Origin of the sequence: Pandoraea nosoerga, assembly GCF_902459585.1 — a bacterium.
Taxonomy (GTDB): Bacteria; Pseudomonadota; Gammaproteobacteria; order Burkholderiales; family Burkholderiaceae; genus Pandoraea; species Pandoraea nosoerga.
Genome location: NZ_CABPSC010000012.1, coordinates 1 through 57,671 on the forward strand (window position 1 = coordinate 1; position 57,671 = coordinate 57,671).

38 protein-coding genes and 2 pseudogenes (1 of these 40 running past the window's edge) are annotated in these 57,671 nt (G+C 67.2%); 19 read left to right on the forward strand and 21 right to left on the reverse strand.

Features of this window, described 5'->3' with window-relative positions:
* Positions 1–526 (forward strand): Rossmann-fold NAD(P)-binding domain-containing protein (locus PNO31109_RS15385; protein WP_244958186.1); only part of this gene is annotated, 526 nt, incomplete at its 5' end.
* Between the two features lie 16 nt (positions 527–542).
* On the opposite strand, the gene PNO31109_RS15390 is transcribed toward PNO31109_RS15385, so the two are convergent.
* From PNO31109_RS15390 to PNO31109_RS15405, 4 genes are all read right to left on the reverse strand, one after another.
* Positions 543–2,069 carry an efflux transporter outer membrane subunit gene (locus PNO31109_RS15390; protein WP_150556348.1) on the reverse strand — a complete coding sequence of 509 codons (1,527 nt, stop codon included), beginning with the start codon at positions 2,067–2,069 and terminating at the stop codon, positions 543–545.
* Between the two features lie 107 nt (positions 2,070–2,176).
* On the reverse strand, positions 2,177–4,312 hold the full coding sequence (locus PNO31109_RS15395; protein ID WP_150556349.1) for a MacB family efflux pump subunit: 2,136 nt from the start codon (positions 4,310–4,312) through the stop codon (positions 2,177–2,179).
* Entirely contained in the window at positions 4,309–5,466 is a 1,158-nt protein-coding gene (gene macA, locus PNO31109_RS15400; RefSeq protein ID WP_150556350.1) for a macrolide transporter subunit MacA, read from the reverse strand. The genes PNO31109_RS15395 and macA overlap by 4 nt, the downstream gene beginning before the upstream one ends.
* Before the next feature lie 310 nt (positions 5,467–5,776).
* A complete protein-coding gene (locus PNO31109_RS15405) occupies positions 5,777–6,346 on the reverse strand; it encodes a BON domain-containing protein (RefSeq protein ID WP_150556351.1) in 570 nt (189 codons plus the stop codon).
* Positions 6,347–6,937: 591 nt separating this feature from the next.
* Between PNO31109_RS15405 and PNO31109_RS15410 the strand changes: the two are divergent.
* Positions 6,938–7,648, forward strand: a pseudogene (locus PNO31109_RS15410) (response regulator); the annotation flags it as partial.
* 179 nt (positions 7,649–7,827) lie between these two features.
* Positions 7,828–9,210, forward strand: coding sequence for an ATP-binding protein (locus tag PNO31109_RS15415; RefSeq protein WP_150556353.1), 1,383 nt, complete (start codon positions 7,828–7,830; stop codon positions 9,208–9,210).
* Between the two features lie 69 nt (positions 9,211–9,279).
* Here the strand turns inward: PNO31109_RS15415 and ppk2 are convergent, their stop codons facing one another.
* Positions 9,280–10,200, reverse strand: a complete 921-nt coding sequence (gene ppk2 / locus PNO31109_RS15420; protein ID WP_150556354.1) for a polyphosphate kinase 2 — start codon at positions 10,198–10,200, stop codon at positions 9,280–9,282.
* Between the two features lie 321 nt (positions 10,201–10,521).
* On the opposite strand from ppk2, the gene PNO31109_RS15425 reads away from it, so the two are divergent.
* Positions 10,522–11,538 (forward strand): transporter, encoded by a 1,017-nt coding sequence (locus PNO31109_RS15425; protein ID WP_150556355.1) that lies wholly within the window; start codon positions 10,522–10,524, stop codon positions 11,536–11,538.
* A gap of 43 nt (positions 11,539–11,581) precedes the next feature.
* Here the strand turns inward: PNO31109_RS15425 and PNO31109_RS15430 are convergent, their stop codons facing one another.
* Positions 11,582–12,838, reverse strand: a complete 1,257-nt coding sequence (locus PNO31109_RS15430; RefSeq protein ID WP_150556356.1) for an autotransporter strand-loop-strand O-heptosyltransferase — start codon at positions 12,836–12,838, stop codon at positions 11,582–11,584.
* Between the two features lie 231 nt (positions 12,839–13,069).
* A complete protein-coding gene (locus PNO31109_RS15435) occupies positions 13,070–14,038 on the reverse strand; it encodes a LysR family transcriptional regulator (RefSeq protein ID WP_150556460.1) in 969 nt (322 codons plus the stop codon).
* Between the two features lie 203 nt (positions 14,039–14,241).
* Here PNO31109_RS15435 and PNO31109_RS15440 point away from each other — a divergent pair, with 203 nt between their 5' ends.
* Positions 14,242–16,530, forward strand: a complete 2,289-nt coding sequence (locus PNO31109_RS15440; protein WP_150556357.1) for an NADP-dependent malic enzyme — start codon at positions 14,242–14,244, stop codon at positions 16,528–16,530.
* A 225-nt stretch (positions 16,531–16,755) separates the two neighbouring features.
* Here the strand turns inward: PNO31109_RS15440 and PNO31109_RS15445 are convergent.
* The 5 genes and pseudogenes from PNO31109_RS15445 to PNO31109_RS15465 form a co-directional block, all read right to left on the reverse strand.
* A pseudogene (locus PNO31109_RS15445) lies at positions 16,756–17,386 on the reverse strand (amino acid ABC transporter permease); the annotation flags it as partial.
* 36 nt (positions 17,387–17,422) lie between these two features.
* Positions 17,423–18,145, reverse strand: coding sequence for an amino acid ABC transporter permease (locus PNO31109_RS15450; protein ID WP_150556359.1), 723 nt, complete (start codon positions 18,143–18,145; stop codon positions 17,423–17,425).
* Positions 18,146–18,225: 80 nt separating this feature from the next.
* Positions 18,226–19,071 (reverse strand): ABC transporter substrate-binding protein, encoded by an 846-nt coding sequence (locus PNO31109_RS15455; protein ID WP_150556360.1) that lies wholly within the window; start codon positions 19,069–19,071, stop codon positions 18,226–18,228.
* A gap of 238 nt (positions 19,072–19,309) precedes the next feature.
* Complete coding sequence (locus PNO31109_RS15460; protein ID WP_150556361.1) at positions 19,310–19,681, reverse strand: YXWGXW repeat-containing protein; 372 nt, start codon at positions 19,679–19,681, stop codon at positions 19,310–19,312.
* Positions 19,682–19,831: 150 nt separating this feature from the next.
* Entirely contained in the window at positions 19,832–20,230 is a 399-nt protein-coding gene (locus PNO31109_RS15465; RefSeq protein ID WP_150556362.1) for a tautomerase family protein, read from the reverse strand.
* A gap of 132 nt (positions 20,231–20,362) precedes the next feature.
* On the opposite strand from PNO31109_RS15465, the gene PNO31109_RS15470 reads away from it, so the two are divergent.
* Positions 20,363–21,247, forward strand: coding sequence for a LysR family transcriptional regulator (locus tag PNO31109_RS15470; RefSeq protein ID WP_150556461.1), 885 nt, complete (start codon positions 20,363–20,365; stop codon positions 21,245–21,247).
* Here the strand turns inward: PNO31109_RS15470 and PNO31109_RS15475 are convergent.
* Positions 21,234–22,103, reverse strand: coding sequence for an MBL fold metallo-hydrolase (locus PNO31109_RS15475; RefSeq protein WP_150556363.1), 870 nt, complete (start codon positions 22,101–22,103; stop codon positions 21,234–21,236). The two genes, PNO31109_RS15470 and PNO31109_RS15475, sit on opposite strands and share 14 nt — an antisense overlap.
* A 123-nt stretch (positions 22,104–22,226) precedes the next feature.
* Between PNO31109_RS15475 and PNO31109_RS15480 the strand changes: the two genes are divergently transcribed.
* From PNO31109_RS15480 to PNO31109_RS15490, 3 genes are all read left to right on the forward strand, one after another.
* Complete coding sequence (locus PNO31109_RS15480; RefSeq protein ID WP_150556364.1) at positions 22,227–22,655, forward strand: ArsR/SmtB family transcription factor; 429 nt, start codon at positions 22,227–22,229, stop codon at positions 22,653–22,655.
* A gap of 72 nt (positions 22,656–22,727) precedes the next feature.
* Positions 22,728–23,174 (forward strand): YeeE/YedE family protein, encoded by a 447-nt coding sequence (locus tag PNO31109_RS15485; protein ID WP_150556365.1) that lies wholly within the window; start codon positions 22,728–22,730, stop codon positions 23,172–23,174.
* Positions 23,171–23,596 (forward strand): DUF6691 family protein, encoded by a 426-nt coding sequence (locus PNO31109_RS15490; protein ID WP_150556366.1) that lies wholly within the window; start codon positions 23,171–23,173, stop codon positions 23,594–23,596. Before PNO31109_RS15485 ends, PNO31109_RS15490 begins: the two co-directional genes overlap by 4 nt.
* Positions 23,597–23,671: 75 nt before the next feature.
* Here the strand turns inward: PNO31109_RS15490 and PNO31109_RS15495 are convergent, their stop codons facing one another.
* The 3 genes from PNO31109_RS15495 to PNO31109_RS15505 all read right to left on the reverse strand — a co-directional run bounded on the left by PNO31109_RS15495 (position 23,672) and on the right by PNO31109_RS15505 (position 26,370).
* Positions 23,672–25,006 carry an MFS transporter gene (locus PNO31109_RS15495; protein WP_244958190.1) on the reverse strand — a complete coding sequence of 445 codons (1,335 nt, stop codon included), beginning with the start codon at positions 25,004–25,006 and terminating at the stop codon, positions 23,672–23,674.
* 308 nt (positions 25,007–25,314) lie between these two features.
* On the reverse strand, positions 25,315–25,917 hold the full coding sequence (locus PNO31109_RS15500) for a GNAT family N-acetyltransferase (RefSeq protein WP_150556367.1): 603 nt from the start codon (positions 25,915–25,917) through the stop codon (positions 25,315–25,317).
* Between the two features lie 165 nt (positions 25,918–26,082).
* Positions 26,083–26,370, reverse strand: coding sequence for a hypothetical protein (locus PNO31109_RS15505; protein ID WP_150556368.1), 288 nt, complete (start codon positions 26,368–26,370; stop codon positions 26,083–26,085).
* A gap of 472 nt (positions 26,371–26,842) precedes the next feature.
* Between PNO31109_RS15505 and PNO31109_RS15510 the strand changes: the two genes are divergently transcribed.
* Positions 26,843–27,133 (forward strand): H-NS histone family protein, encoded by a 291-nt coding sequence (locus tag PNO31109_RS15510; RefSeq protein ID WP_150556463.1) that lies wholly within the window; start codon positions 26,843–26,845, stop codon positions 27,131–27,133.
* Positions 27,134–27,458: 325 nt separating this feature from the next.
* On the opposite strand, the gene PNO31109_RS15515 is transcribed toward PNO31109_RS15510, so the two are convergent.
* Entirely contained in the window at positions 27,459–28,733 is a 1,275-nt protein-coding gene (locus tag PNO31109_RS15515) for an ATP-binding protein (RefSeq protein ID WP_150556369.1), read from the reverse strand.
* Between the two features lie 187 nt (positions 28,734–28,920).
* A complete protein-coding gene (locus PNO31109_RS15520; protein ID WP_039405061.1) occupies positions 28,921–29,640 on the reverse strand; it encodes a response regulator in 720 nt (239 codons plus the stop codon).
* A 723-nt stretch (positions 29,641–30,363) separates the two neighbouring features.
* Here PNO31109_RS15520 and PNO31109_RS15525 point away from each other — a divergent pair.
* The 5 genes from PNO31109_RS15525 to PNO31109_RS15545 all read left to right on the forward strand — a co-directional run bounded on the left by PNO31109_RS15525 (position 30,364) and on the right by PNO31109_RS15545 (position 41,058).
* The gene (locus PNO31109_RS15525; RefSeq protein WP_241014044.1) at positions 30,364–31,713 is read left to right on the forward strand and encodes an MdtA/MuxA family multidrug efflux RND transporter periplasmic adaptor subunit; all 1,350 of its coding nucleotides are present in this window, start codon (positions 30,364–30,366) and stop codon (positions 31,711–31,713) included.
* A 90-nt stretch (positions 31,714–31,803) separates the two neighbouring features.
* A complete protein-coding gene (locus PNO31109_RS15530) occupies positions 31,804–34,998 on the forward strand; it encodes an MdtB/MuxB family multidrug efflux RND transporter permease subunit (RefSeq protein WP_150556370.1) in 3,195 nt (1,064 codons plus the stop codon).
* The gene (locus PNO31109_RS15535; protein WP_150556371.1) at positions 34,995–38,159 is read left to right on the forward strand and encodes a multidrug efflux RND transporter permease subunit; all 3,165 of its coding nucleotides are present in this window, start codon (positions 34,995–34,997) and stop codon (positions 38,157–38,159) included. The genes PNO31109_RS15530 and PNO31109_RS15535 overlap by 4 nt, the downstream gene beginning before the upstream one ends.
* A 268-nt stretch (positions 38,160–38,427) precedes the next feature.
* The gene (locus PNO31109_RS15540) at positions 38,428–40,026 is read left to right on the forward strand and encodes an efflux transporter outer membrane subunit (RefSeq protein WP_244958187.1); all 1,599 of its coding nucleotides are present in this window, start codon (positions 38,428–38,430) and stop codon (positions 40,024–40,026) included.
* Between the two features lie 393 nt (positions 40,027–40,419).
* A complete protein-coding gene (locus tag PNO31109_RS15545; protein ID WP_150556372.1) occupies positions 40,420–41,058 on the forward strand; it encodes a response regulator in 639 nt (212 codons plus the stop codon).
* A gap of 57 nt (positions 41,059–41,115) precedes the next feature.
* Here the strand turns inward: PNO31109_RS15545 and PNO31109_RS15550 are convergent, their stop codons facing one another.
* Positions 41,116–43,338 carry an FUSC family protein gene (locus PNO31109_RS15550; protein ID WP_150556373.1) on the reverse strand — a complete coding sequence of 741 codons (2,223 nt, stop codon included), beginning with the start codon at positions 43,336–43,338 and terminating at the stop codon, positions 41,116–41,118.
* 424 nt (positions 43,339–43,762) lie between these two features.
* Here PNO31109_RS15550 and recC point away from each other — a divergent pair, with 424 nt between their 5' ends.
* The 3 genes from recC to recD are packed head-to-tail and all read left to right on the forward strand — an operon-like array spanning position 43,763 to position 53,306.
* Complete coding sequence (recC, locus tag PNO31109_RS15555) at positions 43,763–47,185, forward strand: exodeoxyribonuclease V subunit gamma (RefSeq protein WP_150556374.1); 3,423 nt, start codon at positions 43,763–43,765, stop codon at positions 47,183–47,185.
* The gene (recB, locus tag PNO31109_RS15560) at positions 47,182–51,027 is read left to right on the forward strand and encodes an exodeoxyribonuclease V subunit beta (protein ID WP_150556375.1); all 3,846 of its coding nucleotides are present in this window, start codon (positions 47,182–47,184) and stop codon (positions 51,025–51,027) included. The genes recC and recB overlap by 4 nt, the downstream gene beginning before the upstream one ends.
* Positions 51,028–51,077: 50 nt before the next feature.
* Positions 51,078–53,306: an exodeoxyribonuclease V subunit alpha gene (recD, locus tag PNO31109_RS15565; RefSeq protein WP_174966423.1), complete on the forward strand. Its 2,229-nt coding sequence runs from the start codon at positions 51,078–51,080 to the stop codon at positions 53,304–53,306.
* Here the strand turns inward: recD and paeA are convergent.
* The gene (paeA, locus tag PNO31109_RS15570; RefSeq protein WP_150556377.1) at positions 53,278–54,618 is read right to left on the reverse strand and encodes a polyamine export protein PaeA; all 1,341 of its coding nucleotides are present in this window, start codon (positions 54,616–54,618) and stop codon (positions 53,278–53,280) included. The genes recD and paeA overlap by 29 nt on opposite strands.
* Before the next feature lie 495 nt (positions 54,619–55,113).
* Here paeA and PNO31109_RS15575 point away from each other — a divergent pair, with 495 nt between their 5' ends.
* Positions 55,114–56,199, forward strand: a complete 1,086-nt coding sequence (locus PNO31109_RS15575) for a hypothetical protein (protein WP_150556378.1) — start codon at positions 55,114–55,116, stop codon at positions 56,197–56,199.
* Positions 56,200–56,334: 135 nt separating this feature from the next.
* On the opposite strand, the gene thiC is transcribed toward PNO31109_RS15575, so the two are convergent.
* On the reverse strand, positions 56,335–57,671 hold the 3' portion of the coding sequence (gene thiC, locus PNO31109_RS15580) for a phosphomethylpyrimidine synthase ThiC (protein ID WP_150556379.1). It continues 580 nt past the right edge of the window; only the last 1,337 of its 1,917 coding nucleotides appear in the window; the start codon falls outside the window, past its right edge; it ends in the stop codon at positions 56,335–56,337.

Here is a 57,671-nt window from a genome sequence, read left to right on the forward strand (position 1 = left end):
CTGGCTCGCGGCTGGCCCGTCGCGCCGACTGACGCCCGCGGGCGCGGGGGTGCAGGCAGCGTGGCGACGCCCCGCGCCCGCCCGAACTCCGTGGCGCACCACGCTCGTTCGCATCCCGGGCATTTACGCGGCGGACCGCCTGCCGGTGGCGCGCCTGCAACGAGGCACGCCCGCCCTTCGCCCGGAAGACGACGTCTTCACCAACCATATTCACGCTGACGATCTCGCCGCGATCCTGATCCGCGCGATGTGGCGTGGCAAGCCGCAGCGCGTCGTACACGCGAGCGACGACACGCAATGGCGCATGGGAGAGTATTTCGATCGCGTGGCCGACGCATTCGGGCTGCCGCGCCCGCCGCGCGTCTCGCGCGAGGCGGCCGTGCGCGTGTTGGAGCCGACGTTGCTCTCGTTCATGTCGGAGTCGCGACGGCTCTCGAATGCGCGCCTCAAACGCGAGCTTGGCTACCGGTTGAAGTACCCCGATGTCGCCGCGCTGCTCGCCGCCCTTCCTCCGCAACGTCCATGACCGCTCGCGCCGCGCCTCACGGCGAGCTATCGAACGTCTCGCCCAATGTCCCGCCCAGCGCCTTGACGAGCGTGAGCGTGGCGTCGATCTGATCGAGCCGCGACTGCGCGGCGTTGCGCCGGGCTTGGCGCGCGAGGCGCTGCGCGTCGAGCCAGCTCTGCAGGTCGATGTCACCGGCGCGGTAACGCGCGCCCGAGAGTTCGGCCGCGCGTTGCGCAAGCGTGGCGGCCCTGGCGAGCGACGCGTATTGCGACGCCGTGGCCCCGCGCGCCGTCAACGCATCCTCCACTTCGTTCAACGCGCTCAGCAGCGCGTTGCGAAACGACGCCACCGACTGCTCGTAATCATTGCGCGCGATGGCCGTCGTGAAGCGCGCCGTCTGGACCTGGAGGAATGGCAGCGCGATCGTGGCGGCGAGCGTGCCCACGGGATTGGCGAGCAGCCGCGAGAGCGAATCGCTGGTCGTGCCGGCCGTGCCCGTGAGCGTGAACGTCGGATAGAAGGACAGCCTGGCCGCGTCCACGTCGGCGAGCCGTGCGCGCACCCGCGTCTCGGCGGCGGCCAGATCGGGGCGCCGCGCGAGCAGCGACGCCGGCAGCCCGGGCGAGACTTCCGGCAGGTACGCCTGTGCCAGCGACACGTTCTCGGCGAACCGCGTTTGCGGCGGCAGCCCGAGCGCCACGGCAAGCGAGTGCCGCGCCGCATCGCGCAGCCGCTCCCAATTGGCGAGCGCGCCTGCCACCGCGTCGCGATCCTGATGCGCCTGCACCGGGTCGATGCCCGACACCGCACCGGCGCGGCGCTTCGCCTCGACGAGCGCCACGACGTGTTCGGCGGCGCGCAGGTCCTCCTGTGCGCTCGACACGTTCTCGTTCAGATACGCCACGCGCCAGTACAGCGACGCGACCTGGCTCGATAGCGAGAGCGCGGCGGCACGCCGGTCCCATGCGCTCGCCGCGGCCTGCCAGTGGGCGGCGTCGCGCTGCGCCGCGAGCTTGTTCCAGACGTCGACCTCATACGTGATGCTGACGCTCGCGCCCGACACCGTCTGCGTCTGCCCGTTGTAGGGGGCGCGATTGCCATCGAGCGCGCGCGACTTCGATCCGGTCACGGACGCCGAAAACTGCGGCCATCGATTCGCGCCGGCGAGACCGGCCTGCAGCGCGTCGCGATCGGCTTGCAGCGCCTTGATGGCGAGGGCCGGATTGGCAGCCAGCGCCTGGGAAATGAGCGTGTCGAGCTCCGGATCGCGAAACGCATGCCACCACGGGTCGATGTCGGCGGCCTCGGGCGCGCCGGCAACGGATCGGGACGCGGCAACGGCCGCCGCGCCGTCGAGCGTCGCTTGATACTGCGCGGGAATGTCGAGGGCGGGGCGCTCGTATGTCGCGCGCGTGAGACTGCATCCGCACACGAGTGCCGCGGCGGCGAACGCGCCCGCCGTGGGCAGCGTCGCCGCCGCGCGTGCGACGAGGGCATGGCGAGCGCGCCGAAGGCGATGAAGGTGGTGAAGCGGGCGAGGCAATCCTGTCGAGCGAATCATCAGATCTGTCAAAAAGACCCCCGCGCGCGACACCGAATCGCGCGCGGGGTTTGAAAAACCACCCCGGGCTGTACAGGGGGGAGCCACGGGACGGTTGGGGGGCAAAATCACTCACGAGCCAGCGCGTCGACGGGATCGAGCCGTGCCGCGCTGCGCGCGGGCCACCAGCCGCTTGCCATACCGATGGCGCTCGCGCACGCCACGGCCGCGACAAACGTGCTCACGGAAAACACCACGGCGATCTGCGGCACGAACAGCGTCACGAGCCGGCCGATGACATACGACAGCGCCACGCCGACGGCGCCGCCCATCAGGCATACGAGCACCGCTTCGATGAGGAACTGTCGCAGGATGTCCTGACGGCGTGCGCCGATTGCCCGCCGGATGCCGATCTCGCGCGTGCGCTCGGTGACCGACACCAGCATGATGTTCATGACGCCGATGCCGCCGACGACCAGCGAGATGAGCGCCACGAACGAGAGCAGCAGCGTGAGCATCTGGCTCGTGCGGGAGATCGACTTCACGATCGTGTCCATGTTGAACGTGAAGAAGTCCTTCTGGCCGTGCGCGTGTGTGAGCACGCGGATGATCCCGGCTTCGGCGGCGGCCGGCGGATGGCCGTCGACCACGCGCACGGTGATCGATTCGAGATGCTGCTGCCCCGACAGGCGGCTGGCGACCGTCGTCCACGGCACATACACGTTGAGCGAGCGGCTCACGAACATCGACGACTTGTCGCGTATCACGCCGATGATGCGCAGCGGCAGCGATCCCGCGAGCACGATCTGTCCGATGGGATCGCCGCCGTTGGGCATGAGCTTTCTGAGCGCGTTCTCGCCGATTACGGCGACTTGTGCCTGACGCTCGATCTCCTTGGCGTCGAAACTGCGGCCGCGCGCGAGCTTGAGCCCGTTCGCGCGCAGGAAGTCGGCGCCTTCGCCATGCACCTGCGCGTCCGTGTCGAGCCGCCCGAAGCGCACACGTATCGTGCGCGGGCCGATCTGCGGCGACACGCTGTCGGTGTAGGGCTGCGCGGCGAGCAGCGCGGCGTCGCGCGGCAGCAGCGTGCGAATCTCGGCGGCCTTGTCGTCGTTGAAATCCTTGCCGCGCAGCACCGTGATGGTGTTCGGCGCGATGCTGCCGATGTCGTCGATCACGCGCCGCTTCGTGCCTTCGCCGATCGCCGAGAGCGATACGACGGACGTGATGCCGATGACGATACCGAGCATCGTGAGCCCGGTGCGCAGCCGGTGCGACGCGAGCGCGTGCCACGCCATCGCCAGGCTCTCCGAGAAAGTGGGCCAGCCGGCCAGCCAGGGCCGCCGCCGCGGCTGCTGCTGCGGCTGCTGCTGCTGCTGCTGCTGCGGCTGGCCGGCGCGCGGCGCGGTGACGACGTCGCGGTTCACGTCACCGCTCACGTCGCGGTTCACGTCACCGCTCATGCCGCCGCCTACGTCACCCGATCCGACGCCCCACGCCTCCTCTGCGGCGCGGCCCGGCTTGCGATCGCGACGCGCGGCGCCGTCGGCCTCGCTCACGGGCGGTGTCTCGTTGATGCGATCGCGCACGATGCGCCCGTCCGCGATATCGATGACGCGCTGCGCCCACGCCGCCACGCCCGGGTCGTGCGTCACGAGAATGATCGTGTGCCCGCGCGCATGGAGCTCGCGCAGGATCTGCATGACTTCGAGGCCGCTGCGGCTGTCGAGCGCGCCGGTGGGCTCGTCCGCGAGGATGATGTCGCCGCCGTTCATCAGTGCACGGGCAATGCTCACGCGCTGCTGCTGGCCGCCCGACATCTGCGCCGGGCGGTGCGACACATGCGCGCCGAGGCCCAGACGCTCGAGCAGCGCTGCCGCGCGCGCCGCGCGCGAGGGCTTCGGCGTGCCGGCGTACACGGCCGGCACTTCGACATTGCCCTGCGCCGTGAGATGCCCCATCAGGTGATAGCGCTGGAAGATGAAACCGAAATACTCGCGGCGCAGGCGGGCGAGGGCGTCGTCGGCGAGCGAGGCCACGTCGCGCCCGTCGATCTCGTAGCGGCCCGCGCTCGCGCGGTCGAGGCAACCGAGCACGTTCATCAGCGTCGACTTGCCGGAGCCGGACGGCCCCATGATCGCGACCATCTCCGCGCGGCGAATCACAAGGTCGACGTCGCGCAAGACCGTGACCGCGCTCGCGCCCTCGCCGAAGGTGCGGCAGACGCCTGCGAGACGCAGCAGCGGTTCGCCGGCGCGCGTCACAGAATGCCTCCCGAGTCGGGGGTGGCGCCTGGCGGCGGCGCGTCGGTCGGATCGGCCGTCACCACGCGCTCGCCTTCGGTCAGGCCGTCGAGCGCCTGCGCCATGAGACGGTTGTCGAGCCCCACCTTCACCCAGCGCACGTGTGCGTTGCCCCTCGCATCGAGCACCCGAACGCGATAGCGGCCGTCGGCGCGCTTCTCGCCGAGCGCCACCGACGGGAACGCGAGCGCCTTTTCGATGCGCGCCCGCACGATCGACACCTGCGCCGTCATGTCGGGGCGCAGCACGCCATGCGGGTTCGGCACATCGAACAAGGCGTTGAAGAAGATGGCGTTGTTGATTTTCTCGGGCGAGGGCTGGATCACGCGCAGCTTGCCTTCGTAGCGCGTCTCGGGGGCGCCGAGGATCGTGAAGTACACGTGCTGGCCCTCGCGCACGCGCACGACGTCCGCCTCGGAGACCTGCGCGCGGACCGTCATCATCGAGAGGTCGGCGATCTTGAGAATCGTCGGAATCTGATAGATCGCCGTGACCGTCTGCCCTTCCTGCGTGGTGATGGCGGTGACCGTGCCATTGAGCGGTGCGGTAATGCGTGTGTACGACAGGTTCGTGCGCGCCTTGTCGACCTTCACGTTCTGTTGGCGAATCTGCGAGTCGAGCGACTCGAGCTCGGCCGCAAGCGCATCGCGTTCGGTGCGCGCCTTCTCCAGCTCGCGCGGCGAGGTGGCGTCGTCGTGCGCGAGCAGGCGTTGACGCGCGAGCTCGCGCTCTGCCTGCGCGAAGCGAAGCGATTTGGCACGGCGGTCGGCCGCGAGCGTCGAGAGTCCGGCGGTCGCTTCGCGCAGGTCGTTGTCGCTGGAGGTCGGATCGATCTCGGCCAGCAACTGGCCTTTGGCCACGCGATCGCCGAGCACCACCTTGAGCGAGCGCAACTGGCCGTTCGCCTGCGAGCCGACTTCCACCTGCTTGATCGGCTGGAGCACGCCCGTGGCGAGGACCGCATCTTCCAGATCGGCGCGCACGACCCTGGCGCTCAGATATGCGGGCGGCTTCGGGCGCGGCCATTGCCAGACGGCAATACCGCAGAGCACGACGAGAATGGCCGCGCCAATCTTGCGGCGGCGCGTGAGGCGAAACAGCGGGAGAGGCGTCATCGATCGCGAAAAAACGGGATACCGCAAGGTGCGGACGTGTTGGCGATCCTAATCAAAGAGGGGGCGGCAAACTGTTTTTTGTTGTTGTGACTTTGTGAACGGACGTGAATGGACGTGGGCGGACATGGGCGGACATGGGCGCACATGGGCGGCGTGTGGCGGCCCATTCGGTCTTCTTGTTCCGTTCGATTCCTTGGGGGCGTTTTCCCGTCAGATCCTTCCGGCGTGTCTGGCGTGTTAGGCGTGTTTGGCGTGTTAGGCGTGTTTGGCGCGGCAGCGCCGAAGCGAGACTCGCCCGCGCGCGCTGCCGTCAGGGCAGCGGCTTTGCGCCGGCCGGCAGTTCGGGATGCGCCGGCGTGGGGTAGGTCAGGCGCGGCAGCGGCGTGCCGGGTCGATGCACCACCAGTTGGTCGACCACGGCTTCTACGTCGGCCGTCTCGCCCAGCGCCTTGAGGAACTTCGCGACGGCAAAGCTCGGTGCGACGCAGCCCTGGACGACGATGATCCGACGCTCGAACGTGAGCCAGAGCGACGTCTGCGCGGCCCATGGAATCTCGGCAGCAATGCTCGAGAGCCGCCGTTGCGCGGCTTCGGCGATCTCCGCGTCGTATCGATAGCTGTTGGACAGCCGGCAGCGCCCTTCGAGCCAGCAGTGATTGCCTTTCTCGATGCGGTGATGGGCGTTGGCAAGCCAGTCCGATTCACGCATGGCGGGCCCGAGCGGTGCGGGGCAATCGGCGATCGCCATGGAAATGTGGAGAAAGGGATCGTGGCCGAAATTGCGTAATTCGTCCGGGGCGGGCGCGGCGAAAGCCGACGTGGGCGGCGCCGAGGCCCCGCCGGGCAAGGCGTTCGGCGCGCCCTGGGCAGTTGCCGTCATGCCCAGGCTCGCGGCCGCGGCGGCGGCCAGCCGGCTGCACAGTGTGAAGATTGCACCGCGCCTATGACGCACATGGCCTCCCATGGTCTGGACGGTCGGCGCCCACGGCGCGGTGACGCCGAGGGGGCGGCGCGAAAATGGCTATAATTGCGCGCTATATCCGCCAACGTCGCCGAAATTTCGGTTTCGCGAACGCTGATGACTCCCGGTGCGGGCAGGGCAGGCATCGGCGCACCTTACCGATCCTTTCTGAAATAAGGATTGGACGCCATTCTATAAGATGCTTCGGTCAACGCCCGAGCGGACGCGGGGGCAGACTCCGGTGTACTTCGACACCAAGGGAGCACGAACCATGTCTTCAGGCATTGGTGCGCCGGGTTCGGCGCTGCATCGGGCCTGGCGTTTGCCGGGTCAGGGAAAGGCCGCGACGGTGGGCACTCGGCGTGCCGCGTCGTCGCCCGATAGATATACGAACGCGCTGCGTGCGCTTTCGACCGCGCCGGCGCCTGCCGGCCTCACTCAGGACAGCGCCGTGAAGCTGTCGCAGGGGCCGCGCGAACCTCGCCAAACGTAAATTACCGAGAGAGCTTCATGAGTCTGCATGTTCTTCTGGTCGACGACGATCCCGTCGTGCGCGACCTGCTGCGCGAATTGCTGCATGCCAACGGCATGCAGGTCTCGGTGCTGCACAACGGGGCTTCGCTGCTGCGCCGGCTCGAGCTCGAGCGTCCGTCGGTGATTCTGCTCGACATCATGATGCCGGAGCGCGACGGGCTGCGCGCGCTGCAGGATCTGCGCGCCGCCGGCGAAGACATTCCGGTGATCATGCTGTCCGCACGCGGCGGCCCGCTTGACCGGGCGCTCGGGCTGGAACTGGGCGCCGACGACTATCTCGTCAAGCCGTTCGACACGCGCGAGCTGCTCGCGCGCATCCACGCGGTGCTGCGCCGCCGCGGACCGGTGGCGGCCAGCGCGCCCGACGCCCGCGCACCCTACCGCTTCGGCCCGTTCGAGCTCGACTACACGCTGCGCACGCTGCAGCGCGAGGGCGAGCGTCTGCCGCTGCGCGACACGGAGTTCGCCATGCTCAAGGCATTCACGCAGCACCCGATGCAGGTGCTCCCGCGTGTGAAGCTGCACGCCATGCTGTACGGCGATGGCATCACGTTCCGCGATCGCAGCCTCGACGTGCCGGTGTGGCGGCTGCGGCGTCTCATCGAAGCCGATCCGTCCGAGCCGCGCTACATCCAGACGATTCGCGGCAAGGGCTACGTTTTCGTGCCGGGCGGCGAGCTGTCCGGGGATGCGAGCGCCGACGCGCGGGAGCCGTCCGGCAGTCTCGGTGGCATGGGCGGCATGGGGGGCACGGGTGGCATGGGGGGCACGGGCGGCGTGGGGCAGGACGGCGACGACGGCATGGCCCTTGCGGCCCCTGCCGCGGCGGGCAAGCGCGCGGCGCGCGGCTGGCGGGAGTCTGCTGCGTGAGACTGCGTTGGCTGCTGCGCGATACGTTGTTCGCGCGCATGGCGGGTCTGGGCATTGCCGTTTTGCTCGTCATGCACCTCGTGTGGAGCGCGCTGGTGTTCTACCAGCGCCCACGTCAGCAAGTCGACGGCTTCGCGCGCGGCCTGCTCGTCGCCATTCAGAGCGTGGACCAGCGCGCCGTGGATCCCGGCAGCCTCGCGCCGCCGCACGGCCTGCGCCGGGTGCCGCTGGCCGAGGCGCCGACATTCGCCGACAAGCCCAACGATGCGCGCGGCGACCGGCTGCGCAACGAGCTGCGCTCGCACTTGCCGCCGGGCACGCAACTGCATCTGCGCGAGCAAGGCAAGCGCGGCACCCTGTGGGTCTTGCTGCCGCAGCACGACGAGTGGATCGTGATCGGGATGGAGTTGCCGCCGATGCCGCCGTTCGTGCGTGAGACGGCGGGCATTCTGCTCGGCGCCGTGCTGCTCGCCGTGCTCGTCGCCTGGCAGATGCAGCGGCCCATCTCGCGCGTGGCGCAGGCCGCGCGGGCGATCGCGCGGGGACGCCGCCCGGCGTCGCTGCCCGAGCAGGGACCGCATGAACTGCGCGATCTCGCACATGCGTTCAACGACATGGCCAGGCGGCTCGCGCAAGCCGAAGACAATCAGGCGATCATGCTCGCGGGCATTGCTCACGATCTGAAGTCGCCGCTCACGCGGCTGCGCCTGCGCGCCGATCTCATCGAAAACGACGTGTCGCGCGATGGCTTCGCGCGCGACATCGCGTCCATCGATCACATTGTCCAGCAGTTCCTCGCCTATGCACGGGACGAGCACGACACCAGCCCGCTCGTGAGCGTCGACGCCTTCCTGGAGGCGCAATTTCCCGCCGACGACACGGCCGCCGACAGGGCCACGGCCACGGCGTCGCCCACGGGTGACGGCGCCTCGCTCTTCGTGCGCGATCTGCGCGCGGGGCCCGATTTCATGCTGCCGCGCACGCTGCTCGACCGTGTGATGTCCAACCTCGTGGACAACGCGCTCGAGCATGGCGAGCCGCCGGTGCGTCTGGCAACGTGGCGTGAAGCGGACATGGGGTGCATCGAAGTGAGCGATTGCGGCGCGGGCATTCCGGACGATCAGGTGGCGCTTGCCATGCGGCCGTTCGTGCGGCTCGATGCGTCGCGCGGCGGCGAGGGCCATTGCGGCCTCGGCCTCGCGCTGGTCGTGCGGCTGGTGGAAGGGCTGGGCGGCGCGGTCCGCGTGGGGCGCGCGCCGCAGGGCGGGCTGCGCGTCGTGTTGCGCGTGCCCACTGCAACGCCCACGGCCACCACCGTCGCCACAGTCGCCACCGCCACCACGGCCTCCGTGGCGTCGGCCCGGACGACGGCGGTGTAATCCGCGTGCGGCGCGCGAAGCGTTGGACGCTTCGTCCCGATATCGTCAGCGATATCGTTGGCGATACCGTCAGTAGATCTCCGGCACGATCATCGTGTCGGGCACGGGCTGGCGCATGTAGTCTTCGCTGCGGGCGCGCTCGGGCAATACCACGGGGGGGCGCTCCACGTCGTGATACGGCACCTGTGCGAGCAGATGGTGGATGCAGTTCAGCCGCGCGCGCTTCTTGTCGTCGGCCTGCACGACCCACCACGGCGCTTCCGGGATGTGCGTGCGCTCGAGCATCACTTCCTTGGCGCGCGTGTAGCTCTCCCAGCGGCGCCGGCTCTCCAGATCCATCGGGCTCAGCTTCCATTGCTTGAGCGGGTCCTGGATGCGCGCGAGAAAGCGCGCTTCCTGTTCTTCGTCCGAAATCGAGAACCAGTACTTGACGATCTGGATACCGCTTCGCACGAGCATCTTTTCGAATTCGGGCACCGAGCGGAAGAACTCCTCGTACTCGTCCTCGGTGCAGAAGCCCATCACATGTTCCACGCCGGCGCGGTTGTACCAACTGCGGTCGAACAGCACCATCTCGCCGGCCGCGGGCAGGTGCTGGACGTAGCGCTGGAAGTACCACTGCGTGCGTTCGCGATCGTTGGGCGCGGGCAGTGCGGCCACGCGGCATACGCGCGGATTCAGGCGCTGCGTGATTCGCTTGATGGCACCGCCCTTGCCGGCGGCGTCGCGGCCTTCGAAGATCACCACGATCCGGTGGCGGCTGCGAATCACCCAGTCCTGCAGTTTGACGAGCTCGCCCTGCAGGCGGAAGAGTTCGCGGAAGTAGTGCAGACGGTCGTTGCGGGCGCTATCGCCCAGATCGTTCAGGCCGGGCAGGCGGAGATCGTCGATCTCCATCTCGATTTCCTCGTCGTAGCTGTCGATGAGGTCGTCCTGCAAGCGGCGCGCGATCGAGGCGTCGTGGTCGGCGTCGGAATCGAATGGGGTCATGGCGACGGTCTCTTGCGGCCAGAAATCACAATGGGCGCCCGCGGGCGGCGGACAACGAAAGGTGCGCTCGGCGAGGCACCCCAAGTATGCGACGTTTTTATGACAATCGCATGGCGTTGCGGCACATCCGGCGGCACATCCGGCGGCGCAGTCCCGGGGCCGGGCCCCGCCGGGCGGACGCCCGCGCCGATCCGGCGGCTGCGGGCAAGCGGCGTGAATTGTCACGAAAGTGAAATATGACATTGCCATGATGCCAAATCCCATCACCGCCATGCAGGCGATTTCCGCCATCTCCCCTCGTTTCGCCAGGACGCCGCGCGCATGTTCGCTGATCTGATCCATAACGCTTACGGCTGCGACCAGGCGGGCCTGATCTATGGCTATCGCTTTACCGAAGGCGCGGCGCCCGAGCCGGTCGACTCCGGCGATGCGCTCGCCTGGCTGGCGCAAGGCGAGCGGGCCGACGGTTTCCTGTGGCTGCATTTCAACTTCGCGCACGCCGCATGCGAGAAGTGGCTGCAGCAGCATCTCGCGTTGCCCGGCGAATTCTACGAGAGTCTCGGCGAAGGCTCGCGCTCCACGCGCATCGAGCACTCCGACGACTGGCTGCTCGCGGTCATCAACGATGTGATCTTCGCGTTCGACATCGCGCAGTCCGAGATTTCGACGCTTCGCGTGGCCGCCAACGCGCGGCTGCTCGTGACCGGGCGCGTGAAGCCGTTGCGGTCGATCGACAAGCTGCGCGCGTCGGTCAAGCGCGGCGATGCGTTTCGCTCGCCGTTGGCGCTGCTCGTGCATTTGCTGCGCGACCAGGCGGACGTGCTCGAGCGCATCGTGCGAGAGACGAGCGGGCGCGTCGACACGGTCGAGGACCGGCTGTTGCAGCAACGCGTGGAGAGCAACCGCGCGGACCTGGGCTCGTTGCGGCGGGTGCTCGTGCGCCTGCAGCGGCTGCTCGCGCCCGAGCCGGCGGCGCTATTCCGGCTGCTGAGCCGACCTCCGGCATGGGGGCATGCGGAAGACGTGCAGGAGTTTCGCCAGGCGACCGAAGAATTCGCGGTGGTGCTCAACGACCTGTCGGCGCTGCTCGAACGCATCAAGCTGCTGCAGGAGGAAATCGCGGCCATGGTGAGCGAGCGCACGGACCGCACCATCTACACGCTGACGGTCGTCACCGTTCTCGCCTTGCCGATCAATATCGTGGCGGGCTTCTTCGGCATGAACGTGGGCGGCATTCCGCTGGCCGATCACCCGCATGGGTTCTGGGTACTGGTGGCGCTTGTCGCGACCGGTACGGCGGCGGCGGGATGGTGGGCGTTTCGCCGCCGGCCCGACTGAGCGCCGTCGCGCGCGCGTCGGGCGAGCTGCCGCGCCCGTCCCGTCATCGCACCCCCGGTATCCGATCGAAGGCGGCGAGCACCTGGGCGGGATGAATGGCGCGCGTGCACTCGAACGCGCGCGGCGTGCCCTTGTGGCGCGGGCACCAGTGGAAATCGTCGTGGTTGTAGCGCAGCGCCGGATCGTGCCAGCAGCCCGTGCATACGCCCTCGGAGATCACGCGGTACGGCGTTGCAAATTCGTTGTGCGGCAGCGTGAAGCCCGAAATCAGCACGGTCGGCGTGCCCATCGTCCACGCCAGCCATGACAGGCCGCTCGACAAGCCGACGAAGGCGCTCGCGTGCCTGAGCCAGCGCGCGCGCTCGGTGAGCGGCAAGTCCCCCGTCGCGTCGATGGCCCCTTCCGGAATCGCCTGCCAGAAGTCGCCTTTGCCGTGCCGCGCCTTCTGGTCGATGCACACGACCTGCAGGCCGCGCTCGCGCAGCCCCGCCACGACGGCGTCCCAGCCGCCCGGATGGTTCCAGTACTTGCACTGCGCCGTGCTTTGCACCGCAATGCAAACGTAACGGGCCGCCATTGGCCGGGACGCGTCTGGCAGCGCGGTTCTCGCCGGCGCCTCGGCGTCGTCGACGCCCAGGATGTGAGCCGCCGTGCGATGCAGTCCCGTTTCGCGAAAGTCGCGCGGCTGCTCGACGAGCGCCTTGTCGTCGAAGAACAGGCCCACGTTGTACGTGGCGTAGTACTTGCGGCGCTCCACGTCCTCCTGCGCCACGAAGTCCACTTCGGGATAGGCATCGCGAAAGAGCGCGGCCACCGCCGGCGTGACCACGCACGCGAGGCGGCAGCCGTGCACGCTCGCAAACCGCAGCGCATACGGCAGCCAGCCGAGCACGTCGCCGAGCGCGGCGAGCGGGAACTGGACGAGCACGTCCCGGTCGCGGGCATCGTAGCGGTGCTCGAACACCACGACGTCGTTGAGCCAGATGGTGATGCCATACGGCACGAAGTACTTCGCCGGGCTGCGCACGACGCCGCAGGACAGCGACACGTCGGCAACCGTGGTGTCGTCGCGCAGATCGCTCAGGCGCACGCGCCACGGCAGGGGCTGGCCGAAGTCGGGAATGACGACGCGAGCGCCGTCGTTGAAGTCGTAGCGCAGGCCCGCCGGGCCAACCTGCGTGGGCAGCAGCGCGGGCGAGAGGAAGATCTGGCCCGGCGAGCGCGCGAATGGCGTGGGCGCCGGACGAGGCGCGGCGCTCGGGACATCGGCGGACATCGGGACGGGGGCGGCTTCATTCATGGATGACACCTTACCCTCCGGCGCACGGGAGCAATCGCCGGGCAAGCGCGCCGAAAAGGGCTCAATTCAGGAAATTGGGCGACGTGGGGGACGGTGGGGGCGCCGTGGTCGCGGCAGACGACCTCTCCCGATCTTTCCCGACCTTTCCGTCCCCTTCCGGACCTTTCCATGCAGGCCGCCGCCCGTCCCGGATCGATCCGGGACCGGCGGCTCGCGCGGCGCGGGGCCGATTCAGGCGCCCGCGCCGTCGGCCATCCCCTGATACTGGGCGCGCAGCGCCTGCGTGAACCGGCGGTGAATGTCGCGCGGATTCTCGCGGCGCGTGAACATGGCCACAGGCGGCAGCGTCCATGTGAGCGACCACGGCACGATGGCCACGCCGGCGATGCGCACGAGCTCTTCGGCAATGTCGGCGGGCAACAGCGACACGGCCCGCTCGCTGCTTGCCAGCAATTCGCCGGTGAGCCGCGACGAAAAACTCTCGACGATGGGCACCGGCGGCACCACCCCCGCATGCAGGAACAGATCCGAGAGCTGGTCGCGCATGGGGGTGTGGGGCGCGCCCATCACCCAGTCGAGCTCGGCCAATTGCGACCAGACCGGGGCGCTGCGCCCGAGCCGGGCGGCCAGCCGCCGGCTGGCGACCACGCGCGGCATCTGGTGGTGAAGTACTTCGAACTGCACTTGCGCGAGGTCGACGCTGGCCGCTGCGCGACCGATCACGACGTCGAGCGTGTGATCACGCAATTGCGCCATGAGCGCGTCGCTGGTCCCTTCGTGGAGGGTGACGGTCAGCCGCTGCGGGATCTGGGCGAGCGTTTGTTGGATGGCGGCGGCGAGCGTCTTGCCGGAGATGTAGGGGATCACGCCAACGTGCAGCCGCGCCGCATGCCCGGCCATCACGGCCTCGATGTCGCGTGTGAGGTGGTCCAGGTCGTGCACCATGGCCTGCGCGCGGGCGAGGACGACTTCGCCCAGCGGGGTCGGCGTCATGCCGCGCGGGGTGCGGTCGAAGAGCGGGCCGCCGAGCATGCTCTCGAGTTCGGCCAGGGCGCTCGTGACGGCGGGCTGGCTCGTCGCCATGTGCTCAGCGACCCGTGTCAGCGACCCGTGCTGCTGGATCTGCAGCAACAGCACGAGATGGCGCATCTTGAGCCGAGTCGTCAGCCGCCGGACCACTTCCCCCGTATCGAAAGGCACCGCGCCCATCTGTCCCCAATCCTCTGAAACCCCCGATGCACGGGGCTTATAACAAAAACATGATGCCCCCATAGTAATTCAGAATCGCCCCCCGCTGGGGGCTGCCTAGAATGGCCTCACCTCCGATGCGCCAGCGCGACAGCCGTCGCCAGAACGGCCGCAGCGCATGCCGGAGCCGAGACATTCAACGAGGACGACACGCCATGAGCACCACCAACGACCAACAGGCCGCCCTGGAGTACCACCAGTTCCCGACGCCGGGCAAGATCTCGGTGACGGCCAGCAAGCCGCTCGTCACCCAGCGCGATCTGGCGCTCGCCTACACCCCGGGCGTCGCGCTGCCGTGCCAGGAGATTGCGAGCGATCCGTCGGCGTCGTTCAAGTACACCGGCCGCGGCAACCTCGTCGGCGTGATCACCAACGGCTCGGCCGTGCTGGGGCTGGGCAACATCGGCGCGCTCGCCTCCAAGCCCGTCATGGAAGGCAAGGCCGTCCTCTTCAAGAAGTTCGCCGGGATCGACGTGTTCGACATCGAGATCACCGAGAGCGACCCGGACAAGCTCGTCGACATCATTGCCAGCCTCGAAGCGACCTTTGGCGGCATCAACCTCGAAGACATCAAGGCGCCGGAGTGCTTCACCGTCGAGCGCAAGCTGCGCGAACGGATGAAGATCCCCGTCTTCCACGACGACCAGCACGGCACCGCCATCACCGTGAGCGCCGCGTTCATCAACGGCCTGAAGGTCGTGGGCAAGGACATCCGCGAGGTCAAGGTGGTGACCTCGGGCGCCGGCGCGGCCGCGCTCGCCTGTCTTGAGCTGATGCTCGAGCTCGGTCTGCCGATCGAGAACGTGTGGGTCACCGATATCGACGGCGTGGTGTACGAGGGCCGCACCGTCGGCATGGACCCGGACAAGGCCCGCTTCGCGCAGAAGACCGACAAGCGCACGCTCGCCGAGGTGATCGAAGGCGCCGACGTGTTCCTCGGTCTGTCGGCCGGCGGCGTGCTCAAGCCGGAAATGCTGTTGACCATGGCGGCTCGTCCGCTGATCCTGGCGCTGGCCAACCCGACCCCGGAGATCTTCCCGCAGGACGCCCGCGCCGCGCGCGAGGACGTGGTGCTCGCCACCGGCCGTTCGGATTTCCCGAACCAGGTCAACAACGTGCTGTGTTTCCCGTACATCTTCCGCGGCGCGCTCGACGTGGGCGCGACCACGATCACGCGCAACATGGAAATTGCCGCGGTGCACGCGATCGCCGGCCTGGCGCAGGAAGAGCCGAACGATTCCGTGGCGAGCGCCTACGGCGCCTACGATCTGTCGTTCGGGCCGGAGTACCTGATTCCGAAGCCGTTCGATTCGCGCCTGATCGTGCGTATCGCGCCGGCCGTGGCGCGGGCCGCGATGGAAGACGGCGTCGCCACGCGCCCGATCGCCGACTTCGACGCCTACGCCGATCAGCTGCAGCAGTTCGTGTATCACTCGGGCGCGTTCATGAAGCCGATCTTCTCGGCGGCCAAGCAGCTCGTGCGCGACGGCGGCAAGGCGCGCATCGTGTTCGCCGAAGGCGAGGAAGAGCGCGTGCTGCGCGCCGTGCAGGTGATCGTCGACGAGAAGCTGGCGCGCCCGATCCTCGTGGGCCGCCCTGAAGTGCTGCTCGCCCGCATCGAGAAATTCGGTCTGCGCCTGCGTCTGGGCGAAGACGTCGAAGTCACGAATCCGTACTACGACGAGCGCTTCCATCAATACTGGACGAGCTACTGGGAGCTGCGCTGCCGCGACGGCATCACCAAGGAAATGGCGCGCGTGGAGATGCGCCGCCGACTCACGCTCATCGGCGCGATGATGGTTCGCCTGGGCGACGCCGACGGGATGATCTGCGGCACCGTGGGTGCGTACCACGATCATTTGCGCTTCGTGGACGAAGTGATCGGCAAGCAGCCGGGCGCCAACACGTATGCCGCGATGAACATCCTGCTGCTCGACAAGCGCACCGTGGCGCTGGTGGACACGCACGTCAACGACGATCCGAGCGCCGAGCAGATCGCCGAGTTCACGCTGGCGGCCGCCAGGCAGATGTCGTGGCTCAACCTCAACCCGAAGGTCGCGCTGCTCTCGCGCTCGAACTTCGGCTCGGGCAGCGCGGCTTCGGGCACGAAGATGCGCCGCGTACTGGAGATGGTGACGGCGCAGGCGCCGGAGCTCGAGATCGACGGTGAAATGCACGGCGACTGCGCGCTCGACGAGGCGCTGCGCAGCCGCATCCTGCCGCAGTCGCGACTCAAGGGCGCCGCCAATCTGCTGGTGTGCCCGAACGTGGACTCGGGCAACATCGCCTACAACCTGCTCAAGACGGGCGCGGGCAGCAACGTGGCCGTGGGGCCGTTCCTGCTGGGAGTGGGCGCACCGGTCAACGTGCTGACGTCGAGCTCGACCGTGCGCCGCATCATCAACATGACCGCGCTTACCGTCATCCAGGCCAATCGTGACTGAAGTCCGGGCGCGGCTCGCGCTCGGCCAGCTCACCGGCGGCGCGGCGCGCCCGATGGCGTTTCGCGATTTCTTGCAGCCCCGGCAGGCCTGACGCGCGCGTCGCCACGAGGCGCCGCCAGCCTTGCCGGGGCCGTGTCCGGGGCCGTGTCGTTTGCGTCGCCGCGTCCTGCCGCGCATGCGGCCTTGGCGGCTTGCCGAGCAGCGTCGTGCAAAGCCACGCCAGCACGCTGCACATCACGAAATAGATCAGCGCCACGAACGCGAACACTTCCGCCGGATAGACCATCAGGCGGCTGTTGACCTGTGTCGCGACAAAGGAAAGCTCCGCCACGCCGACGATGTAGGCGAGCGAGGTGTCCTTCACCAGCGACACCCATTGATTGATAAACGACGGCGTCATGATACGCAGCGCCTGCGGCAGCACGACGTGGCGCAATGTTTGCACGCGCGTGAGCCCGAGCGACATGCCGGCCTGCCACTGGGCGACACCCACGCCGCGAATTCCGGCATGCACGGTGTGCGACAGATAGGCGCCACCGATCAGCGCCAGCGCGCAGGCGACGGTGGCAAGGCCCGGCACGTTCACGCCAAAGAGGATCGGCAGCAGAAAGTACGTCCAGAAAATCAGCATCAGGACCGGAATGGCGCGAAAGAAGCCGATGAGGAGCGTGAGCGCCCAGCGGGCCGGGCCCGCCAGCATGGCGAGCGCGATGCCGCCGGCCAGACCCAGCGCGCCGGAGGCGACGGCGCTCACGCTGGCGAGCACGAGCGTGAGTGCGGCGCCCGCGAGCGGGCCGTCGGGAAAGTCACCCCACAGCAGATAGGGCAGGTTGTCGAGTACGGCGCGGGCGTTCATGGGGGCGTCCTGAAGGGCGACGTCTGTCGTGCGGCGTCAGCGCGACGGTGCGACGGCGTGGCGGTGCGTGCTCGCCATGCTCACGGCCTCGATCATCGCGATGGTGCCGACGTAGAGCAGCGTGGCGATGCCGAAGGCCTGGAACGTCCTGAAGGTTTCTGTCTCGACCTGGCGCGACGCGTAGGACAGCTCCGCGAGTCCGATCGCCATCGTGAGCGACGAGTTCTTCACCGCGTTCATGTACTGCCCGAAGAGCGGCGGCAGCGCGATACGCACGGCCTGTGGCAGCACCACGTGGCGGAAGACGGCGAAGCGGCTCAGCCCCAGCGCGGCGGCCGCATGCGTCTGAGCGGCGGGCACGCCGCGCAGTCCGGCGCGGATTTCCTCGCCGATGAAGGCGGTGGTGTAGACCGTCAGCCCGACGAAGCCCGAGAGCGTCTCCAGGGTCGGCCAGCGAATGTCGAACAGCGTCCAATGCCATGCATGCGGCTGCGAGAGCCACTGCACCGCGCCGGGCGGCAGCAGCGCGGCCACGCCGAAGTACCAGAAGAACAATTGCACCAGCAGCGGCGTGTTGCGCATGGCGGCGACGAACACGGCGGCGGGGCCCGAGAAGAAGGCGCTGCGCGAGTCGCGGGCGAGAGCGAGACCGAAGCCGAGCCAGGTCGCCGTGGCACTTGCGGCGGCGGCGAGCGCGAGCGTCACGCCGAAGCCGTGCAAGAGCCACGCGAGATATTTCGGGGCGAGCCAGTCGATCATGATCGGGCGTTCCAATGCCAGAGGCCGGGCCCGCGTGGCGCGCGTGCGCCATGCGCTCCCGGCCGGCCGACGGGCGAGCGTCAGACCTTGTCGCCGATCTTGAACAGGCGCGGCAGCGGCTGCGTGGTGTTCGGGCCGAACCAGCGGTCGTAGATGGTGGCGGCGGTGCCGTCTTTCTCGAGCGCACGCAGCGTGTCGTTGACGAAAGCGGTCAGTCGCGCCTCGCCCTTGGGCACCCCTACGCCCATGTAGTCGTTCGAGATCGTGAAGGCGGGAATTTCGTAGTTCTGCTTGTCGGGCACGTTCGCGAGCAGGCCGACGAGCTTGGGACCGTCTTGCGTGATGGCTTGAACCGTGCCCGTGCGCAGCGCGGCGAAGGCAAACGGCGTGTCGTCGAAGGCCACGATCGTCGCCTTCGGGAATTTCTCGCGCAGCGTGATTTCGTTGGTCGTGCCCTTGTCGGCGCCGATGCGCAGCGCGTTCAACTGGTCCGGCGACGAGAGCGTGCCCTTTTTCGCGAGGAACTGCTGGCCCGACGAGAAGTATGGAATGCTGAAGTCGATCTGTTTGGCGCGCTCTTCCGTGATCGTGAAGTTCGCCAGTACGAGGTCGACTTTCTTCGACGTGAGGAACGGGATGCGATTGGCAGGGTTCGTCGGCTGGAGCTCGAGCTTCACCCCGAGCTTGTCGGCGAGCGCCTTGGCGTAGTCGACATCGAGGCCGACGATCTTGTGCGACTTCGCGTCGACGTAGCCGAACGGCGGGTTGCTGTCGAACGTGGCGACGCGCAGCACGCCGGCTTTCTTGATGTCGTCGAGCTTGTCGGCGTGAGCGGCAAGCGGCGCGAGAGCCGCGATCGAGAACAGCGATGCCGCGAGGGCGGAAACAGCGAGGCTGGCGCGTGGTTTGCGAGTGTGGTTTTGCATGGCCTGTTGGGCTCCGTTTTGCGTAGATCCGTCACTCGTCCCGCCATCGTTCGATGGCGCCGGCGAGCAGCATGGACAGACGCCGGCGGGGGACGCGGCTGCGGGTAGCAGCGAGTGGGCCTCTACGATAACGGCGCATTGCGACGCGCCCAACCAATCGATTTTCCTTAGCAAAACGCCGGCGCTGATAAGCGCCGGCGTGCCTGCCGCCAAACCGGGTTGCCGCGATACGGCGCGATCAGTGGCGATGACCGTAGCCGTGGCCGCGACCGTGGTCGTGATCATCGTGGTGATCGGGGCCGCGCGGGTCCCAGCCGCCGCGACTGAGCTCCCAGCCGTGCGGGCCCTGGTGCCAGGCCGGCGCACGATAGGCGTAGCCGGGGCGGGCGCGTTCCCAGTGACCGCCGCGCCACATGTGGCGATGGCCGTCCCAATCCCAGAACCCCGGCGCCCACACGTAGCCGGCGCGCGGCGGCGGCACCGGTTCGTAGCGCGGCGGCGGCGGTGCGCCAATGCTGATCGACACGCCGACTTGGGCGTGGGCCGGTGCCGTGGCGATGCCGCCGAGCGTGGCGGCGACGAGCGCGATGGTCAGCGTCAGTTTTTTCATGTTCGCCCCCTTTGAAAGCGATGTCTTGGTACGCCTTCATGGTACGGGCTGAATGTCTCCAAGGCGAAACGAATAGTCGTAAGAAAATGTTGGAAATGTTTCGTTCCATTCCCCGAAAACCCGCGTGGGCGAACGATCGTGACGAACCCGTCACCCGTGCGCATGCTGATGCCGATACTCCTGCGTGCGTCCGCCGTATCCATAAGCTGCACCGCGTGCGTCGATCACATGGATGTACGAGCACTCGTGGACATTGCCGAGCAGTTCCGAGAGCGTTTCGAACACCTGGGCGATGAACCGCGCCTTTTCGGCTTTCGTGTTGGTTTCGTCGGTCACGCTGATGTCGAGGTGAAACGCATTCTTGCCTTGCTCCGAGAGCGGCGCGCCACCGATGAACCAGCGCTCGTGCGCAATGTAGTCGACCGTGACGGCGATGACCTCGGGCGCCTTGTGCAGCGTGTCGACGGTGAACTGCGAGACGGCGCGTACCGCGTTGCGCGTGAGGGTGTCGTCTGGCGTGCCCGAGAGCTGGAGGACGATGTGCGGCATGGTGTGGCTCCTGAAGGTTGAAGATCCAACGTGTTGTCGAAGACGACGGCTTCAGTCTAGGGAGCCGATTTACATCGGAAAAGCGGGAATTTACGATCTCATCCATCGATTTTTCGAATAGGTGAGATCATGGTGCCCGGGTTCGATTTCGATCAGCTGCGAACCTTCGTGGCGGTGGCCGAGGCGGGCAGCCTGTCGGCCGCGGCGCCCCGCGTATTCCTCTCGCAGTCTTCCGTGAGCGAGCAGATGCGCAAGCTCGAGGAGCGCATTGGCGTCACACTGTTCACGCGCGGCAAGCACGGCGTGGCCACCACGCCCGCCGGCGAACGCCTGCTCGGCCACGCGCGTCAATTGCTGGCGCAGTCCGAACACGCCTGGCACGACGTGCGCGGCCACTCGATCGCGGGCGAGCTGCGACTGGCGATCACCGATTACTTTCGTCCGGGCGAAGTGGCGCGCATGCTGCGCCACCTCGGCGTGGCATATCCGTCGCTGCGCATCCACGTGACGATTCTCAAGAGCGGCGTGATCGAGGCGGGCTACGACGACGGCGAGTTCGACATCGGCGTGTCGATGCGTGTGCTCGGCAAAGGGCTGGGGCGCGACACCGTGGCCGGTGCGCGGCCGCTCGTGCGCGAATCGCTGGACTGGGTGGCGTCGCCCGATTTCGTGCGCGGCAGCGGCGAGCCGGTGCCGCTACTCGTGCTGCCGGACACGTGCGCACTGCACCGCTTCACCACGCAGTGGCTCGACGCGCATCGCGTGCCGTACACGATTGCCCATGTGGCCTCCGGCGTGGCGGGATTGCAATTGGCGTTGAGCGCGGGGCTTGGGGTGGCTTGTCTGAACGCGTCGGCGGCGGGGCCTTCGCTCGTGCGCGTGGAGCCGCTCGTGCCGGGGCGGCGCTTGCCCGCGCTGCCGGAGGCGGAGTTCCACCTGCTGCCCGCTCGCCGTGGCGAGCCCGAATGGGTCACGCAGGCGCGCGATGCACTGGCTGCTCAGCTTACAGCGCGTTGAGCGGAATCTTCAGGTAGCGGGTGCCGTTGGCTTCCGGTGCCGGCATGTCGCCGGCGCGGATGTTGACCTGCACGGCCGGCAGGATCAGCGTCGGCATGTCGAGCGTGCGGTCGCGCGCTTCGCGCATCGCGACGAACGTCGCTTCGTCGATGCCGTCGTGTACGTGGATGTTGGCGCGGCGCTGCTCGCCGACGGTCGTCTCCCACTTCGGCGCGCGCCCGGCCGGCGGATAGTCGTGACACATGAACAGACGCGTCGAGGGCGGCATCGAGAGCAGCCGGCGAATCGAGCGAAACAGCGTGTGAGCGTTGCCGCCGGGGAAATCGCAGCGGGCGGTGCCGACGTCCGGCATAAACAACGTGTCGCCGACGAAGACCGCGTCTCCCACGCGGTAGGCCATGTCGGCCGGCGTGTGTCCGGGCACGAACATCGCCTGTGCCTGCAGCGCGCCGATCGCGAACGTCTCGCCGTCCTCGAACAGATGGTCGAACTGCGAGCCGTCGGGCGGCACGTCGGCGCCGAGATGGAAGAGCTTCTTGAATACGTGCTGCACGTCGCGGATATGGGCCCCGATGGCGATGCGCCCGCCCACGCGCTCCTTGAGCCAGCGCGCCGCCGACAGATGGTCCGCGTGGGCGTGCGTCTCGAGAATCCAGTCGACGGTGAGCTTCTGCGCGGCCACGAAGTCGAGTACCCGCTGGGCCGAGCCCGTGTGCGTGCGGCCGGCCTTCGGATCGTAATCGAGGACCGGATCGATGATCGCCGCGTGAGCGCCCGGCGCATCGAACACGACATACGTCACCGTGGCGGTGGCGGTGTCGAAAAATGCCTCGATGTGGGCTGGCGTGGCTGACATGTCCGACTCCTGCAAAAGTTTATCGATTCATATATTATAAATCAGCAAAGTGTACGCATTGGGCGTAACGCCGCGCGACATCTTGCCGCGCCCCCACTTTTCCGATCAGGTTTCGATCCTGCCATGCCACGAGGCACTGCGCCATCCCCGGACGACCGGACGGCACCCGCTGCGGGCGCCGCCACCGGCACTTTCGCCCCTACCGTCACGGCACTCCATGAGGCCGCCGCCAACGATACGGCGGGTGTGCCGCTGGACGCCGCGCACCTGCGCTCGGCCGCGCGCGAGGCCGCCGCGCTGCTGCGCGCGCTCGCCAACGAAGACCGGCTGCTGATTCTGTGTCAGCTCACCCAGGGCGAACTGTCCGTGGGCGAGATCGAGGCGCAACTCGACATTCGCCAGCCCACGCTCTCGCAACAACTCGCGGTGCTGCGCGCGCAGGCGCTCGTGACGACCCGCCGCGACGGCAAGCGCATCTTCTATTCGGTTGCCGACGGTGCCGTGCTCGCCGTGCTTGCGTGCCTCTACGAGCAGTTCTGTCCGAGGCCCTGACGGGCGATCTCGCCGACAGCCCGTTCCCTGACGTCGTTGCCCCATCATTGCCAGGTCACTGAAAATCGCCCCATGACAATCGACACCTTCCATTTCACACCCTGGACATCGCTTGCCGGCGGGGTCCTGATTGGCGTCGCCGCCGTCTGGCTGATGCTCGCGAACGGGCGCATCGCCGGCATCTCCGGCATCCTCGGCGGCCTGTTGCGACCGCGCTCGGGCGACGTCGGCTGGCGCGTGGCATTCGTCCTCGGGCTCATGGCGGCGCCCTGGGTGTATCAGGCCGTGGCGCTGGTGCCGGAGGCGCAGATCGAGGCGAGCACCGCCATGCTCGCGGCGGCCGGTCTTACCGTGGGCTTCGGCACGCGGCTCGGCTCGGGCTGCACCAGCGGCCACGGGGTGTGCGGCTTGTCGCGACTGTCGTGGCGATCGCTGGTGGCCACGCTGTGTTTCATGGCCACGGGCTTTCTGACCGTGTTCGTGGTGCGTCACGTCCTCGACTTCCGGGGCGTCGTATGAAGAAGCTGCTTTTCGCGTTCACCGGCGGTCTCGTGTTCGGCCTCGGACTGATGCTCGCGGGCATGGCCAATCCCGCGAAAGTTCTGGGCTTTCTCGATCTCGCCGGGCGTTGGGATCCGTCGCTCGCGTTCGTGATGGGCGGGGCGGTCGCCGTCGCCTTCGCAGGGTTTGGGCTCGCGCGCGGGCAGGTCATGGCATGGACCGGCGAGCCACGCATGTGGCCGGCGTTGCGCGGGCTCGACAAACGGCTCGTCATCGGCGCCCTGCTGTTTGGCGTGGGCTGGGGGCTCGCCGGCATTTGCCCCGGACCCGCGCTGGTGCTGCTCGGCGCGGGCTCGGCCAAGGCGCTGGTGTTCGTCGCTGCCATGGTCGTGGGCATGGCGGTTCATGCGCTCGCCACCCGGGGAGCGGCCAGACGCTGAGGGGCTGGCGCCGGCGTCAGGCATCAGCGCCCGACGTCAGCGCCGATGTCAACGCCCACCGCCGATCCCCGACCGTCAGTGCTGGCGCGCCAGTTCCGTGCCGGCGTCGGCCGGCAGCCGGCGGGTCACCGGAATCGACAGCCACGAGAAAAGGCCGATCACGAGAAACGCCGGCAGGAAGTCGCCTGCCGTCAACTGCTCGTGTCCGGCAAGGCGGCTGCTCGCCTGCAGCACCATCCCCGCAATCGTCACGCCCAGACCGAGCGAGAGCTGTTGCACCACGCTCGCGAGACTCGTTGCGCGGCTCGCGTCCGCGCTGGCAATGTCGGCGTAGACGATCGAATTCAGACACGTGAATTGCAGCGACGGGAAGAAGCCGCCGAACGCCACCACGGCGAGCATGAGCGCGACCGGCGTGTCGTGCGTGAACAGCCCATACGACGAGAGCGCGAGCCCGGCGAGCCCCGCGTTGACGATCAGCACGCGACGGAACCCGAAACGCGCGAGCACGCGCTGCGCGATCGCCTTCATGAAAATGGCGCCGAATGCCGATGCGCACGTGATCATGCCCGACTTGAACGGGTCCATGTGCAAGCCCTCCTGCAGCGCCAGCGGCAGCAGGAACGGCACCGCGCCCAGACCGATGCGAAAGAGCGAGCCGCCGATCACGCTCGCGTGAAACGTCGGAATGCGCAGCAGGCGCAAGTCGAGCAATGGAGCCTGCGCGCGGTTGGCGTGGCGCCAGTAGGCAAGCAGGAACAGCGCGCCGAGCACGCACATGGTCGCGACGACGCCGTCGTCGACCTGACGCTCGCCGATCATCGCCAGACCGAGCATGAGCAGCCCGCTGCCGAGTGCCGAGAGGATGAAGCCGACAGTGTCGAGGCGTCCCGCGTCGCCGCCGCGTTCGTTGTCGATGTACTTGCCGGCCAGATAAATGCCGAGCAGGCTCACGGGGATGTTGATGAAGAAAATCCAGCGCCAATGCAAATAGGCCGTGATCGCGCCGCCGAGCGGGGGGCCGATGACCGGGCCGAGCAGCGCCGGCATGGTCAGGTAGCCGATGGCCTTGACCAGTTCATGCTTGGGCACGGCGCGGAAGATCACGAGCCGGCCGACAGGCACCATCATCGCGCCGCCCACGCCCTGCAGAAAGCGGGCGAAGACGAACGTCGGCAGCGAGAAGGACAGGGCGCACAGGATCGAGCCGGCCATGAAAATGCCAATGGCGGTGCGAAACACGTTGCGCGCGCCGAAACGGTCGGAGACCCAACCGCAAATCGGAATGAAGATGCCCAGCCCGACCACGTAGGCGGTCAGCGCCATCTTGAGCGAAATCGGATCCTGGTGCAGGTCTCGTGCCATGGCAGGCAGCGAGGTGGTGATCACCGTCGCGTCGATGTTCTCCATGAACAGGGCGCAGGCGATGATGAGCGGAATAATGACGGCGCGCGACACGATTGGGGGGAACGGCAGGCGCAAAGATTCGAATTCTCCCACGAGTGCGCCGCACGCTTCAATCGCGAAGGCGCGGCGCGGCCGCCATCGGCGCACGCGGGGTTCCCGGCGCACGGGAAAGCAAGCGCTTGCGCGCGGGCCGAACGGCCACCCCGCCGTCGGTTCGGGGCGCGTGTCCCGTGCTGTCCCGCACTTATTGCGCGCCTACGCCGGACCCCGCCCCTCCACGCCCCTCCACGCCCCTCCACGCCCCTCCGCGCCTATCCGCCCGACGTCGATGCACGCCAATCGCTCGCCGCCAGCCGGTAGAGCACGTGACGGCGCATGCGATGTCCCGGGGGGACCAGGGGATGCAGAAAGTCCTCGTCCGGGCAGTGGTGCATGCCGAGCCGCGCCATGACCGCGCGTGAGCGCGCGTTGGCCGTGACGGTAAAGGACACCAGAGCGTCGAGGCCGAGCGTGTCGAACGCGAAGGCGACGGCCGCCTGCGCGGCTTCCGTGGCGTATCCGTTCGACCACCACGCGCGCGCCAGCCGCCAGCCGATCTCGACAGCCGGTGCGAACGGCGCATCGAAACTCACGTTCATGAGGCCGACGAAGCCGGCAAACGGCGTCACGCCCGGAATCTCGAGCGCCCACGGGCCGTAGCCGTGCGCCTCGATATGCTGCGCGAGCCGGTGCGCGACGGCGTCGCTTTGCGCCCGGTCGAGCGTCGTCGGAAAGTGACGCATGACTTCGCGATCGGCGTTGAGTGCCGCGAAAGGCGCCAGGTCCTCGGCTCGCCAGGGACGCAATACCGTGCGCGCCGTGGTGAGCGTCGCCGCGGGCAACGCGGGGGCGCAGGGGGGGAGGAAGGTCGTCATGCGTTCAAACCCGAATTTGATTCGGTGGTCAAATGAGTCATCACGATAAATCAGGATTTACTTAATTTACGTAAATCGCTCCGATTCACTTTTTGAAAGGCCACGCGGGGCGGGCGCTTGCGCCGGGCTGCCGGGCCAGCCGGTCGCACGGCGCATTGCCCTATCTTACGGAATCGCGCGCCAATCCGGGGTGAGATTGACGCGCGAATTTGACGTATACGTCAATCGATCGGAAATATCCGGCATTCGCTGCCATTCATCATCATTGGCCAGGCGCCAGGCAGGGATTACCCGCGCCTCGCCCATATTGCACGCAATGCCCGGAATATCGCGAGGGCGCGCAGGGTTCCGGCGCCGGCTCGCGTCTGACCAGACAGTTAATGGCGAGCCGTATGAAATCGGGCGAATCGAACGCATGAAACGGCTGTCGCGCTTATCCGTAAATTGCGTCACCTCGACGCCAATCGAGGGCGAATGTCTTGCGAAGCATCCGAATCAGTTCGCTGTTTCGGATCACAGAATAATCGGATAGCGCTTAAATATTTGTAATCGTATATTTTCGTGCGTCGAAGAATGCGTGTCGCGATGGCGCAAGGCGAGGCCGGCAAGCGCGCGAAATGCTTACCAAGTCTTGCGGAGCGTGATGAGCGACGACATGGCCGCGTGGAGTCCTGATCACTTTGGGCGCTGATTGGCGGATATCAGACGCCAATCAAGTGGTACACGCGTTGAGTTGCGAAGCGCCGGGCGAGGCGATATTCCCGGATTTTTGCCCTCATTCCGTGCATTTTGTGAAGTATCACCGGGACGATTCAATGCGATTTTGGCGTGCAATGCCTCATTCCCTGGAAATGCGGTTTTCAATTTATTAAAACTCGTGCTATTTTAAGTGGCGATCCATTTTAACAACGTAAGGACACGCCAGATGGCAAGCTATAAGGAACTCGTCGCGCAACGCGAAAAGATCGAAAAGCAGATCGAGGAAGCCCGGGCCCGCGAAGTCGCCCAGGTGATCGCCGAAGTGAAACAGAAGATCCAGGAATATGAGCTGACTGCAAAGGATCTGGGTCTTGCAACGACGGACGGCCGTCGCCGTGCCGCGCGCGCGCAGATCGCACCGAAGTACATGAATCCGGCAACCGGTGAAACGTGGTCGGGCCGCGGCCGCGCGCCGAAGTGGGTCGGCAAGAACAAAGAGAAATTTCTGATCAAGTAATTCGCCGGCGAAAGCCGGACGGGCATTGCCGGTCACATGTCAGGGAGATGGGGCGCAAACGATCGCCATGCCGCACCGACGCGCAAGGCACCGCCAGCCCATCCACCGTGTCCATTCAACGTGTGCTACGTGTCCCTGTAAGCAGTAGAGCAGCAGCCCAGTAGTCGCATTGCCCCCTAACCCCGGATCGCCTGGCTGTGGCTTGATGTGATGCAATGCCGTAAAAGTCGAAACCCGCCGCTCGTGGATCGAGGGCGGGTTTTTTCATGGGGCGTGCTTCAGGGCAATCGTGCGCTGGCGGCCGTCATGGCCGGCGTGTCGCTTTTCACGCCGCACCGGGATCGTCCGGCGGGAACATGAGCGTCACCTGCAGGCCGCCGGTGGGCCGGTTGGCAAACGACACGCGCCCGCCCAGTTGCTGCGTCAGCTTGTCGACAATGGCCAGTCCGAGTCCGCAGTGCGCGTTGCCGCCGCGCGCGGGATCGAGCCGGACGAAGGGACGCACCACGCGATTGATGTCCTCGTTCGGAATGCCGGGCCCGCTGTCTTCGATGACCAGTCGCCAGCCGCTCGCGTCGTGCGAGGTCCGGATCGCAAGCGGCGCGCGCCCATACGTCACGGCGTTGTCGAGCAGGTTGTTCACGATGCGCTCGAGATAGGTCTGACGCAGTTTGAAGCCCGGCCCGGCCTGCAGATCGAGTTCGATGGCGTAGCCCTGGTCGAGAAAAGGCTGGACAAGCGCCGGGATCCGCGCTTCGACCGGCGAGGCCGCGCTGTCCATTTCGATGCCGCGCGCAAACAGCAGGAACTGGTCGACGATGCGGGTCATCGATTCGGCATCGCGTGCGATGCCTTCGCTCATCTGCGCGTCCTCGAGCATTTCGGCGCGCAGCCGCAGCCGCGCGAGCGGCGTCTTCAGATCGTGCGCGATGCCGGCGAGCATGGTGTTGCGCTCGCGATCGGTCTGCACGATATCGTGGCTCATGCGATTGAAGCGCTCGGTAAGCTGACGCAACTCGAACGGGCCGCGCTCCTTGACCTGGGTGCGCACGCGGTGGGTGGCCAATTGCTCGGCGGCCGCCGCCATGTCGCGGACCGGACGTTGCAGCTGCCACGCGGCGAACAGCGCAAAGATGACCGTAATGCCGAGCACCGCGGCCAGGCCGGGCAGCACTGCGGCCGTGCCGGGCGGATTGCGCACGGAGAGGATCGGCGTGGCGATCCAGTAGTCGCGTCCCGGCAGGCGCGCCCAGATGCGCGGCGGCGGCGTGCGCTCCACGCGCAGTTGCGTGCCCGGCGGCAGACGGCGCGCGAGCTCGGTCGTGAGGCGCGCACTGCGCGAGGCCGGCTCGAACACGTCGCCGTGCGCGAACGTGACCGGCACGACCTGCACGAGATCGGGCAGCGTGAGCGTGGAGTTGCCGTCGTGCACGTCGGCGGCGGCCTTGATGATGAACGCCATCTGCTCGGCGGCGTTCTGCACGCGCGTGTCGTCGTGATCGCTGCGCAGGATCGTGAGGTAGGAAAAATGACTGATGACCAGCGCGGCGATGATCAGCACCGCGAGCCGGCCGAACAGCGTATCGAACCGGCCTTTCATGCGGCGCTCCGCAGGCGGTCCGGGAAAAACATTGGCAGCATGCCGGAGTCCTTGTCAGGCCGGAAGACGGCGTCGCGCGACGCCCCCGGCGTTTCGACGGCGAATCGGTCGTCCGCCTTTGCCGGATCGTCCGTACTGGCGGAGTCGGGTAGGCGCGAGACGGGGAGCGGATGACCGCGCCGGGTCATCAGGCGCTCGCCATGTCGGCGCGCTGGCCGTCGGGAACGAAGATGTAGCCGCGACCGCGCACGGTCTGGATGAAGCGCGGACTTTGTGCGTCTTCGTCGAGCAGGCGGCGCAGGCGCCAGATCTGCACGTCGATGCCGCGATCGTTGACGTCGCTGTCCGCGCCGTAGAGCAATTCGATGATGCGCTCGCGCGAGAGCACCTGCATGGCGTGATTGACCAGCAGGCGCAGCAGCCCGTATTCGCCGTCCGAGAGCGTGAGCAGCTGCGCGTCGCGCGTGAGCGTGCGGCTGCGGAAGTCCAGCACGAACGGCCCGAACGTGTAGTTCTCGCGCTGCTCGGGTACGGCGGCGTCCGGCGTCTTGCGACGGCGCAGCACGGCGTTGATGCGAGCGAGCAGCTCGCGCGGGCTGAACGGCTTGCCCAGGTAATCGTCGGCGCCGATCTCGAGGCCGACGATACGGTCGATTTCGTCGCTGCGCGCGGTGAGCAGAATCACCGGCACGTCGTCGTTGCGCGCGCGCAGGTCGCGCAGCGCGGTGAGCCCGTCGACCTTGGGCATCATCAGGTCGAGCACGATCAGGGCCGGGCGCTCGCGTTCGAGGCGTGCGGCCAGCCCGTCGCCGTCGTGCATCACGGCGACCGAGAAGCCGTGGCGGCTCAGGTACTCGCGCAGCAGGTCGCGCAGGTCGGGATCGTCGTCGACAACAAGAATCTTCATATTGGATCGGACAGGTGGTGTCGTCATGATAGTGGCCTCCCCGCGCAGCTAGACACGCGTTTTGTTTCCAGACATTACAGTGTTGCCGACCTGTAACGATGCGTAATAATAGTGCGAGCTTCGATGCCGCCAAAATTTCATGCGCTTCACGTAAGCTTCGCTCTGCTCGGCAGGCGGCCCGTCCGGCCTCCTTGCCCCCCGTGTCTCCTTGCCCTCGTGCCTCCTTGCCTCCCGGTCCCGCCGGCAGCCCTGGCAGTTCTCGACGATCCGTCTGGCTGCCGTCGCGCACGCCCGGACGCGCGTCTCATGCCATGAGAGTGGGGCGACGGCATGATTCCGGGCGCCTTGGCAGCACGCACTGGCGAAGCGAACCAATGCGCGCGCCGCCGGTCTGTCACCAGCAACGGCATTCTGCCGCGCGCCGGTGAAGCTGCGGTAAGTGACCCGGTGCGCCGGGCCTGCACGTCGGTCTGCTATGCTGATCGCCCAAGGTCGGCGCGAGACACCCCCGGGCGTCCGGGCAGTTCGCCGCGCCGCAGCAATCCGACAAGAATGAATGTCGTCCGTATCGTCGTTGCCGTCGTCGTCGCTGTCGTCGCTGTCGCCGCTGTCGTCGCCGTCTAGGCTGCCAAAGCCGGTCTGAGCGCCTGACGCCTTGACGCGCTCGCCGCTCTCGCCGGTGCCGGACGAATCCGCCAACCACTGCGCTGTTACGAGGAAGTCATGACCGAGCACGGTCCCCACGGTTCCGAACAACCGAACGGTTCTGATCGTTCGTCTGTGCCGCCGGCGCCGCCCAACGGGCCGGCGCCGCGCGACACGGGAACACGCACGCGCCGCTGGCTCGTGCCCGGCGTGATCGGGCTCATCGTGGTGCTCATCGCGGGGGGCGTCTATTACCGCCTGCACACGCAAGGCGCGCAGGGGCCAGCGCAAAGCGGCGGGCGCCGCGGCGGGCCGCCGGGCGGCATGGCCGGCGGCGCGGCGACCCCGGTGAGCGCCGTCGAAGCGAAGACGGGCGATCTGCCCGTCTTCCTCAACGGCCTGGGCACGGTAACGCCCACGCGCAGCGTCACCGTGCACTCGCGCGTGGACGGGCAGTTGATGAAGGTGCATTTCAAGGAGGGCGACATGGTCAAGGAAGGCCAGTTGCTCGCCGAGATCGACCCCCGGCCGTTCCAGGTGCAGGTCACGCAAATGGAAGGCCAGCTCGCGCGCGATCAGGCGCTGCTCAGAAACGCGCAGCTCGACCTCGCCCGCTACGAAACGCTGCTCAAGCAGGACTCGATTGCCACGCAGACGGTCGACACCCAGCGCGCCCTCGTCAAGCAGTACGAAGGAACGGTCAAGTCCGACCAGGGCCAGCTCGACAACGCCCGCCTGCAATTGACCTACGCGAACGTGACCGCGCCGGTCTCGGGACTCGTGGGGCTGCGGCAGGTCGACCCGGGCAACATCGTTCACGCCTCGGATACCAACGGCATCGTGATCATCAACGAAGTCACGCCGATCACGGTCGTCTACACGATTGCCGAGGACAATCTCGCGCGCGTGCTCAAACGCTCCCGCGGCGGCGAGACGCTGCCCGTGGAGGCGTTCGACCGGGCGGGCAAGATCAAGCTCGCCACGGGCAAGCTGGCATCGATCGACAACCAGATCGACGTGAGCACCGGCACGGTCAAGCTCAAGGCCGAGTTCCCCAATGGCGACGGCCTGCTGTTCCCGAACCAGTTCGTCAACGTGAAGATGCTCGTCGACACGCTCAGGGGCGCCACGCTCATCCCGAGCGCCGCCGTGCAGCGCGGCACCCAAGGCAGCTTCGTGTACACGGTGCAGCCGGACCAGACCGTCAAGCTCAAGACCGTGAAGCTCGGCCCGACCGACGGCACGAACGTGGCCGTGGAGTCGGGCATTGCGCCGGGCGAGAAACTCGTCATCGACGGCATGGACAAGCTTCGCGACGGCGCCAGGGTCGAAGTGATCACGGCCGAGAGCCGCGCCGCGGCAGTCGCGCCGCGCGCCGCCGGCGAGAAGCGCAACGGCAACGGCGGGCAGCGCCGTCAGGCGCAATAAGGTGGCGTCGCGCGAAGCCACGCGACGCGGCCCCGCCCGCCGCGCCGCAGACGCCCCGGCACAAGCCGCTCACGCCTTCCCACGCAGCCAATGAATCCGTCACGCCCGTTTATTCTCCGACCGGTCGCCACATCGTTGCTGATGCTGGCGATCCTGCTCGCCGGTTTCGTCGCGTACCGGCTGCTGCCGCTCTCGGCGCTGCCGGAGGTCGACTATCCGACCATCCAGGTGGTCACGCTCTACCCGGGCGCGAGTCCGGACGTGATGACCTCGTCGGTCACCGCGCCGCTCGAGCGGCAGTTCGGCCAGATGCCGGGGCTCAATCAGATGTCGTCGACCAGTTCGGGCGGCGCCTCGGTGATCACGCTGCAGTTCTCGCTCGATCTCGGGCTCGACGTTGCCGAACAGGAGGTACAGGCCGCCATCAACAGCGCGAGCAATCTGCTGCCGAGCGACCTGCCCATGCCGCCGATCTACAGCAAGGTCAACCCGGCCGACACGCCGATCCTGACGCTGGCGGTCATGTCGAAGACCATGCCGCTGCCCAAGCTGGAGGACCTCGTCGACACGCGCGTCGCGCAGAAAATCTCACAGTTGCCCGGCATCGGCCTGGTGAGCATCTCGGGCGGCCAGCGCCCCGCCGTGCGCATTCAGGTCAACCCGCGCGCGATAACGTCCTACGGGCTCAATATCGAAGACGTGCGCACGTCCATCGCGGCGGCCAACGTCAACCAGGCAAAGGGCAGCTTCGACGGTCCGCTGCGCGCGTCCACCATCGACGCCAACGATCAACTCGCCTCGGCCGACGAGTACCGCAATCTGGTCATCGCCTACAAGAACGGCGGCCCGATCCGTCTGTCGGACATCGCGGACGTGATCGACGGCGCGGAGAATACCAAGCTCGCGGCTTGGGCCGACACCACGCCGGCCATCGTCGTGAACGTGCAGCGCCAGCCGGGCGCGAACGTCATCGAGACGGTCAACAAGGTCAAGGCGCTGCTGCCACAGTTGCAGGCGTCGCTGCCGGGCAGCATCGACGTGAAGCTGCTCACCGATCGCACGACGACGATTCGCGCGTCCGTCTCCGACGTGCAGTTCGAGCTCATTCTCGCCGTCGCGCTGGTGGTGATGGTGATCTTCCTGTTCCTGCGCAACGTCTCGGCCACCCTCATCCCGAGCGTGGCCGTGCCGCTCTCGCTCATAGGCACGTTCGGCGTGATGTACCTCGCGGGCTTCTCGATCAACAACCTCACGCTCATGGCGCTGACCATCGCGACGGGCTTCGTGGTGGACGACGCCATCGTGATGATCGAGAACATCGCGCGCTACATGGAGCAGGGCGAGAAGCCGCTGCAGGCGGCGCTCAAGGGCGCGGAGCAGATCGGCTTCACGATCATTTCGCTCACGTTCTCGCTGATCGCCGTGCTCATCCCGCTGCTGTTCATGGGCGACGTGGTCGGGCGGCTGTTTCGCGAGTTCGCGATCACGCTGGCGGTGTCGATCCTGATCTCGGCGGTCGTCTCGCTCACGCTCACGCCGATGATGTGCGCGAAGCTGCTGCGCCATGTGCCGGAAGACAAGCAGGGCAAGTTCTACCGCAAGACCGGCGAGATGTTCGATCGCATCATCGCCAGGTACGGCGAGTGGCTCACGTGGGTGCTCGATCGCCAGCCGGCCACGCTGCTCGTGGCGCTCGGCACGCTCGTGCTCACCGTGCTGCTGTACCTCTGGGTGCCCAAGGGCTTCTTCCCGGTGCAGGACACCGGCGTGATCCAGGGCATCTCCGAGGCGCCGCAGTCGATTTCGTTCACGGCGATGGGCGAGCGGCAGCAGGCGCTGGTGGCCGAAGTGCTGAAGGACCCGGCGGTCGAGTCGGTGTCGTCGTTCATCGGGGTGGACGGCGTGAATGCCACGCTCAACAGCGGCCGTCTGCTCATCAACCTGAAGGACAAGGGCGAGCGCGGCGTGGACGCCTCCGAAGTCATCCGGCGCCTGCAGCCGGCCGTCGCGAAGGTTCCCGGCATTGCGCTGCACATGCAGCCGGTGCAGGACCTGACGATCGAAGACCGGATCAGCCGCACGCAATATCAGTTCACGCTGCAGGACCCGAGCCTCGACACGCTGAGCGCCTGGGTGCCCAGGCTCGTCGAGAAGCTGCAGCACGTGCCGCAGCTCGCCGACGTGACGAGCGATCTGCAGGTCAACGGCTTGCAGGCCTACGTGGAGATCGATCGCGATACGGCGAGCCGTCTGGGCGTGACGCCCGCGTCGGTCGACCAGACGCTCTACAGCGCCTTCGGCCAGCGGCTGATTTCGACGATCTACACGCAGGCGTCGCAGTACCGCGTGGTGCTCGAGGTGGCCGAAGACTTCCAGCGCGGCCCCGACGCGCTCAAGGGCATTTACGTGGCGTCGAGCTCGGGCGTGCAGGTGCCACTCACGTCGTTCGCGAAGGTCATCGAGAAACCCACGCCGCTCGCGATTAACCATCAGGGCCAGTTCCCGGCCGCGACGATTTCGTTCAACCTCGCCAAGGGCGCGTCGCTGGGCGACGCCGTCAAGGCGATCACCGAGGCCGAGCAGTCGATCGGTCTGCCGGTGAGCACGCAGACGACCTTCCAGGGCGCCGCGCAGGCGTTCCAGGCGTCGCTCTCGAACACGCTGTGGCTGATCCTGGCCGCCGTGGTGACGATGTACATCGTGCTGGGCGTGCTCTACGAGAGCTACATCCATCCGGTCACGATCCTGTCGACGCTGCCCTCGGCCGGCGTGGGGGCGCTGCTCGCGCTCATGGTGACGGGCAACGACATCAGCATCATCGCGATCATCGGCATCATCCTGCTCATCGGTATCGTCAAGAAGAACGCGATCATGATGATCGACTTCGCGCTCGAAGCCGAGCGCGAGCACGGCATGGCGCCGCGCGAGGCGATCTATCAGGCGTGTCTGCTGCGTTTTAGGCCGATTCTGATGACGACGATGGCGGCGGTGCTGGGCGCGCTGCCGCTGATGCTCGGCTCGGGCGTCGGCTCCGAGCTGCGCCAGCCGCTCGGCATCACGATGGTGGGCGGGCTGATGGTGAGCCAGGTGCTCACGCTGTTCACCACGCCGGTGATCTACCTGTGGTTCGACCGCTGGGCGATGCGTGCACGGGCATGGCGCGAGCGGCGCTTCGGGCCGTCGGACGGGCAAGGCGGGGGCGAGCACGGCGGCGGTGGCGGCGATGGCGGCGATGGCGGCCAGGCCGGCGCCGGTCCGGCAATCACGGACGGTCCCGCGCGATGAACCTGTCGGCCGTCTTCATCAGGCGCTCGGTCGCGACGGTCCTGCTCACCATCGGGGTGACGCTCGCGGGCATCGTCGCGTTCGGCCTGCTGCCGGTCTCGCCGCTGCCGCAAGTCGACTTTCCGACGATTTCCGTGTCGGCGTCGCTGCCCGGCGCGAGTCCCGAGACGATGGCCGCGAGCGTGGCCACGCCGCTGGAGCGCGCGCTGGGTCGTATCGCCGGCGTGACCGAGATGACGTCGAACAGCACGCTGGGCTCCACGCGCATCACACTGCAATTCGACCTCTCGCGCGACATCAACGGTGCGGCCCGCGACGTGCAGGCCGCGATCAACGCCGCGCGCAGCCTGCTGCCCACGGGCCTGCCGAGCAACCCGACCTATCGCAAGGTGAACCCGGCAAGTGCGCCGGTGATGATCATCGCGCTTACCTCCGAGAGCATGACGCGCGGGCAGATGTACGACGCGGCGTCGACCATTCTCGCGCAGAAGATCTCGCAGCTCGAGGGCGTGGGCGACGTGACGGTGGGCGGCAGCTCGCTGCCGGCGGTGCGCGTCGAACTCAATCCCACGGCGCTCAACAAGTACCAGATTCCGCTGGAGACGGTGCGCACCGCCATCCAGTCGGTCAACGCGAACCGCCCGAAGGGGGCGCTCGAGGACGGTGAGCGGCGCTGGCAGATTCTCGCCAATGATCAGGCGAAGACAGCCAGGGAGTATCTGCCGGTCATCGTCAGCTATCAGGACGGGCGCCCCGTGCGCCTGTCCGACATCGCCGACGTGGTCGATTCGGTACAGGACGTGCGCAACGCGGGCTCGGCCAACGGCAAGCCTTCGGTGCTGCTGATCATCACGACGCAGCCCGGCGCGAACATCATCCAGACCGTCGACGGCATCAACCGCATTTTGCCGAACCTGCGCGCGTCGATTCCCGCCGCGATCAACCTGGACGTGGTGATGGACCGCACGCCCACGATTCGTGCGTCGCTCAGGGAAGTCGAGCGCACGCTGCTGATCTCGATCGCGCTGGTGATCATGGTGGTGTTCGTCTTCCTGCGCAACTGGCGCGCGACGCTGATCCCGAGCGTGGCCGTGCCGGTCTCGCTGATCGGCACCTTCGGGGTCATGTATCTGTGCGGCTTCAGCCTCGACAACCTGTCGCTCATGGCGCTCACCATCGCGACGGGCTTCGTGGTCGACGACGCCATCGTGGTGCTCGAGAACATCTCGCGGCATATCGAGCAGGGGCTGAGTCCGTTTGCCGCGGCTCTCAAGGGCACGCGCGAAGTGGGTTTCACGGTGCTGTCGATGAGTATTTCGCTGGTGGCGGTGTTCATTCCGCTGCTGCTCATGGGCGGCATCGTCGGACGGCTGTTCCGGGAGTTCGCCGTGACGCTCTCGGCGGCCATCATGGTCTCGCTGGTCGTCTCGCTCACGACCACCCCGATGATGTGCGCCCGCCTGCTCAAGGGCAGACCCGCGCCGGGCGTGCCTGTCGGGACGGCGCCGCTCGCGCCCGAGCCGCCGCCGCGCCGCACCGTGTGGACGCGTATGGGCGAGTGGACCGAACGTCTGTTCGCGGCCATGCTGCGCGAGTACGAACGCTCGCTCGCCTGGGCGCTGCGGCATGGGCCGCTGATGCTCATCATCCTGTTCGCGACCATTTGCCTGAACGTCTGGCTGTACGCCGTCGTGCCGAAAGGGTTCTTCCCGCAGCAGGACACGGGCCGCATGATCGGCTTCATTCAGGCCGACCAGGCGATTTCTTTCCAGGCGATGGAAAAGAAGCTCGCCGACTTCATCCGGATCGTGCAGGCCGACCCGGATGTCGCGTCCGTCACCGGCTTTACGGGCGGCTCGAACCGCAACGGCGGCTCGATGTTCGTCACGCTCAAGCCGCTGGGGCAGCGCAAGGCGAGCGCCGATCAGGTGATCGCGCGGTTGCGCGGCAAGCTGGCCAGGGAGCCGGGCGCGGTGCTGTACCTGCAATCGGTGCAGGACATTCGCGTGGGCGGGCGCTCGAGCAACGCGCAGTACCAATACACGCTGCAGGCCGACGACCTGCAGCAACTGCGCGAGTGGGAGCCGAAGGTGCGCAACGCGATCTCGCGTCTGCCCAATCTCGTCGACGTCAATACCGATCAGCAGGACAAGGGGCTGCAGACGACGCTGGAGATCGACCGCGATCAGGCCTCGCGCCTCGGGCTGACGATGAGCCAGATCGACAACGTGCTCAACGACGCGTTCGGGCAGCGGCAGGTCTCGACCATCTACAATCCGCTCAACCAGTACAAGGTGGTGATGGAGGTCGCGCCGCAGTGGTGGCAGAGTCCGGAGTCGCTCAAGGACATCTACGTGGTGACGTCCGCCGGCGCGCAGGTGCCGCTCTCGGCGTTCGCGCGCTACCGGCCGACGAACACCGCGCTGGGCGTGTCGCACCAGGGACAGTTCGCCGCGAGCACGATTTCGTTCAACCTGCCGCCGGGCGTGTCGCTCTCGCAGGCGCAGGCGTCGATCAGCGACGCCGTGAGCCGCCTGGGCATGCCGACGTCGGTGCACGGCAGCTTCCAGGGCACGGCGCAGGCGTTCCAGTCGGCGCTCTCCTCGCAGCCGATCCTGATCCTGACGGCGCTGCTCACGGTGTACATCGTGCTGGGCGTGCTCTACGAGAGCTACATCCACCCGCTGACCATTCTGTCGACGCTGCCCTCGGCGGGCGTGGGCGCGCTGCTCGCGCTGCTGCTCTTCAATACGGAGTTCAGCATCATCGCGCTCATTGGCGTGATTCTGCTCATCGGCATCGTCAAGAAGAACGCGATCATGATGATCGACTTCGCCCTGGAGGCCGAGCGGCGTCAGAACATGGCGCCGCGCGAGGCGATCTATCACGCGTGCGTGCTGCGCTTTCGACCGATCATGATGACGACGATGGCGGCCATGCTCGGCGCGATTCCGCTCGCGCTCGGCACCGGCGACGGCGCGGAGCTGCGTCAGCCGCTCGGCATCTCGATCGTGGGCGGTCTGTTCGTCAGCCAGGTGCTCACGCTTTACACGACGCCCGTGGTGTATCTGTATCTCGATCGCTTGCGCCTGCGCTGGGCGCGTTGGCGTGCGCGTGGCCAGACGGGCCATGGCGACGTCGGGGAGATCGGCCATGGCTGATGCCGCTCGTCGTTGGCGCGATGCTCGCGTCGTCGAATTCGTCCGCGGGGTCGTTGCCGCCCGCGTCGGCGCATTCCCTGCAACTCCTGTCCCGGCCAGTGGGCCGATGTGTGCCATGTTCCCTACCCTGAATCGCCAAGTCCTGCCCGATCGTGCTTGCGCCACCGTCCCTTCGGGGCGTCGGCAGAAGGCGGGAGCGTCGCCGCGAGAAGTACCGCGAGAGGCACCGAGAGAGGCACCGCGAGAGGCGCCGCGAGAGGCGCCGCGTGTGGGCCGCGCGGCGGTGTTTCTCGCGGCGAGCGCCGCGTTGTGGCTGGCGGGCTGCGCCGTGGGGCCGGACTACGTGCGCCCGGACATCGACACGCCGGCCGCGTTCAAGGAGACGGGCGACTGGAAGATCGCCGAGCCGGCCGACGCGGTGGCCAAGGGCGAGTGGTGGTCGATCTATCAGGACCCGGTGCTCGCCGATCTGATGCGGCAGGTCGACGTCAATAACCAGAACATCAAGGTGGCCGAGGCCAACTATCGGCAGGCGCTGGCGGTGGCGGCACAGGCGCGCTCGGCGTTCTTTCCGACCATCGGCGCCGATTCGAGCCTCACGCGCAGCAGCTCGCGCGTGAGCAACACGGCCGTGAGCGGGGCCGGGGCAGGGGGCATTTCGAACAGCTACAGCCTGTCGGCCACGGCGAGCTGGGAACCGGACATCTGGGGCAGCGTGCGCCGCTCTGTCGAAGCCGGCAACGCCAGTGCCGAGGCGAGTGCGGCGGATCTGGCCAACGCGCGGCTCTCGGCGCAGGCGCTGCTCGCGCAGAACTACTTCGATCTGCGGGTCACGGACGCGCAGAAAGCGTTGCTCGATCGCACGGTGACCGCCTACGAACAGACGCTCAAGCTCACGCAGAATCAGTACGCGGTAGGCGTCGCGCAGCGCTCGGACGTGATCCAGGCGCAGACGCAGTTGCAGTCGGCACAGGCGGCTGCCATCGATATCGAGGTGACGCGCGCGCAACTGGAGCATGCGATCGCGCTGCTCGTGGGCAAGGCGCCCGCGGCGTTTTCGCTTGCGCCGGCGCCGCTGCGTGCGGCGCTGCCGCCGGTGCCGGTGAGTCTGCCGTCGCAACTGTTGGAGCGTCGCCCGGACATCGCATCGGCCGAACGCGCGGTGGCCGCGGCGAACGCCAGGATCGGCGTGGCCAAGGCGGCGTTCTTCCCGTCGCTGTCGCTCTCGGCCTCGGGCGGTTTCCAGAGCAGCAGCTTCGCGAACTGGCTGACGCTGCCGAGCCGGTTCTGGTCGGTCGGGCCGGCCCTGGCGGCGACGCTCTTCGACGGCGGCCTGCGCCGCGCGCAGACCGACGCGGCCATCGCGGCCTACGACGCGCAGGTGGCGACCTACCGCCAGACGGTGCTCACGGCCTTCCAGTCGGTCGAGGACAACCTCGCGGCGTTGAACTACCTGGGACGCGAAGCGGCTGTACAGAATCAGGCCGTGCAATCCGCACGAGATGCGTTGCAACTCATCCTCAACCAGTACAAGGCCGGGACCGTCAGTTTCCAGAATGTGCTGACGGCACAGACGACGGCGTACACCGCCGAGCGTACCTCGCTCACGATTCTCGGTCGTCAGTTCACCGCGAACGTGCTGCTCGTGACCGCGCTTGGCGGCGGCTGGCATGGCTTGACGGGTGCTGCGGCGAATGCAACGAGTGCGGCGAATGCCGCCAGCGTGGCGGCTGCGGGCAATCCCGGCGCGGCAGGGCGTGGCGCGGGCGGCACGGGCGCCGTCCCCGCCGGCGCAACGGGCCCGACGGAAGCAACGGGAGCAACGGGTGCGACAGGCACGGCCGGCGTGGCCCGCGCACAGGAATAACGCACTGTGCGGTCGGTCCGCGCCCCAACGTTTAAGGTATTTCCGAACTTCCCAATCGGACAGCCGGAAGTCGGCCTGAAGAATCGTCTGAACCCCGGTGACGCGAGTAGCACAGACGGCGGGATCGTGCCATTGTGCAATTTCACGTCGATGCGCGACCAGACAAGCTTTCAGGTCGCAGTCGCCGCTCTATCGGGCGGCATGCGGGGCGCGAGCCGGCCGACCACACCGCGTGGCAACGACATTCTCGCGTCCCGGCAATGTGACGATTCCCAGCCAGTTTGCCCGTTTCCTTTTTGCCAGAATGGATCCGCTTTGCTGCAACGACCGGGCGAAGCGCGGCGCGACGAGCGCCGTCCACGAGATGCCAGATGACGAAGGGGAGGGGCAACGATGACGATCAACGTCGTGGTCGCGGACGACCATCCGATAGTGCGTTATGGAATACGGCGACTGCTCGAGGAGCGGGAGATGATTCAACTGGTGGGCGAGGCGGCCAATTCGTCCGAACTCGTGAGTCTGCTCGCGAAGGCGCCATGCGACATCCTCGTGACCGACTTCTCGATGCCGGGCGGCCAATTCAAGGATGGCCTGTTCCTCATCGGATACGTTCGCAGGTACTTCCCGAACATCAAGATCATCGTCGTGACGATGCTGGAGAACCTCGCGATTCTGCGCGGCATGCTCAAGCTCGGCGTACACTCGATTCTCTCGAAACTCGACGAGCAGAGCTCGATCGCGGACATCGTGTGCGTGGTGGCCGACGGCAGTCGTTACATTCCGGCCGGGCTTGCCACGCGCCTGCACGATTCCATTGCCGACGATGCCGAGATCGACGCGTCCAAGCTCTCGAATCGCGAAGTGGAGGTGGTGCGGCTGTTCGTGTCGGGCCTGACCATCAGCGAGATTGCGGTCAAGCTCAGCCGCAGCGTGAAGACCGTCAGCTCGCAAAAGACGAACGCCATGCGCAAGCTCGGGCTGGATCGCGACGTCGACCTCTATCACTACGCCACGCGCACGGGCATCGCATGAAGGACGGCCGCCGGCGCGCCCCGCGCCGCCCGCGCCACCGTCAATCCGAGACGGGCGTCACGCCGGCAGGCGGATGGCCCGCATGTCGCGCAGGATCAGTTCCCCCGCCCGCAGCATCTGCTTGAGTTGATGCGCCACCTGTTTCATTTCCTGCACATGGGTCTCGGAGGCGTCGGGTTGCTGCTCCTGCGCCACGACGAGTGCATCGAGCCGTCGCGTGTAGTCGCGCATCGCTTCGCTGGCCGCCTGCGCATCGGTCGGCACCGATGCCGCCGGCGCCGCTACCGCCTGCGAGAGCAGGTCGCTGATCGCCGAGACCACCTGCCCCAACTCCCCGCTCTTGTCCGCCGCGATCTGACGTGGCAAAACGTCTGCCAGGCCCGTGATGTATGACGCCATCACATGGTTCTGCACGAGCAGATCGTTGAGCTCGCCCACACAGACCTGCTTGGACTTCGGTTCGAGCATCATCCGCTTGAACGCCGCCCCGAAATTACCGAAGGCGATGTGCATGTCCTTGCGCGCCATGCGATAGGCGAAGTCGTCGCGCTTGCCGTCGCGGCCGGCGCAAGACTCGAGGTAGGCGCGCGTCGACTGCACCGCGTTGCGGATGAGCGGTCCCATGAGCCGGTATTCCCAGTAGGGGAACAGGTACGAGCACACCAGCGCCACGGCCGAGCCGATCAGCGTGTCGATGGCCCGCTCCCCGACCACCGACAGCGATCCGGGCAACAGGAAGTGGAACAGCAGCAGCACGTATGACGACATGAACACGACCGACAGCCCGTAGTTGAACAGCGACAGGCTGTTGCCCATGACCATGCAGAAGAACATCAGCGCGAGCAGCACCCACGGTTTGTGCACGAACGCCAGGATCACCAGCACGCTCACGCAGCCCACGAGCGTGCCGGTCAGCCGCTGTGCGTTCTTCTGCTTCGTGAGGCTGAAGCCGGGCTTGAGAATCACGATGATCGTGAGCAGCACCCAGTAACTGTGGGCCTGCCCGGCCAGTAACGACCAGTTCTCGCAGATGATCAGTCCCGCTGTGATGGCGATCGTCACGCGCAGGGCATGGCGAAAGCTCGGCGAGGAGAAAGTCAGATTTTTCCAGAGCAGTTTCGGCGAATAGCTCTGCCGCGACGTGAAGCGCACGAGCGCCTGGTCGATCTGCATTTCGGTGGCCGCTCCGGCCGTGGCGAGATTGGTGTTGCGATGCATGCGCTCGACCACGCGCGTGCTGCTCCAGACGCGGCGGAATGTGCTGGTGACCGCCTGATAGGCTTCGGGCTCACGCTGCGGCAGCCCTTGCTTGCGCATGAGTTCGATCTCGTACTCGATGGCGCGAAACTCGGCACGCCAACTGCGCTGCGCCCGCGAGGGCTCGTTGGTCGCGATGGCGTAGCCGATGGCATCGACCTCGGTCGCGATCTTGCGGATCATGTCGCGGAAGAACAGCAGCACGTCGTTGTTGGCGAACTCGCGGCGCAGCATCGGGTAATCCGTGTGCACCGACACCACGACCTCGTGCAGGTCCACGATGTTGATGAACAGGTTGAAAAGCATCGTGCGGCGCGGCTCGAGCGTGCCGGTGCGCAGCCGCGGCAGGTTGCGCAGGATGATCTCTCGCGCGGCCTGCTGTTTTTCCACGACATTGACCTGCGCGGCGATGAGCCGCCGGTAGCATTCGTCGATGTCGGTCGAAGTGTCGTAGAACGCGGCCTTGGCCTCCAGATACTTGGCGGTGACGAAGAAGCACTCGGCGAGGGTCTGCTGTTCGATGCGAAACCACCAGACGCGGCACACGACCAGACTGAAATAGGTGTACCACAGCCCGCCGGCGAGTACGGCGCCCGCGTCCAGCACAGCCTGATGCCGGGTGAGATCGGCCTCGACGTTGAGCACCATCATCATCAGGCACGCGAAGCTCACGAGCGAGGCGCGATAGCCGTAGATCACGAGCATCGACAGCCCGAAGGTGAGAATCAGCGTGGTGAGCCAGAGCTGCCACGGCTGCGCGGCGGTGGCCATGCCGGTGATGAGCACCGTGAGCGCGCCAAGCAACGTGCAACTGAGCAGTTCCGTGTGCTTGTGACGCAGTGGACCGTTGATGTCGACCACACTCGCGCACAGCGCGCCCGAGGCGACTTCGATGCCAAGCAGATGCTGGTCCATCCCCCAGAACAATACGAGCGCGGGCATGACGACGCCCACGGCTTGCCGGGTGCCGCTGAAAAAGTAATGGCTGTACAGGAACTTCTTGATGTCGGTCTGGTAGTCCATGCGTCGGGGGCGAGGGGTTCCGCAGCAAAGCCGGCCGCGCGATGGGGTAGGCGCGGCGCAGACAGAGTCTAGCCGATGCCCCGCGCGCCGCGAAGAGGGGAGACTGCCGGTGACTAGCGGCTTATCGTGGAGTCAACGTCGGGCGACCGTCGGGCCGCTGCCGGGTCGCTGCCGGCCGCTGTCGCGGTGGCGCCGCAGTGGCGTGGCGTTCGCGGCATTCGCGGCACTGGCCGCATCTGCGCGGTATTGGCGTGGTATTGGCAAGGTGTCGGCAAGGTGTTGGCAAGGTGTTGGCGGTGAGACGGCGCTACGGCGCCGCGCACGCCGTCACGCATGATGGGGCAGGTTTTCGGAACTGCCCGATCTGCCGCGCCGCGGGGCATTTGCTATCCTTGCGGACAGACTCGCTAAGCCGCCACACCGCATGCTCCATCTTTTCTTTTCCAACCGGTTTACCACGCTCGAAGCCGCGCTGCTGCGCGATCTCGCGCGCACGCCCGGCGACCCGCTGCATGTGGAGACCATCGTCGTGCCAAGCGTGGCGGTGCGCCGCCGGCTGGAACTCGACTATGCGGACGTCTTCGGCGTGTGCGCCAACGTGCGCCTGACCTATCTGGCGCAGTGGCTGTGGGACATGGCGGGCAAGCTGCTGACGGTGCCCGAGAGCTCGCCGTTTGCGCCGGACCGGCTTGTCTGGCCGCTGTATCAATGCCTGGCCCAGCCGTGGGCGGAGGTATCGCCGCGGCTCGCCGGCTATCTTTCCGAAGCCGACGACGTCATGCGCTTCGAACTCGCCGAGCGGCTCGCACACATCTACGACCAATACCTGACGTATCGGCCGGACTGGCTGGAGCGCTGGCAGTCCGGGGCGAGGATCGACCCGGGGACGGCCGCCGGCTGGGGCGACGTGCAACGCGCCGACGAGGCATGGCAGAGCGAACTGTGGCGACAGGTGCTGGCGCATCTGGATATCCGCGAGCGTCATCCGACGCTGCGTGCGATCGAGCGCATCGGGCAGTTGACGCCGGAGACCGTACCGCCGGGGTGGCCGCCGCGCGTGTCGGTCTTCGCGCTGTCGTCGATGCCACCGCTCTCCATGGCGCTGCTCAAGGCGATGTCGCGCCTCATCGACGTGCACCTGTACGTGCTCAATCCGTGCGAGAGCTACTGGTTCGACATCGTGCCGCCGTCGCGGCTATCGTATCTCGCGCAGCGCGGCGCCGCGGCGCATCGGGAAGTCGGTCACCCGCTGCTGGCGGAGTGGGGCCGCCAGACGCAGTCGCACATCGATGCGCTTTACGCCGATCTCGCACCGCAGGCGGTGGAGGACCACGCGCTGTTCCAACCGAATCCCGCCCCGACGCTGCTCGCCGCGCTTCAGAACGGCATTCTCACGCTCGACGATGGCCGTCACGGCGCGCCCGAGGGCGTGAGCGCGGACGGCTCGGTGCAGGTGCACGTCTGTCATAGCCTGGCGCGGCAGATAGAAGTGCTGCACGATCGCCTGCTGGCATGCTTCGACGAGATTCCCGATCTGCGCCCCGACGACGTACTGGTCACCGTGCCGGACCTGGGCCGCGCCGCGCCGCTCATCGATGCCGTGTTCGGTACGGCGACTCCGCGCATTCCTTATCTCGTCACCGGCTTGCCACCCACGCGGACCAACCCGGTGGCGCGTGCGTTCTCGGCGATTCTGGCGTTGCCGCAGCAGCGCGTGGCAGCGTCGAGCCTGATCGAGCTGGCCCGCACGGAGGCGATCGCCCAGCGCTACGATCTCGGCGGCAACGCGCTCGATTCGATTCAGAACTGGCTGCACGCCGCGGGGGCGCGGCGCGGCTGGCGCGGCGACGCACTGTCGCGGCTGGAAGGGCGGGGCACACCGGGCGACGAGGCGCCGGGCGAGAGGGACGCGGTGGACGTGCCCCATGCGCTGGAGCGTCACACGCTCGGAGACGCGATGATGCGACTCTTCCTCGGCTACGCGCTGCCCGACGACGCCCTGCCCGTGGACGACTGGCTTCCGGTCGGCGGCATCGAAGGCGGGCGCGCCGAGCTGCTGGGCCAACTGGCGCGGCTCGTCGACGATCTGGACGCCACGGCCGTTGCGCTGCAAACCGAACGCACCGGTCTCGCCTGGCGCGACCAGCTTCTCGCGATGCTCGAGCAGTTCTTTTCCGACGAGCCGCGCTTTGCCGACGACGTTGCCGAAGTGCGGCTGGCCATCGAGCAGATCGGTTCGGCCATCGCCGACGGCGCACCCGAGGTCCGCGTGCCCGTGGCCGTGGTCGCCCGGGTGCTCGCCGACGCGCTCGACGACCCGACGCGCGGCGGCGTTCCGTCCGGACGCGTGACCTTTGCCGCGATCCCGAGCCTGCGCCTGCTGCCGTATCGCGTGGTGTGCATGCTCGGCATGGACGACGGGGTGTTGCCGGGCCGGGTGCGTGCCGACGAGTTCGATCTGATGCGAGCGTTGCCGCAACGCGGCGATCGTCAGCGCCGCGACGACGAGCGCAACCTTTTTCTCGATCTGATGCTGAGCGCGCAGGACCGGTTTCTCCTGGCTTACACCGGGCGCAGCGTGCGCGACAACGCGCCGCTGCCGCCGTCGACCGCGGTTGACGAGTTGCTCGACTTCACCGGCCAGTTGCTCGCGCCGATGTCGCGAGGCCATACGCTCGAAGCGCAGCGTGCGGCGCGCGACCGGCTGGTCGTGCTGCATCCTCTCCAGCCGTTTTCCCCTGCTTATTTCGATGGACGCGACGCGTCGCTGTACAGCTACGACGTGTCCAACGGCGAGGCCGCACGGAAGCTCGCGGAGCAGCTTGCGTGCCCGACGCCGGACGCACCGGCAGGGCCGTTCGTGCGCGAAGCGCTGCCGGCCCTCGCCCAGACGCATCTCACGCTCGACGACCTTCTGCGCTTCTGGCGCCATCCCGGGCGGGCGTGGGCGCGCGATCGACTCGGCCTTTCGCTGGGCGACGTACTCACCGAGGTGGAGGACGAGGAACCGTTCGTGCTCGACTGGTCAGGGCGCGACGCGCTGGCCGCGCGGCTGTTGCCGCGTCTGCTGCGCCACGATGGCATTGACGTTGACTCGCGCGCCCACGCCGAGCTCGTCGAGCGCATCGCCAGCGTAAGCCACGAGTTGCCGGGCGGCGCCACGGGGGCCGTCTGGCGCCGTCGCGAGCTGGGTGGGCTGCGGGCGCTGGCCTCACAGGTCCGCCAGGCGCAGGCGGAGGGCACCCAGGAGCTGCTGGTCACACTCGCGCTGGAGCCGACCCTGCCACCCGCATGGTGCGAGTCGACCGAAGCGATGTGGCACGCAGACGCAACGCTGTCGGCACAATGCCTGCTGCAGGGACGCCTCGCACCGGTATCGCGGTATGGTCTCGTGATGTATCGGTACGGCAGCATGCTCGCGAGCGACTTGCTCGCCGCGTGGCTCTCGCACCTGGCGTTGTGTGCGCATCTTCAGCAACCGGAGCACGCGGGCGCGGACATTGCGGCGCGCACGCTCTGGTATGGCGAAGACGAAACGTTCGCATTGAAGCCCGTCGACGACGCCGTAACGTTGCTCGGGCAATGGGTGGCGCTGTATCGACTGGGGCAGACGCGTCCGCTGCCGTTCTTCGCGCGCAGTGCGTGGAAGCTCGCGAGCACTGGCAAGCCGACGGAGGCGCAGAGCGCCTGGCACGGCTCGGCCTTCGCGCGGGGCGATGCCGACGATCCGTACACGCGTCTGCTCTGGCGGGGCGTGGAAGACCCACTGGCATCGCCGTTCGATTTGCTGGCTGCCGCCACCTTCGGCCCGCTCATGCAACATCTCGAACGCGTGGAGGGCGCATGACGCAGCTCATCGACCTTGACGTGTTCCATTGCGACCTCGATGGCGTTTGCCTCATCGAGGCGTCTGCGGGGACGGGCAAGACCTGGAACATCTGCGCGCTGTACGTGCGGCTGCTGCTGGAGAAGCGCTTGACGGTCGAGCAGATCCTCGTCGTCACCTTTACCAACGCGGCGACGGCCGAGTTGCGCGAGCGCATTCGCGCCCGTCTGGCGGGGCTGGTCGCTGCGTTGACCCCCGTCTTCGATGATGAGCATGGCGCAGAGGGATCGGGCAGCGGCGAAGGGGACGACGAATTCCTGGACTTCGATCCCGACGCGAGCGACGATCCGCTGTTTACGGTGATGATCGCCGGACTCGTCGAGCGAGCCGACATGACGCCCAAGGCGATTCGTTCGTGCCTGCAAACGGCGCTGCGCGGGTTCGATCAGGCGTCGATCCACACGATCCACGGTTTCTGTCAGCGTGCGTTGGCCGAGGTGCCCTTCGCGGCCGGCTTGCCATTCGCCTATGAGCTGGTGCCCGACGACAACGGCGTGCGGCACGATCTGGCGATTGAGTTCTGGCGCCGGGTAGTCGAGCCGCTCGCCGCCCGGGACGACGGTTTTGCCGCATGGCTGGTCGACCGAAAGCGCTCACCGGGCACGCTCACCGATCAATTGGCGCGTCGTCTGAAAAAGCCGATGTCGGCGCTGCGCTGGCCGCCGACGGTGGAAGCGGACGCACAGACGCTGCAAGACGAGACGCTCCTCGCCACCTATCGCGAGGCGTCCGCATGCTGGGAAGCCGAGGCGGCCTCGATCGCCGAACGGTTGCGCACGGCGCTGCCGGCGTACAAGAAGAACATCTATCACGAGACGTCGCTTGCCCAGGCGATAGCCGCGTGGCAGCGCTATCTGGGCGCGGGCGACTTCGGCGCGCCGTTGAGCCCGAAGGCCGAGCTGCTCACTACCACGCGCCTCGCCAAGGACATCAGGAAGGGCGAGACGCCCCCTGCGCATCGCTTCTTCGAGATGGCCGACGTGCTCGTGCGCGCCCGCGCCGACGCGGACGAGCGCCATGCCATCCAATGGCTGCGCATCCTGAGAGAGTGGCTGACACAGGCGCCCGGGCAACTCGCGCTGCGCAAGCGCGAGTTGCGTGTGGTGTCGTTCGACGACTTGCTCGGCAATATCGCGCGAGCGCTTGCGCAGCATCCCGACCTCGCGCAGGCGCTGCGCGCGCGCTATCCGTGCGCGTTGATCGATGAATTCCAGGATACCGATCCGCTGCAATTCGCGATTTTCAGTGCGGTGTACGGACAACGCAATGTCATGGCACCCGCAGACGAGGGGCGCGGACCGATGTTCATGGTGGGCGACCCCAAACAGGCCATCTACAGTTTCCGGGCGGCGGACCTCCATACCTATCTGGCGGCCCGCGAGAACGCCGACGCGGCGTATACGCTTGCCGTCAATCAGCGCTCGACGCCGGCCATCATCGAAGCGGGCAACCGCCTGTTCGGCGCCAACGACAAGGCCTTCGTGCTGGACGGACTCGAGTATCCGCCCGTGCGTCCGGGGTCACGGCACCGCGCGCCGCTATCGGATGTGCGCGACGTTGCCGATTTGACGGTCTGGTGGCTGCCGGACGACGAACCGCTGCCGAAAGACGAGGCGCAGCAAGCCTGTGCCAAGGCGACGGCCGCGGAGGTGGCGCGCTTGCTGGCGGGGGCGTCGCGCGCTGACGTGTGCATCGGCGAACGTCCGCTGGCGCCGGGTGACATCGCCGTGATCGTTCAGACGCATCGGCAGGGCGCTCTGATGAAAGCGATGCTGGCCGAGCATGGCGTGGGCAGCGTGGAACTCACACAGGATTCCGTGTTCGCCAGCGAGGAGGCCGAAACGCTGCTGCGCGTGCTTCGTGCCGTCGAGTCGCCGGGCGACGTGCGCGCACTGCGCGCGGCGCTGGCCACCGAGCTGTTCGGCCTGGACGCCACGGCGCTCTATCGCATGCAGACGAGCGAAGCGTCCGACGCCGAAGCGATTGCGTGGATCGAGCGACTGCAACGGTATCGTCAGCTCTGGATCGAACGTGGCTTCGCCGCGATGTGGCGCACGCTGATGCGCGAACTGGGGCTGGCCGCGCGGCTGGTCGCCCAGGCGGGCGGCGAGCGGCGCCTGACGAACTTCATGCATCTCGCGGAACTGGCCCAGGCGCGCTGGGCCGAGCAGCCCGGCATGCCAGCGCTGTTGCGCTGGCTGGCTTCGCAGCGCAATGCGAGCGGTGGGGAAGAGGCGCAACTGCGTCTCGAGTCGGACCAGAACCTGGTGCAGATCGTCACCGTCCACAAGTCCAAGGGACTCGAGTACGGCGTGGTCTTTTGCCCGTTTCTCTGGGATGGCGCCGTGCGCGATGGCGGCGGCCTCGACGGGCTCGAATACCACGACGGCCCGACAGCCGTGATCGATTTCACCGACGCTGCGGCCAAGGGCTCGCCGGCCGCAGTTGCGCTGCGGCGAGAGCAATCGGCGGAGCAGGCGCGTTTGCTGTACGTGGCGCTCACGCGCGCCGTCTACCGCTGCTATCTGGCGGCGGGCATCTATTCATCGCGAAGGAGTGTGAAGGAAGCTTGCGCCGGGATGCTCAACTGGCTTGCCGCCGGACGCGGCATGACCTTCGACGCATGGATCTCGCCGACCCTCGACACCGACGAGCGCATTGCGACGATCCGTGCGGCGTGGCAAGCGCTCGCCGGCGGCCCGATCGGGATCACCGCGCTGCCAATGGGCGACGCGCTCGATACCGATACGCGCGTCGCGCACGACGCACCGCCTGCACTGACGACGCGCGCGAGTACGCGCGCATTGCGCGAAGTCTGGCGCATCGGCAGCTTCTCCGGTCTGCTGGCCGCGGCGCACACGGGGCCGCAGTTGGGAGGCGCTCAGCTAAGCGCGCCGGAACGCACGCGCCCCGACTACGATGCCCAGGCCAATGCGGGGCCCACGTTTGCGCTGCCCCCGGCGGCAGACGATGCGTGGCCCCCAGCCGACGACATCCTGCGTTTTCCGCGCGGCCCTGCCGCTGGTGAAAGCCTGCACCGCGTGTTCGAACTGGCCGACTTCCAAGCGCCCGCGCAATGGCCGCATGCCGTGGCGCGGGCGCTGCGCGAGCGGCCGCCGGGCCGTGGCGCGGAGCACAACGACAGCTGGCGCGCGATGATGATGAACATGCTTGCCGATACGGTCTTGACACCGCTGCGTCCCGGATTGCGACTGGCAGACGTCGCGATGTCCGAGCGGCTCACCGAAATGGAGTTCACGTATCCGGCCGACGCGGTCTCGCTCGACGCGCTGCGTGGTGTACTGCGCCAATTCGGCTACCCGGACCTCCCGCTCGATGCCACGGTACTGCGCGGCTATCTGAAGGGCTTCATCGACCTCGTATTCCGCCACGACGGAAAGTGGTGGATCCTGGACTGGAAGTCGAACTATCTCGGCACGGCGCCCGAGAATTACGGTGAAGACGGCTTGCGCGAAGCCATGGCCGAGCACGGCTATCACCTGCAGTACCTGCTGTACACGCTGGCGTTGCATCGCTATTTGCGTCGCCGCCTGCCTGACTACGACTACGACCGCGACATGGCGGGCAGCCTCTATCTCTTCGTGCGTGGCGTCCGGCCGGATTGGGCGAGAGCTCATCTGGCCGGTGACGCAGTGCCAGGCGTGTTCTTCGACAAGCCGACGCACGAAATGATCGACGCGCTCGACCGCCTGTTCGCCGCCGGCGAGAACCACGCCCTGGCCGAAGCGTTGTCGCTCGACGCGCAGGGCGGCAAGAGCGACGTGCTCGGGGAGGATGCATGAGTGACGCGCGCGGCGGAAATGCCACGGGCACCGAGAATTCAAGGACCCCCATGAGCGATGCCTCTCTCACGGGCCACGGCGGTTGGGGCGGCCGGAGCGATCAAAGCAGCCGGAGCGATCAAAGCAGCCAGAGCGCCCGGAGCCGCCAGAACACCGAGAGCAGCCGGACCGGTCCCGGCGGCGGCGCCGGGGCGTCACCGCTTGCTGACAGCGGCGTCGTCCGGCTCGCGCAGGGCTTCGCGCGGCGCATGGCGTTGCTCGCACGCGGGCGCGGCGCGGACGACGCCACGTGCCAACATGTCTGGCGTGCAGCGCTCGCCGTCAGCCTTGCCACGGCCGAAGGCCACGTATGCGTGCCGCTCGGCAATCTGCTCGACGCGCAGTCCAGCGGCGAACTGTTTCCCGGCGATGCGCCTGCGCTCTCCGTCTGGCGCGACGCGCTGTTGAGCAGCGGCCTCTGCGCCCCGGCGAACCTCGCTTTCGCGCTCGCGAGCGACGCGCAGCTCGACGCGTTCCCTTTGCTGCTCGACGAGCGTGATCGTCTTTACCTGGCGCGCTATTACAGTTACGAGGCGCGTCTTGCGGCGGCGCTCGGGCGCAAGCTGACGGCCGGCGGGCAGCTTCCGCTCACGCGGGAAGACCGCACCCGCCTGCGTCGCTATTTCGGTGACGGCATGCTCGTCGGTCCCGACGGCCAGCGCGAACCGAATTGGCAGATGGCCGCGGCAGCGCTGGCGTTGCAGCGCGCATTGGTGGTGCTCAGCGGCGGTCCGGGTACAGGCAAGACGACGACGGTGGTCGGGCTGCTTGCGTGCCTGCTGGAACGGGACGCGAATTTGCGCGTCGCGCTGACCGCCCCGACCGGCAAGGCGGCGCAGCGCATGCAGGAGGCGCTCGCGGCGCGTCAGGACCTGCCCGAGACGGTGCGCCGGGCCTTGCCCGAAGCGGCCGTGACGCTGCACCGCTTGCTCGGCGTGCTGCCGGAGTCGGCGCAGCGGGTCGGCAGACGTTTTCGCCACCATGCGGGCAATCCGCTGCCGTATGACCTGATCGTGGTGGACGAGGCGTCCATGATCGATCTTTCGATGGCGACGCAATTGCTCGAAGCCGTGCCGGACGGCGCGCGTTTGATTCTGCTCGGCGACAAGGATCAACTGGCCGCCGTGGAGGCGGGGGCGGTGTTCGGGGAACTCAGTGCACACCGCTCGTTCTCGCCCGAGATGCGCGCGCGGCTGCTCGAAGCGCTCGATTGGCCGCAGGGCGAACCGCCACCGCCGGGACCGTTGGCGGGCGGTGAGGCATCGCCCTCGGCGCGAGGACTCGAAGATACGGTGGTCTGGCTCGAGCGCAACTATCGCTTCGGCTCGCACTCCGCCATCGGGCGGCTCGCCACGGCGATCAAGGCCGGCAAGGTCATCGAGGCGCGCAAGGAATTCACGGTGGCCGAGGCGTCAGCGCCCGCGTTCGCGTCCGCGCGCCTGTCGGCATCGCTTGCGCCGCCTGCCGTTTCGCCACCGCCCGCAGCAGGGGACCGCGTACTGCTGAGCGAGGATGGCGGCGTCCAATTGTCGGCGGCCAATCTGAATGCACTGGCCGACGGATACGCCGCGTATCTCGATGCGCTGGCGCAGGCCGTCACGACGATCGGCCAACTGGGAGACCCGGCCGCCGCCACGGCGGCCGACGTCGCGATGGTCGCGCAGCCGGTGTTCGCGGCATTCGGCCAGTTCCGCGTGCTGTGCGCGACGCGGGGCGGGCGGCGCGGTGTCGAGTTTCTCGGCGCGCAACTCACTTCGCTGCTCGCGCGACGTGCGGGCGTGGCTCTCGGCGCCGGCGCGGGCGCCTGGTTCGCGGGGCGGCCTGTCCTGATCACGCAGAACGAGTACGCACTGAATCTGTTCAACGGCGACATCGGCATTGCGTTGCCGCTCGGCCCGTCCGGGGCGCTGCGCGTGGCGTTCGCAACGCCGGATGGGGGCTATCGTCTCTATTCGCCGGCCAGTCTGCCGGCGCACGAAACGGCGTTCGCGATGACGATCCACAAGTCTCAGGGTTCGGAGTTCGAGCGCGTGGCGATCGTGCTGCCGGAGCAGGCGAGCCGCGTGCTGTCGCGTGAGCTCGTCTATACCGGCGTGACGCGGGCGCGCACTCAGGCGTGGGTCTGCGCGCCCTGGCAAGTGATCGCGTCGGCCATCGCACGGCCGACGCAGCGCGATGGCGGGCTGACCGACCGGCTCGCGCAGGTGCTGGCTACGACGCCTCGTCCGCCGCAGGCGTGATGACGGCCTCGGCGACGGAGCCCAGCCGCGTGACAAGCAACTGGTCGATCTTGTAATTATCGATGTCGACCACTTCGAACTTGTAGCCGGCCGCCTCGGTGGCCTCCGACTTTTTCGGAATTCGCTTGAGCTGGTAGATCATGAAGCCGGCGATGGTTTCGTACTCGCCTTCGCCGGGCAACTCGTCGATATCGAGCGCCTTCTTCACATCCTCTACCGATGTCACCCCGTCGACGAGCCACGAATGCTCGTCGCGCTGCACGATCTGGTCTTCGTCGGCAGGGTGGACCACGTCGCCCATGAGCGCGCCGACGATGTCGTTGAGCGTGACCACGCCGACCACGAGGCCGTACTCGTTGATGATCACGGCAAAGCTCTCACGGGTTTCCTTGAAGCGCGCCAGCGCCTCGGAGAGATTGAGCGTGTCCGGAATCACGAGCAGCTTTTTCGCATACAGACGATCGAGGTTCCGGATCACGCTCGAAAGGTCTTCGCTCGCAATGCGCTGGAGCAGGTCCTTCGAGTCGACATAGCCGAGCACGTTGTCGATTTCGTCGCGGCACACCAGGTACTTCGAATGCGGACTCTCGGTGATCTTCTGGCGAATGCTGCGCTCGTCCTCGGAAATAGTGAAGTACACCACGTCGTCACGGAAGGTCATGACCGAGCTGACCGTGCGTGACTCCAGCTCGAAAACGTTCTCGATCAGATGCAGTTCCTGCTTGCGCAGCACGCCGGCCTGGGCGCCTGCCCCGACCATGGCCGCGATGTCTTCGGAGGTGATGTTCTCGATGGCATGCGTCGGCAGTTTGAAGATGCGCAGGAACAGGTTCGCCACGCCGTTGAAGACGTAGACGAGCGGGCGCAGCACCTTCAGGCAGAGCAGCATTGGGTCGATGATCGCCATCGCGACGCGCTCCGGATTGACCATCGCGAGCCGCTTCGGAATCAGGTCGGCGAACTGGATGAACGCGATCGTGATGAAGAGGAACGAGCCGATGCCCGCGAGTCGCAGCGCGAGCGCCTGGTCGGCCACCGGCGAGAGCCACGTGAACAGATAACCCGTGAGGAAACTCTCCCCGAGCACCCCGCCCAGCACGGCGACCGCATTCACGCCGATCTGCACGACGGTGAAGAAGTTGCCGGGCTGCTCCTTGAGTGCGAGCACCTTGACCGCTTGCGCGTCGCCTTTTTCCATGAGCACCTGAAGCTTGGTGCGCTTGGCGGCCGTGAGAGAGATTTCGGAGGCGGAAAAGAAAGCGCTCGCCAACACGAGCAAAAAGATACTGAAAAGAAAGCCGTAACCACTCATATCGATGTCCCTGTATGTACGAAAGCGGGCGCACAGCAGCGACGTAGGCCGGCGCCGCCCGAATGACGGAAGGGCCGGTGACAGGAGACATTTCAAAACAAGGCCGGCGAGGCCATCATTTTGAGATGCCTTCGGGCTGGGGACCGGAAAGATCGTCCGGGCCCGGCGTGTGCGGCGAGCAAGCTCTGCCGCCTACGCCTTCCGCGGGGATCGCGGGGTGCGTCAGCCGTCGGCTGTATCGCTTGTCCGATAGCATGCCATAACTTCAGGGCACGCCGATATGCCCTCCCTGCGCCGCCGTTGCGTTGCCGCACGTCTGTGGCATGACCGGGCGGACGACCTGTCTACTTCCGGGCGGTGGCGCGTACCTGCCGCGCATTCGGTCGCGCAGAACCGATAATCGCCGCATCGGCGCTCAGGCATCGTGAACCCGCTTCGACATGCGGTCGAAGCCGCGGCAATCGCCGCGCCACACGGCTTCCCGAGGAGGAACTCATGAACGGCGTACACAACTATCCGATCGGTCCGGTCAACATGACCAAGCCCGATCTGGGCGGTCTCGATCATGCTCGCGACAAGGTGCAGTGGGAGCGCTTTGCGCTGCTACGGTTGACCAACAGCATGGCAGGCTGCGCGAGAACGCCGCTCGCGCGGCAGATGTGCAAGCCGCGGACATGCCTTCCGAGCGCCGAGCTTTGCGAGGATTTGTGCAAAGTCTCGTCCCAAAAGACGCCGGAGCGCACGCCGGTGAACCGCGCCGGGGCTTCCGCGGCGCTTGCCGAAACGGGCGATCTGCTTCCCGTCCTGATGGCGGAACTCGATCCCGAGGGCCGCGCGCGAGCCAAAGCGGTGTTGTGCCCGTCGGCGCTGCAAACCCTCTTCGTCTGCGCAGGCGAGCGACATGGCAACGCCCGCGGCAATGGCGGCGACTTCGCCCATCACCCCGTCGCCATGCCCGATTCGCGCAGCGAAGGCGCGCAGATCTGCGCGTCGGTCATTGAGGGGGCGCTGCTCGGCATGGGTGGGCGCAACGCCACGGTGCCGTTCGAGGTCGGTCTGAACGATGTCACGCGCGCGGTGGCGGACACGGCGCGGCGCTGGACGGGCAAGTCGGGGCTGGTCGGCAAGAAAGCGTGGACGCACGCGTGTCAGGTGCACCAGAGCGCGCAGGATTTTCTTCGCGATGTGAACGCACGGCTACAGGCGAGCCAGCGGGAACTGCCGTCGTCGGCGGCGACCGCGTGGATGTTGCGCGTCGCCTTCTCCGACGCCATGCCGATGCACCAGGCGAGCGTGCGCGACGACCTGCCGGCATCAGCCGGCCTCGGCACCGACGAATGGGTGCGGTGCGCGCTCGGCATCGAGCAGTTGGGAGACCAGCACTGGGGCATGCGGCATCGTGATGTGGTTAGCGCCGCCAAGCTGCCGGCGACCGACACGCCGGCGTTTACGGCATTGGCGACGTCGATCTCGTCGCTGCGGCCCAGCCTGGCCACGCTTCGGCTGCGCAACCGGCTCACCGCGCGTGGCGTGCCGACGGCCGAGGCCGCCACGACGCCCGATGCGCAAAGGCCTGCGTGAGTCGTCCCACCGCCGGCCAGGCCCGTGCCTTCGTGCAGGGCGCGCCCGAACCGGCTTGAGCTGAAACAACAACGCCCGCACAGACGCGGGCGTTGCTTCATGCGCACGCGGCGAACCGGCCGCGCCTTGCTCCCGTCAGGTGCGGCGATAGATCTCGGCGCCGCTCTTGACGAACTCGACGGCCTTCACTTCCATGCCCTGCTTGAGCGCGGCCTCGTCGCTGATGCCTTGCTTGGCGGCGTAGTCGCGCACGTCCTGCGTGATCTTCATCGAGCAGAAGTGCGGCCCGCACATCGAGCAGAAGTGCGCCACCTTGGCGGAGTCCTTCGGCAGTGTCTCGTCGTGGAATTCACGCGCCTTGTCCGGATCGAGACCGAGGTTGAACTGATCTTCCCAGCGGAATTCGAAGCGTGCCTTCGACAGCGCGTTGTCGCGAATCTGCGCGCCCGGGTGCCCCTTGGCGAGGTCGGCGGCGTGCGCTGCGAGCTTGTACGTGATGATGCCTTCCTTCACGTCGTCCTTGTTCGGCAAGCCGAGGTGCTCCTTCGGCGTGACGTAGCACAGCATGGCCGTCCCGTACCACCCGATGGTCGCCGCACCGATGCCCGACGTGATGTGGTCGTAGCCGGGAGCGATGTCGGTCGTCAGCGGGCCAAGGGTATAAAACGGGGCTTCGTCGCAGTACTCGAGCTGGAGATCCATGTTCTCCTTGATGAGCTGCATCGGCACGTGGCCCGGGCCTTCGATCATCACCTGCACGTCGTGCTTCCAGGCGATCTGCGTGAGCTCGCCGAGCGTCTTGAGCTCGGAGAGCTGCGCTTCGTCGTTGGCGTCGTAGATCGAGCCGGGACGCAGGCCGTCGCCGAGCGAGAACGCGACGTCATAAGCCTTCATGATTTCGCAGATCTCTTCGAAGTGCGTGTACAGGAAGCTCTCCTTGTGATGCGCGAGGCACCACTTCGCCATGATCGAGCCGCCGCGGCTGACGATGCCGGTCATGCGGTTGGCCGTCATCGGCACGTAGGCCAGACGCACGCCGGCGTGGATCGTGAAGTAATCGACGCCCTGTTCCGCCTGCTCGATGAGCGTGTCGCGGAACATTTCCCACGTCAGCTCTTCGGCCTTGCCGTTGACCTTTTCGAGCGCCTGGTAGATCGGCACCGTGCCGATGGGCACCGGGCTGTTGCGCAGAATCCACTCGCGCGTTTCATGGATGTGCTTGCCGGTCGACAGGTCCATCACCGTGTCGCCGCCCCAGCGGATGGCCCACGTCATCTTGTCGACTTCTTCGCCGATCGACGACGTCACGGCCGAGTTGCCGATGTTCGCGTTGATCTTCACGAGGAAGTTGCGGCCGATGATCATCGGCTCCGATTCCGGATGGTTGATGTTGTTCGGGATGATGGCGCGGCCGCGCGCGACTTCGCTGCGCACGAACTCCGGCGTGATCTCGGCGGGAATGCTCGCGCCGA

Excerpts from the sequence above, each read along its gene's own strand:
- PNO31109_RS15390 (WP_150556348.1), bottom strand. The coding sequence starts at position 2,069 with ATGATTCGCTCGACAGGATTGCCTCGCCCGCTTCACCACCTTCATCGC.
- macA (WP_150556350.1), bottom strand. The coding sequence starts at position 5,466 with ATGACGCCTCTCCCGCTGTTTCGCCTCACGCGCCGCCGCAAGATTGGC.
- PNO31109_RS15405 (WP_150556351.1), bottom strand. The coding sequence starts at position 6,346 with ATGACGGCAACTGCCCAGGGCGCGCCGAACGCCTTGCCCGGCGGGGCC.
- ppk2 (WP_150556354.1), bottom strand. The coding sequence starts at position 10,200 with ATGACCCCATTCGATTCCGACGCCGACCACGACGCCTCGATCGCGCGC.
- PNO31109_RS15425 (WP_150556355.1), top strand. The coding sequence starts at position 10,522 with ATGTTCGCTGATCTGATCCATAACGCTTACGGCTGCGACCAGGCGGGC.
- PNO31109_RS15430 (WP_150556356.1), bottom strand. The coding sequence starts at position 12,838 with ATGAATGAAGCCGCCCCCGTCCCGATGTCCGCCGATGTCCCGAGCGCC.
- PNO31109_RS15440 (WP_150556357.1), top strand. The coding sequence starts at position 14,242 with ATGAGCACCACCAACGACCAACAGGCCGCCCTGGAGTACCACCAGTTC.
- PNO31109_RS15450 (WP_150556359.1), bottom strand. The coding sequence starts at position 18,145 with ATGATCGACTGGCTCGCCCCGAAATATCTCGCGTGGCTCTTGCACGGC.
- PNO31109_RS15455 (WP_150556360.1), bottom strand. The coding sequence starts at position 19,071 with ATGCAAAACCACACTCGCAAACCACGCGCCAGCCTCGCTGTTTCCGCC.
- PNO31109_RS15460 (WP_150556361.1), bottom strand. The coding sequence starts at position 19,681 with ATGAAAAAACTGACGCTGACCATCGCGCTCGTCGCCGCCACGCTCGGC.
- PNO31109_RS15465 (WP_150556362.1), bottom strand. The coding sequence starts at position 20,230 with ATGCCGCACATCGTCCTCCAGCTCTCGGGCACGCCAGACGACACCCTC.
- PNO31109_RS15475 (WP_150556363.1), bottom strand. The coding sequence starts at position 22,103 with ATGTCAGCCACGCCAGCCCACATCGAGGCATTTTTCGACACCGCCACC.
- PNO31109_RS15480 (WP_150556364.1), top strand. The coding sequence starts at position 22,227 with ATGCCACGAGGCACTGCGCCATCCCCGGACGACCGGACGGCACCCGCT.
- PNO31109_RS15485 (WP_150556365.1), top strand. The coding sequence starts at position 22,728 with ATGACAATCGACACCTTCCATTTCACACCCTGGACATCGCTTGCCGGC.
- PNO31109_RS15490 (WP_150556366.1), top strand. The coding sequence starts at position 23,171 with ATGAAGAAGCTGCTTTTCGCGTTCACCGGCGGTCTCGTGTTCGGCCTC.
- PNO31109_RS15495 (WP_244958190.1), bottom strand. The coding sequence starts at position 25,006 with ATGGAGAACATCGACGCGACGGTGATCACCACCTCGCTGCCTGCCATG.
- PNO31109_RS15500 (WP_150556367.1), bottom strand. The coding sequence starts at position 25,917 with ATGACGACCTTCCTCCCCCCCTGCGCCCCCGCGTTGCCCGCGGCGACG.
- PNO31109_RS15510 (WP_150556463.1), top strand. The coding sequence starts at position 26,843 with ATGGCAAGCTATAAGGAACTCGTCGCGCAACGCGAAAAGATCGAAAAG.
- PNO31109_RS15515 (WP_150556369.1), bottom strand. The coding sequence starts at position 28,733 with ATGAAAGGCCGGTTCGATACGCTGTTCGGCCGGCTCGCGGTGCTGATC.
- PNO31109_RS15520 (WP_039405061.1), bottom strand. The coding sequence starts at position 29,640 with ATGAAGATTCTTGTTGTCGACGACGATCCCGACCTGCGCGACCTGCTG.
- PNO31109_RS15525 (WP_241014044.1), top strand. The coding sequence starts at position 30,364 with ATGACCGAGCACGGTCCCCACGGTTCCGAACAACCGAACGGTTCTGAT.
- PNO31109_RS15530 (WP_150556370.1), top strand. The coding sequence starts at position 31,804 with ATGAATCCGTCACGCCCGTTTATTCTCCGACCGGTCGCCACATCGTTG.
- PNO31109_RS15535 (WP_150556371.1), top strand. The coding sequence starts at position 34,995 with ATGAACCTGTCGGCCGTCTTCATCAGGCGCTCGGTCGCGACGGTCCTG.
- PNO31109_RS15545 (WP_150556372.1), top strand. The coding sequence starts at position 40,420 with ATGACGATCAACGTCGTGGTCGCGGACGACCATCCGATAGTGCGTTAT.
- PNO31109_RS15550 (WP_150556373.1), bottom strand. The coding sequence starts at position 43,338 with ATGGACTACCAGACCGACATCAAGAAGTTCCTGTACAGCCATTACTTT.
- recC (WP_150556374.1), top strand. The coding sequence starts at position 43,763 with ATGCTCCATCTTTTCTTTTCCAACCGGTTTACCACGCTCGAAGCCGCG.
- recB (WP_150556375.1), top strand. The coding sequence starts at position 47,182 with ATGACGCAGCTCATCGACCTTGACGTGTTCCATTGCGACCTCGATGGC.
- recD (WP_174966423.1), top strand. The coding sequence starts at position 51,078 with ATGAGCGATGCCTCTCTCACGGGCCACGGCGGTTGGGGCGGCCGGAGC.
- paeA (WP_150556377.1), bottom strand. The coding sequence starts at position 54,618 with ATGAGTGGTTACGGCTTTCTTTTCAGTATCTTTTTGCTCGTGTTGGCG.
- PNO31109_RS15575 (WP_150556378.1), top strand. The coding sequence starts at position 55,114 with ATGAACGGCGTACACAACTATCCGATCGGTCCGGTCAACATGACCAAG.